The 55575-nt window shown below is 69.9% G+C and carries 57 protein-coding genes and 1 rRNA gene (1 of these 58 only partly in view); 37 read left to right on the forward strand and 21 right to left on the reverse strand.

The genetic code is table 11. From position 1 onward, the window contains the following. Positions 1-163 precede the first annotated feature (163 nt). The 10 genes from rrf (at position 164) to ABT114_RS16490 (ending at position 8180) form a co-directional block, all read left to right on the forward strand. Positions 164-280: ribosomal RNA gene (gene rrf, locus ABT114_RS16445) — 5S ribosomal RNA — on the forward strand. Positions 281-342: 62 nt separating this feature from the next. Next, positions 343-987, forward strand: coding sequence for an HAD family hydrolase (locus ABT114_RS16450; protein ID WP_351143023.1), 645 nt, complete (start codon positions 343-345; stop codon positions 985-987). A gap of 93 nt (positions 988-1080) precedes the next feature. Then, on the forward strand, positions 1081-1824 hold the full coding sequence (locus ABT114_RS16455) for a VC0807 family protein (RefSeq protein ID WP_351143025.1): 744 nt from the start codon (positions 1081-1083) through the stop codon (positions 1822-1824). Positions 1825-1890: 66 nt separating this feature from the next. Continuing rightward, on the forward strand, positions 1891-3108 hold the full coding sequence (locus ABT114_RS16460) for an MFS transporter (protein WP_351143027.1): 1218 nt from the start codon (positions 1891-1893) through the stop codon (positions 3106-3108). Beyond that, the gene (locus tag ABT114_RS16465; RefSeq protein WP_351143029.1) at positions 3059-4231 is read left to right on the forward strand and encodes an acetoin utilization protein AcuC; all 1173 of its coding nucleotides are present in this window, start codon (positions 3059-3061) and stop codon (positions 4229-4231) included. Before ABT114_RS16460 ends, ABT114_RS16465 begins: the two co-directional genes overlap by 50 nt. Positions 4232-4411: 180 nt before the next feature. Continuing rightward, positions 4412-5227, forward strand: a complete 816-nt coding sequence (locus ABT114_RS16470; protein ID WP_351143031.1) for a phosphatase — start codon at positions 4412-4414, stop codon at positions 5225-5227. Positions 5228-5356: 129 nt separating this feature from the next. Next, positions 5357-5569, forward strand: a complete 213-nt coding sequence (locus ABT114_RS16475; RefSeq protein WP_004984898.1) for a helix-turn-helix domain-containing protein — start codon at positions 5357-5359, stop codon at positions 5567-5569. Positions 5570-5700: 131 nt separating this feature from the next. Then, a complete protein-coding gene (locus tag ABT114_RS16480) occupies positions 5701-5799 on the forward strand; it encodes a 30S ribosomal protein bS22 (RefSeq protein WP_003948845.1) in 99 nt (32 codons plus the stop codon). A gap of 246 nt (positions 5800-6045) precedes the next feature. Then, complete coding sequence (locus ABT114_RS16485; RefSeq protein ID WP_351143033.1) at positions 6046-7107, forward strand: NAD-dependent epimerase/dehydratase family protein; 1062 nt, start codon at positions 6046-6048, stop codon at positions 7105-7107. Positions 7108-7121: 14 nt separating this feature from the next. Next, positions 7122-8180: a lysophospholipid acyltransferase family protein gene (locus ABT114_RS16490; protein WP_351143035.1), complete on the forward strand. Its 1059-nt coding sequence runs from the start codon at positions 7122-7124 to the stop codon at positions 8178-8180. 114 nt (positions 8181-8294) lie between these two features. On the opposite strand, the gene ABT114_RS16495 is transcribed toward ABT114_RS16490, so the two are convergent. The 3 genes from ABT114_RS16495 to ABT114_RS16505 all read right to left on the reverse strand — a co-directional run bounded on the left by ABT114_RS16495 (position 8295) and on the right by ABT114_RS16505 (position 11905). Next, positions 8295-9512 carry a DUF5667 domain-containing protein gene (locus ABT114_RS16495; protein ID WP_351143036.1) on the reverse strand — a complete coding sequence of 406 codons (1218 nt, stop codon included), beginning with the start codon at positions 9510-9512 and terminating at the stop codon, positions 8295-8297. Between the two features lie 236 nt (positions 9513-9748). Further along, a complete protein-coding gene (locus ABT114_RS16500) occupies positions 9749-10567 on the reverse strand; it encodes an ECF subfamily RNA polymerase sigma factor, BldN family (RefSeq protein ID WP_351143038.1) in 819 nt (272 codons plus the stop codon). Between the two features lie 423 nt (positions 10568-10990). Beyond that, a complete protein-coding gene (locus ABT114_RS16505) occupies positions 10991-11905 on the reverse strand; it encodes an HAD family hydrolase (protein WP_351143040.1) in 915 nt (304 codons plus the stop codon). A gap of 107 nt (positions 11906-12012) precedes the next feature. On the opposite strand from ABT114_RS16505, the gene ABT114_RS16510 reads away from it, so the two are divergent. From ABT114_RS16510 to ABT114_RS16530, 5 genes are all read left to right on the forward strand, one after another. Next, on the forward strand, positions 12013-12291 hold the full coding sequence (locus ABT114_RS16510) for a glutaredoxin family protein (protein WP_351143042.1): 279 nt from the start codon (positions 12013-12015) through the stop codon (positions 12289-12291). A 280-nt stretch (positions 12292-12571) separates the two neighbouring features. Then, positions 12572-13336, forward strand: coding sequence for a redox-sensing transcriptional repressor Rex (locus tag ABT114_RS16515; protein WP_351143044.1), 765 nt, complete (start codon positions 12572-12574; stop codon positions 13334-13336). After that, positions 13333-15039 (forward strand): glutamyl-tRNA reductase, encoded by a 1707-nt coding sequence (locus ABT114_RS16520; RefSeq protein ID WP_351143046.1) that lies wholly within the window; start codon positions 13333-13335, stop codon positions 15037-15039. Before ABT114_RS16515 ends, ABT114_RS16520 begins: the two co-directional genes overlap by 4 nt. Further along, positions 15036-15995 carry a hydroxymethylbilane synthase gene (gene hemC, locus ABT114_RS16525; protein WP_351143048.1) on the forward strand — a complete coding sequence of 320 codons (960 nt, stop codon included), beginning with the start codon at positions 15036-15038 and terminating at the stop codon, positions 15993-15995. Before ABT114_RS16520 ends, hemC begins: the two co-directional genes overlap by 4 nt. Further along, on the forward strand, positions 15992-17698 hold the full coding sequence (locus tag ABT114_RS16530; RefSeq protein WP_351143050.1) for a bifunctional uroporphyrinogen-III C-methyltransferase/uroporphyrinogen-III synthase: 1707 nt from the start codon (positions 15992-15994) through the stop codon (positions 17696-17698). The genes hemC and ABT114_RS16530 overlap by 4 nt, the downstream gene beginning before the upstream one ends. 177 nt (positions 17699-17875) lie before the next feature. On the opposite strand, the gene ABT114_RS16535 is transcribed toward ABT114_RS16530, so the two are convergent. Next, on the reverse strand, positions 17876-18088 hold the full coding sequence (locus ABT114_RS16535) for a hypothetical protein (RefSeq protein WP_351143052.1): 213 nt from the start codon (positions 18086-18088) through the stop codon (positions 17876-17878). A gap of 84 nt (positions 18089-18172) precedes the next feature. On the opposite strand from ABT114_RS16535, the gene ABT114_RS16540 reads away from it, so the two are divergent. Next, positions 18173-19078, forward strand: coding sequence for an SAM-dependent methyltransferase (locus ABT114_RS16540; RefSeq protein WP_351143054.1), 906 nt, complete (start codon positions 18173-18175; stop codon positions 19076-19078). A gap of 81 nt (positions 19079-19159) precedes the next feature. Next, positions 19160-20152, forward strand: coding sequence for a porphobilinogen synthase (gene hemB / locus ABT114_RS16545; protein ID WP_351143056.1), 993 nt, complete (start codon positions 19160-19162; stop codon positions 20150-20152). A gap of 89 nt (positions 20153-20241) precedes the next feature. Here hemB and ABT114_RS16550 read toward each other — a convergent pair whose 3' ends face one another. Further along, a complete protein-coding gene (locus ABT114_RS16550) occupies positions 20242-20943 on the reverse strand; it encodes a DUF4232 domain-containing protein (protein ID WP_351143058.1) in 702 nt (233 codons plus the stop codon). Positions 20944-21122: 179 nt separating this feature from the next. On the opposite strand from ABT114_RS16550, the gene ABT114_RS16555 reads away from it, so the two are divergent. After that, complete coding sequence (locus ABT114_RS16555) at positions 21123-22499, forward strand: helix-turn-helix domain-containing protein (protein ID WP_351143060.1); 1377 nt, start codon at positions 21123-21125, stop codon at positions 22497-22499. A gap of 76 nt (positions 22500-22575) precedes the next feature. Here the strand turns inward: ABT114_RS16555 and ABT114_RS16560 are convergent, their stop codons facing one another. Next, positions 22576-23361, reverse strand: a complete 786-nt coding sequence (locus tag ABT114_RS16560; RefSeq protein WP_351143062.1) for a DUF4253 domain-containing protein — start codon at positions 23359-23361, stop codon at positions 22576-22578. A 127-nt stretch (positions 23362-23488) separates the two neighbouring features. On the opposite strand from ABT114_RS16560, the gene ABT114_RS16565 reads away from it, so the two are divergent. Beyond that, positions 23489-24079: an isochorismatase family protein gene (locus tag ABT114_RS16565; RefSeq protein WP_351143064.1), complete on the forward strand. Its 591-nt coding sequence runs from the start codon at positions 23489-23491 to the stop codon at positions 24077-24079. Here ABT114_RS16565 and ABT114_RS16570 read toward each other — a convergent pair. Next, positions 24076-24321, reverse strand: a complete 246-nt coding sequence (locus tag ABT114_RS16570; protein ID WP_351143066.1) for a DUF397 domain-containing protein — start codon at positions 24319-24321, stop codon at positions 24076-24078. The genes ABT114_RS16565 and ABT114_RS16570 overlap by 4 nt on opposite strands. After that, positions 24318-25145: a helix-turn-helix domain-containing protein gene (locus ABT114_RS16575; RefSeq protein ID WP_351143068.1), complete on the reverse strand. Its 828-nt coding sequence runs from the start codon at positions 25143-25145 to the stop codon at positions 24318-24320. Before ABT114_RS16575 ends, ABT114_RS16570 begins: the two co-directional genes overlap by 4 nt. A 113-nt stretch (positions 25146-25258) precedes the next feature. Between ABT114_RS16575 and ABT114_RS16580 the strand changes: the two genes are divergently transcribed. Then, positions 25259-25672, forward strand: coding sequence for an ATP-binding protein (locus tag ABT114_RS16580; protein WP_351143070.1), 414 nt, complete (start codon positions 25259-25261; stop codon positions 25670-25672). 120 nt (positions 25673-25792) lie between these two features. Here ABT114_RS16580 and argS read toward each other — a convergent pair whose 3' ends face one another. Further along, a complete protein-coding gene (gene argS, locus ABT114_RS16585) occupies positions 25793-27559 on the reverse strand; it encodes an arginine--tRNA ligase (protein ID WP_351143072.1) in 1767 nt (588 codons plus the stop codon). 141 nt (positions 27560-27700) lie between these two features. On the opposite strand from argS, the gene lysS reads away from it, so the two are divergent. Then, entirely contained in the window at positions 27701-29470 is a 1770-nt protein-coding gene (gene lysS / locus ABT114_RS16590; RefSeq protein WP_351143074.1) for a lysine--tRNA ligase, read from the forward strand. A 77-nt stretch (positions 29471-29547) separates the two neighbouring features. Here lysS and ABT114_RS16595 read toward each other — a convergent pair whose 3' ends face one another. From ABT114_RS16595 to ABT114_RS16605, 3 genes are all read right to left on the reverse strand, one after another. Then, entirely contained in the window at positions 29548-30915 is a 1368-nt protein-coding gene (locus ABT114_RS16595; RefSeq protein WP_351143075.1) for a DUF2637 domain-containing protein, read from the reverse strand. A gap of 162 nt (positions 30916-31077) precedes the next feature. Further along, positions 31078-32019, reverse strand: a complete 942-nt coding sequence (locus ABT114_RS16600; protein ID WP_351143077.1) for a DUF3558 domain-containing protein — start codon at positions 32017-32019, stop codon at positions 31078-31080. A gap of 118 nt (positions 32020-32137) precedes the next feature. Next, on the reverse strand, positions 32138-32992 hold the full coding sequence (locus ABT114_RS16605; protein ID WP_351143079.1) for a DUF3558 domain-containing protein: 855 nt from the start codon (positions 32990-32992) through the stop codon (positions 32138-32140). Between the two features lie 239 nt (positions 32993-33231). Here ABT114_RS16605 and ABT114_RS16610 point away from each other — a divergent pair, with 239 nt between their 5' ends. Then, complete coding sequence (locus ABT114_RS16610) at positions 33232-34425, forward strand: RtcB family protein (protein ID WP_351143081.1); 1194 nt, start codon at positions 33232-33234, stop codon at positions 34423-34425. A gap of 192 nt (positions 34426-34617) precedes the next feature. On the opposite strand, the gene ABT114_RS16615 is transcribed toward ABT114_RS16610, so the two are convergent. The 4 genes from ABT114_RS16615 to ABT114_RS16630 all read right to left on the reverse strand — a co-directional run bounded on the left by ABT114_RS16615 (position 34618) and on the right by ABT114_RS16630 (position 37339). Then, the gene (locus ABT114_RS16615; RefSeq protein ID WP_351143083.1) at positions 34618-35883 is read right to left on the reverse strand and encodes a GNAT family N-acetyltransferase; all 1266 of its coding nucleotides are present in this window, start codon (positions 35881-35883) and stop codon (positions 34618-34620) included. 43 nt (positions 35884-35926) lie between these two features. Then, the gene (locus tag ABT114_RS16620) at positions 35927-36109 is read right to left on the reverse strand and encodes a hypothetical protein (protein WP_351143085.1); all 183 of its coding nucleotides are present in this window, start codon (positions 36107-36109) and stop codon (positions 35927-35929) included. Next, complete coding sequence (locus tag ABT114_RS16625; RefSeq protein ID WP_351143087.1) at positions 36109-36885, reverse strand: SDR family NAD(P)-dependent oxidoreductase; 777 nt, start codon at positions 36883-36885, stop codon at positions 36109-36111. The genes ABT114_RS16620 and ABT114_RS16625 overlap by 1 nt, the downstream gene beginning before the upstream one ends. Before the next feature lie 115 nt (positions 36886-37000). Further along, a complete protein-coding gene (locus ABT114_RS16630; RefSeq protein ID WP_351143089.1) occupies positions 37001-37339 on the reverse strand; it encodes a YnfA family protein in 339 nt (112 codons plus the stop codon). Positions 37340-37566: 227 nt separating this feature from the next. Here ABT114_RS16630 and ABT114_RS16635 point away from each other — a divergent pair, with 227 nt between their 5' ends. Beyond that, positions 37567-38046, forward strand: a complete 480-nt coding sequence (locus ABT114_RS16635) for a MarR family winged helix-turn-helix transcriptional regulator (protein WP_351143091.1) — start codon at positions 37567-37569, stop codon at positions 38044-38046. On the opposite strand, the gene ABT114_RS16640 is transcribed toward ABT114_RS16635, so the two are convergent. Next, a complete protein-coding gene (locus ABT114_RS16640; protein ID WP_351143093.1) occupies positions 38043-38456 on the reverse strand; it encodes a winged helix-turn-helix transcriptional regulator in 414 nt (137 codons plus the stop codon). The genes ABT114_RS16635 and ABT114_RS16640 overlap by 4 nt on opposite strands. Before the next feature lie 56 nt (positions 38457-38512). Between ABT114_RS16640 and ABT114_RS16645 the strand changes: the two genes are divergently transcribed. Next, positions 38513-39340 (forward strand): NADP-dependent oxidoreductase, encoded by an 828-nt coding sequence (locus tag ABT114_RS16645; protein ID WP_351143095.1) that lies wholly within the window; start codon positions 38513-38515, stop codon positions 39338-39340. Positions 39341-39481: 141 nt separating this feature from the next. Here the strand turns inward: ABT114_RS16645 and ABT114_RS16655 are convergent, their stop codons facing one another. Continuing rightward, the gene (locus ABT114_RS16655) at positions 39482-40306 is read right to left on the reverse strand and encodes a DUF6597 domain-containing transcriptional factor (RefSeq protein ID WP_351143097.1); all 825 of its coding nucleotides are present in this window, start codon (positions 40304-40306) and stop codon (positions 39482-39484) included. A 170-nt stretch (positions 40307-40476) separates the two neighbouring features. Here ABT114_RS16655 and ABT114_RS16660 point away from each other — a divergent pair, with 170 nt between their 5' ends. The 7 genes from ABT114_RS16660 (at position 40477) to ABT114_RS16690 (ending at position 47270) form a co-directional block, all read left to right on the forward strand. Then, the gene (locus ABT114_RS16660; protein WP_351143099.1) at positions 40477-41574 is read left to right on the forward strand and encodes an LLM class flavin-dependent oxidoreductase; all 1098 of its coding nucleotides are present in this window, start codon (positions 40477-40479) and stop codon (positions 41572-41574) included. Then, entirely contained in the window at positions 41571-42170 is a 600-nt protein-coding gene (locus ABT114_RS16665; protein ID WP_351143101.1) for an FMN reductase, read from the forward strand. Before ABT114_RS16660 ends, ABT114_RS16665 begins: the two co-directional genes overlap by 4 nt. Before the next feature lie 116 nt (positions 42171-42286). Next, positions 42287-43066 (forward strand): response regulator transcription factor, encoded by a 780-nt coding sequence (locus tag ABT114_RS16670; RefSeq protein WP_351143103.1) that lies wholly within the window; start codon positions 42287-42289, stop codon positions 43064-43066. Further along, positions 43067-44503 carry a sensor histidine kinase gene (locus ABT114_RS16675; RefSeq protein WP_351143105.1) on the forward strand — a complete coding sequence of 479 codons (1437 nt, stop codon included), beginning with the start codon at positions 43067-43069 and terminating at the stop codon, positions 44501-44503. It begins immediately after the preceding gene. Between the two features lie 156 nt (positions 44504-44659). Further along, a complete protein-coding gene (locus ABT114_RS16680) occupies positions 44660-45706 on the forward strand; it encodes a permease (RefSeq protein WP_351143107.1) in 1047 nt (348 codons plus the stop codon). After that, positions 45703-46524, forward strand: a complete 822-nt coding sequence (locus ABT114_RS16685; protein ID WP_351143109.1) for a TIGR03943 family putative permease subunit — start codon at positions 45703-45705, stop codon at positions 46522-46524. Before ABT114_RS16680 ends, ABT114_RS16685 begins: the two co-directional genes overlap by 4 nt. A gap of 56 nt (positions 46525-46580) precedes the next feature. Beyond that, a complete protein-coding gene (locus ABT114_RS16690) occupies positions 46581-47270 on the forward strand; it encodes a TetR/AcrR family transcriptional regulator (RefSeq protein ID WP_351143111.1) in 690 nt (229 codons plus the stop codon). 72 nt (positions 47271-47342) lie between these two features. On the opposite strand, the gene ABT114_RS16695 is transcribed toward ABT114_RS16690, so the two are convergent. The 3 genes from ABT114_RS16695 to ABT114_RS16705 form a co-directional block, all read right to left on the reverse strand. Next, positions 47343-47894, reverse strand: a complete 552-nt coding sequence (locus ABT114_RS16695; RefSeq protein ID WP_351143113.1) for a DinB family protein — start codon at positions 47892-47894, stop codon at positions 47343-47345. A 77-nt stretch (positions 47895-47971) separates the two neighbouring features. Further along, a complete protein-coding gene (locus ABT114_RS16700) occupies positions 47972-48508 on the reverse strand; it encodes a PIN-like domain-containing protein (protein WP_351143726.1) in 537 nt (178 codons plus the stop codon). Between the two features lie 12 nt (positions 48509-48520). Next, positions 48521-49147 (reverse strand): hypothetical protein, encoded by a 627-nt coding sequence (locus ABT114_RS16705; RefSeq protein WP_351143114.1) that lies wholly within the window; start codon positions 49145-49147, stop codon positions 48521-48523. A 419-nt stretch (positions 49148-49566) separates the two neighbouring features. On the opposite strand from ABT114_RS16705, the gene hemL reads away from it, so the two are divergent. The 6 genes from hemL to resB form a co-directional block, all read left to right on the forward strand. Then, on the forward strand, positions 49567-50901 hold the full coding sequence (gene hemL, locus ABT114_RS16710) for a glutamate-1-semialdehyde 2,1-aminomutase (RefSeq protein ID WP_351143116.1): 1335 nt from the start codon (positions 49567-49569) through the stop codon (positions 50899-50901). Then, positions 50898-51608: a histidine phosphatase family protein gene (locus tag ABT114_RS16715; RefSeq protein WP_351143117.1), complete on the forward strand. Its 711-nt coding sequence runs from the start codon at positions 50898-50900 to the stop codon at positions 51606-51608. The genes hemL and ABT114_RS16715 overlap by 4 nt, the downstream gene beginning before the upstream one ends. Positions 51609-51809: 201 nt before the next feature. Beyond that, the gene (locus ABT114_RS16720; RefSeq protein WP_351143119.1) at positions 51810-53087 is read left to right on the forward strand and encodes a polysaccharide deacetylase family protein; all 1278 of its coding nucleotides are present in this window, start codon (positions 51810-51812) and stop codon (positions 53085-53087) included. 66 nt (positions 53088-53153) lie between these two features. Next, entirely contained in the window at positions 53154-53783 is a 630-nt protein-coding gene (locus ABT114_RS16725) for a TlpA family protein disulfide reductase (protein ID WP_351143121.1), read from the forward strand. Positions 53784-53799: 16 nt separating this feature from the next. After that, complete coding sequence (locus ABT114_RS16730; RefSeq protein ID WP_351143728.1) at positions 53800-54558, forward strand: cytochrome c biogenesis CcdA family protein; 759 nt, start codon at positions 53800-53802, stop codon at positions 54556-54558. Between the two features lie 3 nt (positions 54559-54561). Next, on the forward strand, positions 54562-55575 hold the 5' portion of the coding sequence (gene resB / locus ABT114_RS16735; protein ID WP_351143123.1) for a cytochrome c biogenesis protein ResB. 717 nt of this gene lie beyond the right edge of the window; 1014 of the gene's 1731 nt are visible here — the first part of the coding sequence; its start codon is at positions 54562-54564; the stop codon falls past the right edge of the window.

Raw genomic sequence — 55575 nt, forward strand, 5'->3', positions numbered from 1 at the left:
GTTGATAGGCCGGATATGGAAGCCCAGTAATGGGTGGAGTTGACCGGTACTAATAGGCCGAGGGCTTGTCCTCAGTTGCTCGCGTCCACTGTGTTGGTTCTGAAACCACGAACGACCCCATTGTCGGGCCACGATGATGGTGCGGTTGTCAGTTTCATAGTGTTTCGGTGGTTATAGCGTGAGGGAAACGCCCGGTTACATTCCGAACCCGGAAGCTAAGCCTTACAGCGCCGATGGTACTGCAGGGGGGACCCTGTGGGAGAGTAGGACGCCGCCGAACAAATTTTGGGAAAACCCCCGCATCGAAAGATGCGGGGGTTTTCTGCGTTTAGGCTCGGCATCATGCGCTATGACCTGGTTATCTTCGACAACGACGGCGTCCTCGTCGACAGCGAGCCGATCTCCAACCGGCTTCTGGCGGCCTATCTGACGGAGCTCGGGCACCCGACCTCGTACGAGGACTCCATCCGTGACTACATGGGGTCCGCGATGCACCGGATCCATGACCTGATCCACGAGCGCACGGGCCGGCGACTGCCCTCGGACTTCGACGACGTCTTTCACGCGCGTGTGTTCGCTGCCTTCGAGCGGGAGTTGAAGCCCGTGCCTGGCGTGGTCGACGTGCTGGAGAAGCTGGCGGCGGACGGGGTGCGGTACTGCGTTGCGTCGTCGGGGAGCCATGAGCGGATTCGGGTGGGGCATCGGACGACCGGGCTGGATCGGTGGTTCGACGAGGAGCGGGTCTTCAGTTCGCAGGACGTGGGCCGCGGGAAGCCGGCGCCGGATCTGTTCCTGTACGCGGCCGAGCGGATGGGCGTCGCGCCGGAGAAGTGCGTCGTCGTCGAGGACAGTCCGCTCGGGGTGCAGGCGGCCGTTGCGGCCGGGATGGACGTGTACGGATTCACCGCCATGACGCCCGCGGAACGGCTGGCGGGGGCCACTCAACTCTTCGCTGACCCGCGGGAGTTGGCTGACCTGCTGGTATGACCCGAGGCTGCGTGCTCGCACTGACATTTGTCATGCGGAGCTCCGGACGATCGTTTCTACTGGCGGCCGGGGTGTCGGCGGGAAGCTAAGGGCATGACGACGAACACCGAGAGCAAGAGCCAGGGCCGGAGCCAGAGCAAGGCCGCCAACTTCGCGCCGCTCCTTGTGGACGTGGCGGTGCCCATCGGGTCGTACTACCTGTTCAAGAGCGGGTTCGGGATGAGCACGCTGATGGCGCTCGGTCTCAGCAGCGTGGCACCGGCCGTGCGCACGGCGTGGGGTGTGGCCAAGGAGCGGAAGGTCAACGGTCTCGCCGCGCTGATCCTCTGCGTCAACGTCGTCGCGCTGCTGCTCAGCTTCGTCGCCGGCGACCCGCGGCTGATGCTCGCCAAGGACAGCGGTGTCAGCAGTGTCATCGGGATCGGCATCCTGGTCTCCGTGGTGCTGGGGAAGCCGATGATGACCGCTGGTATGAAGCCCTGGCTGGTGAAGGGGGACGCGGAGCGGGAGGCCGCCTGGGCGCGGCTGCAGGCGGGATCCCCGGCCTTCCGGCGGGCCGAGCGGGTCTTCTCGCTCGTGTGGGGCGTGGTGCTGCTCGCGGAGTGCGTCGTGCGGGTCGTGGGCGCGTACACGGTGCCCGTCGACACGATGGTCTGGCTCGGTTCCGTGATCATGATTGTCTCGATGGTCCTGGGGTTCCTCGTCAGTGGCGCGCTGGCCGCCGGTCCCATGGCACACATGGTCATCGCCGAGGCGAAGGCCGAGGGCGCGGTCGCGACCGTGCCTGCCCTTGCCGCAACCCCTGCTCCTGCGCCCGCCGTCGCCGCCGCCAGGTAAAGCTGAGGACAATTCATCTTTGGCTTGATCTACCCACAGGTAGCCCGGGGCCCTACGCTCGCCGCCATGACAGATGTGCTGCGGCGCGGTAGGGCCTCGTTGGCGTTCAGCTTCTTCGCTCAGGGAGCCGCCTTCGCCCTGCTCGTGACGCGTATCCCGGCCATCCAGGACCGGTACGGCGTCTCCGACGCGCTGCTGCCCGCCTTCCTCGCCGCCGTGCCGATCCTCGCCGGCGCCGGCAGCGTGACGACCGAGCAGCTGGTGAAGCGGATACCGCCGAGCCGGCTGCTGCGCTGGTCCCAGCCCGTGGTGCTCCTGGCGCTGCTCGGGGTCGGGGCCGGGGACCGGATGGTCGAGCTGGGGATCGCGCTGGCCGCCTTCGGCCTTGCCGTGGGTGCGCTCGACGCGTCTATGAACATGCTCGGGGTGAGTCTGCAGCGGACGTACGGGCGCAGCATCATGCTCAGCTTCCATGCCGTGTACAGCCTGGGCGGGATCGTGGGCGCCTCGCTGGCCTGGGTGGGGGCGCACTGGGATCTGGCGTTGTGGGTGTCGTATCTGCCGGTCGTGGTGGTGCTGTTGCCGGCTGCGCTGATCGGGAGCCGGTGGTACGTCGACGGGGAGTCGGCGCCCGTGGACGAGGGGAGTGGTGAGGGCGGCGGGGGTGGTCTCGTCTTCAAGTTGCTGCTTCCGCTGTGTCTGGTGATGACCTTCGCGTACATCGGCGACTCGACCGTCTCAAACTGGAGTGCGAAGTACCTCCAGGACGTGCTGGGGAGTTCGGAGCAGCTGGCGACCGTTCCGTACAACGTGTACATGGTGACCACGTTGCTGGGGCGGGCGATCGGGGACTTCGGGGTGCGGCGGTTCGGGGCCGCGGCGGTCGTACGGCTGGGGGCGCTGGTGGCGGCGGTCGGGTTCGCCGTGGTGGCCGGGGCGCCCGGGGCCTGGGTCGGGATGCTCGGGTTCACTCTGCTGGGGCTGGGGTTGTGCGTGCTGGTGCCGCAGACCTTTGCCGCGGCCGGCCGGTTGTTCCCGGGGGCGTCGGACGCGGCCGTCGCGCGGCTCAACATCTTCAACTACGTCGGGTTCCTGATCGGTTCGCCGTTGGTGGGGGCGTTGGGGGACGCGTGGAGCTACCGCGGGGCCATGCTCGTGCCGATGGTGTTGGTGCTGGTGACGTTGGTGTACGCCAGGTCGTTCGCTGCTCAACCGGACCGATACGGTGGCGGGCATGAGCGGCCGCGCACAGCTGATGTGGGACGAGGCAGTAACGGGCTATGACTTCGGTCCGGACCATCCGATGGACCCGGTCCGGCTCGCGCTGACCCGGAGACTGGTCGACGCCTTCGGGCTCGACAAGGACGTCGACGTGGTCGCGGCGAAGCCGGCCGGGGAGTCGACGTTGCGGCTCGTCCACCGGGAGGACTACGTCGAGGCGGTGAAGGCCGCGTCGGCGGATCCCGCGTCGGCCGACGCGTCGTACGGCCTCGGGACGATGGACGATCCCGCCTTCGCCGGGATGCATGAGGTGTCGGCGCTGATCGCGGGGCAGTCGGTGGGTGCCGCGGAGGCCGTGTGGCACGGGGACGCGCTGCACGCGGTGAACTTCGCGGGCGGACTGCACCACGCGATGCCCGGGGCTGCCTCGGGGTTCTGCATCTACAACGACGCCTCGCTGGCGATCGCGCGACTGCTGGAGCTGGGCGCCGAGCGGGTCGCGTATGTGGATGTCGACGTGCATCACGGCGACGGTGTGCAGGCGGCCTTCTGGGAGGATCCGCGGGTTCTGACGATCTCGCTGCACGAGCATCCGCGGACGCTGTTCCCGCAGACGGGGTGGCCGCAGGAGACGGGGGCCGACGGCGCCGAGGGAACGGCGGTGAACGTGGCGCTGCCGGCCGGGACCGGGGACGCGGGGTGGCTACGGGCGTTCCACGCGGTCGTACCGGAGCTGATCGCGGACTTCCGGCCGCAGGTGCTGGTGACGCAGCACGGGGCCGACACACACTTCGAGGATCCGCTCGCGCATCTGGCCGTGTCGCTGGACGCGCAGCGGGCCGTGCAGATGGCCTGCCACGATCTGGCGCACGAGTACGCCGACGGGCGCTGGGTCGCGCTGGGCGGGGGCGGGTACGCCGTGGTGGAGGTTGTCCCGCGGTCGTGGACGCATCTGGTGGGCATCGCTGCGGGGCGGGAGATCGCTCCGGAGACGGTGATTCCGGAGAGCTGGCGGCAGGAAGTGTTCGCTCGGACGCGGCAGTTGGCGCCGATGCGGATGACCGACGGGCGGTGGCCGGTGGCGTACGCGGACTGGGAGGTGGGGTACGACCCCGCGGACCGTCTCGACCAGGCGGTGCTGGCGACGCGCAGGGCCGTCTTTCCGCTGCGAGGACTGCTGGCGTAGCCGCTCCGCTCGAGGTCCGGTGCGTTGCCTGCGGGTCCGTGGTGGCTGGTCGCGCTCGCGCGGCGGAGCCGCATATCGATGCGGTCCCGCGCCCCATTGGAGCGCTGCGGATTACGCCGACTGTGCGGTGTTCGCCCGTTTTCGGGGCGGTCGTCGCACGCGTCCGTCACCATCACTCCCGTGTTGAGCATCGGCGCTCTGCGCGCCCATCTGCTGGCGGCGCACCTGGCCGGGCCCGTGGCGACCTCACGTGAGGAGAGTCTGCGGAGCTATCGGTTGTTCGCCGCTCGCGACCCCCGTGTGCTGATCGGGCTCGATCCCGAATGGTCTTGGTCGCAGCGGGACCTGATCGAGCTGATGGCGGACAAGTGCGGGGTTTCGGCCGATCCCGGATGCGTCTCCGGTCATGATGTGATCGACCCGGAGCTGACCCTGGCCGCCCTGGATGCCTTCGCCGACCGGCTCGCGGCGGTCGTCCGGCGCGGCGCTCCCGTACTCCTCGGCACCGGGCACCCGCACCGACTGCTCGGTTTCTACGCCGCGCTTGCGGACGCGCTGTCGGCGGCTGGATGTACGGTCATCACCCCAGCGAAGGGTCACTGTGTCGACATAACGACCCGGTTCGGTCTACGTACGTACCACCTCGACTACGTACGGGGAGTCGCGCTCGTACGGGAACCCGGCGCCGAACGCCCCGGTTGTGAGCCCGGCGCACACACGCACTCGCCGCTCCCGGTTCGTATCGCGCTGGCCGGGGTGGCCGAGGCCGGCGGGCCTCTTCCGGAGTTGGTGATCGGGGACCATGGGTGGGTCTGCGGGGCAGGTCAGCTGGGGTTCGAGGTCATCGGGCTCGCCGACACCGACGACCCCGCGCTCTTCGTGGGGGAAGCCGAGGGGTCCGTGTCCGTGGTAGTTCCACTTGATGACGCCGTGCGAGCCGATTACTACCGCCCGCTTACCCGCTACGTACTCAATCGAGCGTGTCTGTCACAGTAGGCCGCCGATGGGTGCACCTCTTCCCCACTCGCATCACCCGCCCCTACATTGGGGAGTGAGCACGCAACGACGAAGAGTCACCGGAAGGGGAAGCCGGTGGCCGTCGAGTGCGGAAGGTTCAGGTGTGTCATGGCTGCAGCTGGCGAGAGGCCTCTGAACGAGGTTCAGTTCCTTACCGTGGCGGAGGTCGCCTCGGTGATGCGAGTGTCGAAGATGACCGTGTACCGGTTGGTGCACAGTGGTCATCTGCCCGCGATCCGGGTGGGGAGGTCCTTCCGAGTCCCGGAGCAAGCGGTTCACGAGTACCTCCGCGAGAGCTATGTGGGGGTGGAGACGGCCTGACGGCGATTCCGGGAACAGCCCGGAACACCTCGATTACGACCTCAGCGCTCGGACGGGTAGGCTAGCCCCTCGTAGGTCGTATGGGCCCATGGCGCCCAGCACCGAGTGATGAGAAGTGAGCGAGGGTAGTCGTGGGCTCTGTTATCAAGAAGCGGCGCAAGCGGATGGCCAAGAAGAAGCACCGCAAGCTGCTCAAGCGCACGCGCGTTCAGCGTCGCAACAAGAAGTAAGCGACGTCGCGAGAGCGTGTCTCTGTGGCCCCCCACCGCACTGGTGGGGGGCCACAGCCATATGGGCCCCGTATCAGGAACCGCTGTAACCGCTGTAACCGCTGTTTTCCGACACGTCCCGTCACTTCGTGCATCGGGTGGTCATCACAGCGCAACATCAACCCGCTAGGTTTGGCCGCACACGGGGTACGCGGCCAAGGTGCGAGGTCTGGGCGTGGTACGAGGTCTGGAAGGAAGGCGCTGATCTTGGGCAAGGTCGTGCTCGTGACCGGAGTGGCCCGACAACTGGGAGGCCGGTTCGTACGGCGTATCCAGCGTGACCCGCAGGTGGACCGGGTCATCGCCGTGGACGCGGTCCCGCCCGAGCACCACCTGGGCGGCGCCGACTTCATCCAGGCCGACATCCGGCAGCCCGCCATAGCGCGCGTGCTCGCCGAGACGAACGCCGACACGGTCGTCCACCTGGACGTCACGGCCACCGCGCTCGGCAGCGGCAGCCGGACCATGGTCAAGGAGACCAACGTCATCGGCACCATGCAGCTGCTCGGTGCGTGCCAGAAGTCCCCGACCGTCAAGCGGCTGGTCGTGAAGTCCAGCACGAACGTCTACGGTTCCGCGTCCCGGGACCCGGCGGTCTTCACGGAGACGACCCCGCCCAAGTCGCTGCCCAGCGGCGGCTTCGCGAAGGACACGGTGGAGGTCGAGGGGTACGTACGGGGCTTCGCACGGCGCCGGCCCGACGTGGCCGTCTGTGTGCTGCGGTTCGCCAACATCCTCGGCCCGACCGCGGAGACGCCGCTCGTCTCGTACTTCTCGCTGCCCGTCCTGCCGACCGTGTTCGGCTACGACCCGCGGCTGCAGTTCGTGCACGAGGACGATGTGGTCGAGGTGCTGCGGATCGCCTCGCACGAGCCGGCGCGCGGCACGCTCAACAGCGGCACCTTCAACATCGCCGGAGACGGCGTCCTGCTGCTCTCCCAGTGTTCCCGGCGGCTCGGCCGTCCCACGGTGCCGCTCCTGCTGCCTGCGGTCACCTGGGCGGGCTCCCTGGTGCGTACGCTGGGTATGACGGACTTCTCGCCCGAGCAGATCCGGCTGCTCACCCATGGACGGGTCGTGGCGACGGACCAGATGCGCGAGACGCTGGGATTCACGCCGAAGTACACGACCGCGGAGACCTTCGCGGACTTCGCGCGCAGCCAAGGACCCGGGCTGCTGCCGCCGGAGGCCCTCGCGGGGGCCGTCGACCGGATCGCCGCGCTGCCCCTCGCGGGCGGCGGCCACCCCCCGACGCCGAGCGCCAACTGAGGAGCGCATCAACGATGGCGGACGCCAAGGTCATTCCGTTCGACGACGACCGGTCCCGCGGGAGCGCCGTGCAGCGGCCGCCGCGGCGCCGCAGCGCGGGAAACCGGCGCAAGAGCGGTGAGCCCGCCCTGGTCCGTGAGGTCCAGCCCCTGCCCACGGCTGTGGCCGCGCAGGATGATGTTCCCGTGACGCATGAGAACGGGCCCCTCCGGAAGCCGCAGGACGACGCCGACGGCGGCCTGGAGCGCCGTGTGGCGAGGGGGCTGGCCTTCCTGCGCCGCCGCCTCACCGGCGACTACGAGATCGACGACTTCGGTTACGACGAGGAGCTCACCGACCAGGTCCTGATGTCCCTGCTGCGACCGGTGTACGAGAAGTACTTCCGGGTCGAGGTGAAGGGCATCGAGAACATCCCGGCCGAGGGCGGCGCCCTGATCGTCGCCAACCACTCCGGCACGCTTCCGCTGGACGGCCTGATGATGCAGGTCGCCGTGCACGACCACCACCCGGCGGGCCGGCATCTGCGGCTGCTGGCCGCCGACCTGGTCTTCGTGCTGCCGGTGGTCAACGAGCTGGCGCGCAAGCTCGGCCACACCCTGGCCTGCGCCGAGGACGCCGAACGGCTCCTCGCGCAGGGCGAGGTGGTCGGGGTGATGCCGGAGGGCTTCAAGGGCATCGGCAAGCCCTTCGGTGAGCGCTACAAGCTCCAGCGTTTCGGCCGCGGCGGCTTCGTCTCCACGGCGCTGCGCCAGGGCACGCCGATCATCCCGTGTTCGATCGTCGGGGCCGAGGAGATCTACCCGATGATCGGCAACGCCAAGACCGTGGCCCGGCTGCTGGGTTTCCCGTACTTCCCGCTCACGCCGACCTTCCCGTGGCTGGGCCCGCTGGGCGCGGTGCCGCTGCCGACGAAGTGGACGATCCAGTTCGGCGAGCCGATCCCCACGGACGGCTATCCGCCGGAGGCGGCCGAGGACCCGATGCTGATGTTCAACCTGACCGACCAGGTCAGGGAGCAGATCCAGCACACCCTCTACAAGCTGCTGGTGCAGCGCCGGTCGGTGTTCTTCTGAGACCGCGCCGCGGTTTTTTCACGGGCGTTGTCTGAGAAACCTGACAGATGCCTGTGGGTACGGCGATGGGGGCGCCCCTCTCAGAAGGGCGCCCCCATCCACTTGCCGTGCCGCCTAGTCCGCGTCCTCGCCGTCGATGCCGAGGCCGGGCAGCAGGCCCGGGAGCAGCGGCGGGAGGGTGACGTCCGGCTGGCCGGTCGACGGGCTCGTGGACGGTGACGCGCTGCCGGTGTCCTTGGGCGGGTCGAGCAGGCCGCCGGCGCTGCCGCCGAGCAGGTCGCCGGCGCTCGCCGACTTGCTCGGGCTGCCGGTGCCGGAGTGGCCGGTGTCGGAGGTGCCGTCGCCGGTGCTGGGCGCGGTCGACCGGTCGGAACCGGACGATCCGGTGGACGCCGAGCCGGATCCCTGCCGCTGGCCGCCGCCGGTCCGGGCCGGGGGCTGGGGGAGCAGGGACTGCAGCGGGGCGACCTCTTCGTCTATGGCGTCGAACACCGACGACACCTGGTCACTGACGTCGCCGAGCTGGACCGGGAGCTTCTCGCGCAGCGCGCCCCAGGCCTCGCGGTGGGAGCGGGAGAAGCTGGAGAGGGCCTGGATGGGGCCCAGTGACTCGGGGTCGCGCTCGTACACCTCGTGCAGCAGCCGGTGGCCCTCGGACGCGTCGTGCTGCATGCCGGACAGGGTGCGGCGGACCTCGGCGAGGGATTCGTGGTCGAGGTGGCCGCCGCGGCCGCGCTCCATCAGCCGACGGGCTTCGCTCAGTCGGGTCGAGGCCTGGTCGAGGTAGGAACGGCCGCGCGCGTCGTCCCCGTCGGACAGGTGGTTGAGCTTGAAGTCCTCGATGCCGCGTTTGAGGCCGTAGAGCGAGTCACCGGGCAGCGCGTCGGAGCTGGCAGCCGCGACGCCGCCGAGGGCTCCCGCGGCAACGCCGACGCTCAGCCCGCCCGCGGTGAGGCCCTTGGCCAGGCGGGAGCGTGGCCGGAGCTTCCCCAGTGCGGTCGCCCGGTGGGCGCCCCGTGACCGGGAGCGCTGCTCGGGCACCGAAGTGTCCGTCGCCCCGCCGCCCAGCGTGCCCTCCTGGAGCATGGCCTCCATCGCGGCCACGAGCTGGGCCCGCTGGACGACCTTGACCTCGGGGTCGAGCTCCGGTTTGGGCAGCGCGCCGAGACCGGTGGCGAGGGTCAGCAACTGACCCTGCTCGGTCTGTTCCGTAGCAGCCGGGGACGGTGCCGGTCCTTCGGACTGCTCGGCCGCCGTGCCCAGGTCGGACAGCTCCTCCAGGGCCTGGGCGAAGGCGTTCGCCCGCCGGTGCGCCGATACGTTCGCGATCACTGGCGGCACCTCCTCTCGTCATGACGGTCGACTCCCCAGGGGGTCCTGAGGGTTGCACGCCCTGACCACATCCACACGATCGGGTGATCGAAGTCGGCCAGGGAGTGACCACAGGGAGCCTGTATCCCGCACAACGAGCGGCACGGCACTTGGGTTACGGACGACAGATGATCGGATCGGGAAGTCAACGGACTGTCACTGAACGTGAGTTGATGATTGCTGACGGTATGCGCCGTTCAGCGGGCATCGTCCGGGAGGAGCCGGGCGAGGGTGCGGACGGCGCGGTACTGGAGGGTCTTGATGGCACCCTCGTTCTTGCCCATCACGCGGGCGGTCTCGGCGACGGAGAGGCCCTGGAGGAAGCGGAGTGTCACGCACTCCTGCTGCTGGGGGTTGAGCCGGCGTACGGCGTCGAGGAGGGCGGCGTTGGAGAGGGACTCCAGGACGGAGTCCTCCGGGGAGCGCTCGACCTCGTTGGCGTCGAGCATCTCGCCGGTGGTCACTTCCAGCCGGAAGCGGCTGGACTTGAAGTGGTCGGCGACGAGGTTGCGGGCGATGGTGACCAGCCAGGCGCCGAAGTCGCGGCCCTGCCAGGTGAAGGTTCCGATACGTCGCAGGGCGCGCAGGAATGTCTCGCTGGTGAGGTCCTCGGCGGTCGCCTTGCCGCCCACCCGGTAGTAGATGTAGCGGTACACGGTGTCGCTGTACTGGTCGTAGAGGCGGCCGAAGGCGTCGGCCTCGCCGGCCTGGGCGCGCTCCACGAGGTCCATCATGCGGGCGCTGTCGCTGTCGGCGGCCGGACGGCGGGCGGTGGTGGCGCCGGTGCCGTTGCCGGCACCGGCGTTCGCCGAACGTCCTCGTCTGCCGACCGCGGCGCTGCCCTCGGCCAGTGCGTAACACGGGCCTACGGGCGTGGTGGTGGCGAAGGCGGGGACGGTGTACGCGGTGGGGACGGCGTACGCGGGGACGAAGCCGCGCAACAGATTCTTGACCGTAGCGACCGTTGCGCGCAGCGTAGCCAGGCCCGAGGCGTCAACCCCGACGTGTGGGTACACGGGACTCCCAGAGGCAGAGCTTCCATCACGTGCAGTGCGGGACCGTTCACCCGTCGTAGCGACGGAGGGGTACCGGTATGCGTCTGAGGAGAATAACGCTTCGTGCAGGCACTGCTACACCGAGTTGCTCAAACAATCGATTACGTCGCTTCTGTAACCGATTGACGCCCGATCAAGTGCCGCAGAGTGAACGATTGTTGATCAGAAAGCTTCGGGTCGGGGGTGGGTCCGGGGCGTGTTGTGCCCGGGTCGGGCTGTGAGGACTGGGCGGGGTGCCGGGTGGGTACGTCCCCTGGATTGGCCGGTTCGCGAGCGGGCGTGACTGGATGTGTCGCCCGGGCGTGCCGCCGACAGAGACGGACGGGGGGTGCCTGCCTTCAGGCACCCCCCGTCCGCATCGGCGTAGAGCCTTCCCGGGCTTCCCTACCGGCGCCTGCGGTGCAGTGCGATCGCCGCCGCCGTGCCGCCCGCCACCGCGCCCACACCCGCTGCCGCGGGGATGCCGACCTTGGCTGCCTTTCGGCCTGTGCGGTAGTCGCGCAGGCGCCAGTCGAGGTCTCGGGCGTGTCGGCGGAGCTTGGCGTCGGGGTTGATGGCGTAGGGGTGGCCGACCAGGGAGAGCATCGGGATGTCGTTGTGGGAGTCGCTGTAGGCGGCGCAGCGGGAGAGGTCGAGGCCCTCCGCGGCCGCCAGGGCGCGGACCGCCTCCGCCTTCGCCGGGCCGTGCAGCGGTTCGCCCACCAGCTTGCCCGTGTAGACGCCGTCGACCGACTCCGCGACCGTGCCCAGTGCGCCGGTCAGGCCCAGGCGGCGGGCGATCACCTGGGCGATCTCGACGGGGGCCGCCGTGACCAGCCACACCCTCTGGCCCGCGTCCAGGTGGGCCTGGGCGAGGGCACGAGTGCCGGGCCAGATACGTTCCGCCATGTACTCGTCGTAGATCTCCTCGCCGATCGACATCAGCTCGGAGACGCGGTGGCCCTTGACGATGGAGAGGGCCGAGTCGCGGGCGTCCTGCATGTGTTCCGGGTCCTCGACGCCGGCCAGCCGGAACCACGCCTGCTGCCAGGCGAACTTCGCGAGGTCACGGGTCTCGAAGAACTTCCGTTTGTAAAGACCTCGTCCAAAGTGGAACAGGGCGGCGCCCTGCATCACGGTGTTGTCGAGGTCGAAGAACGCGGCGGCCTTCTCATCGCCGAGCACCGGGAATTCCGGTTCCTGGTCGGAGACCTCCAGCTGTGACGACTTGCGCGCTGCCTCCGCCGAGGCCTCGCCTGCCAACACGCTCCGCGCCGTGGCGGAGCGCCTACGGGGAGTGAGCCATCCGAGAGCGGCCATGGCGTGAGCATAGCCAGTCTGTTCGGTGGTTCCGGAGCCGAGACGTTTGAAGGGTGTGAACTCTCCGCGACCGAGCCGTTAAAAGAACCGGGTGGAGGAAGGCGAGAATGGATGGCATGAGTCCCCTCTTTCGGCGCAAGTCCCCCGAGGGTCGCGTGGTCACCCTCATTCGCAAGCCGGGGTGTCATCTGTGTGATGACGCACAGCTGGTGATCGAAAAGGTCTGTGGTGATCTCGGCGTGCCCTGGGAAGGCAAGGACATCACCGAGGATCCCCGGCTTCACGACCAGTACTGGGAGCAGATTCCCGTCGTCCTGGTGGACGGCAGGCAGCACACCTTCTGGCGCGTGGATGAACAGCGGTTGCGCAAAGCACTGACCGACTAGTCCAAGTGGCCAGGAAAGTCGCTTAGGATCGATGGCGAGTTGGTCTCGGGGGCGGGATTCGTGAGGAGAGTGTGCGGTTTTGCCCCCCGTAAAGAAGGAACAGTGGTGCCCGTGCGCCGGTTCCCCACCTGTGCGCCGGGGGCGCGTGACCCCGGTCACGTTGGCCGGGCAAATCGGACACAATCTTTGTGCACGCGTTCACAAAGACATAGCCTGCTTTCGACGGGGCGGTCTTGGTACGTGTGACCGCCTGCAGCCCCGCTCTACCCGCAGGAGCACCGTGGCAACTGGCCGAACTCACCGACCGGCGACCCGTAGCCGAGGGATTCCCGAGGCCACCGTCGCCAGGCTTCCGCTCTACCTCCGCGCCCTGACCGCACTGTCGGAGCGCTCGGTACCCACGGTCTCCTCCGAGGAGCTCGCGGCCGCGGCGGGGGTCAACTCCGCCAAGCTGCGCAAGGACTTCTCCTACCTCGGGTCGTACGGGACGCGCGGTGTGGGCTACGACGTCGAGTATCTCGTCTACCAGATCTCCCGCGAGCTGGGCCTGACCCAGGACTGGCCGGTCGTGATCGTCGGTATCGGTAACCTCGGTGCCGCTCTGGCCAATTACGGCGGGTTCGCCTCGCGTGGTTTCCGGGTCGCGGCGCTCATCGACGCCGATCCGGCAATGGCCGGAAAGCAGGTCGCCGGGATCGCCGTGCAGCACAGCGACGGCCTGGAGAAGATCATCGACGAGAACGGCGTCTCCATCGGCGTCATCACCACCCCGCCGGGCGTCGCCCAGCAGGTCTGCGACCGTCTGGTCGCCGCCGGAGTCACCTCCATCCTCAACTTCGCGCCGACCGTGCTGTCCGTCCCGGACGGCGTCGACGTGCGCAAGGTCGACCTCTCCATCGAGCTGCAGATCCTCGCCTTCCACGAGCAGCGCAAGGCCGGCGAGGAAGCCGCGGCCGGTGGCGGCGTCGTACGGGCCACCGCCGCCCGCAAGCAGTCCGCAGAGCAGGGACCTGACGGGGACGTACCCGCCGTGATGCCGGCATGAGTCTCCTCGTCGTGGGACTGAGCCACCGCAGCGCCCCGGTCAGCGTGCTGGAGCGGGCCTCGCTGAACACGGACGCCCAGATCAAGCTGCTCCAGGACACGGTCGCCGCCGAACCGGCCGCCGAGGCCGCCCTCCTCGCGACCTGCAACCGCATCGAGCTGTACGCCGACGTGGACAAGTTCCACGCCGGTGTCGCCGAGCTGTCCACGCTGCTCGCCCAGCACAGCGGGGTCGGGCTCGAGGAGCTCACCCCCTATCTCTACGTGCACTACGAGGACCGGGCCGTCCACCACCTGTTCTCGGTGGCCTGCGGGCTGGACTCCATGGTCGTCGGCGAGGGCCAGATCCTCGGGCAGATCAAGGACTCCCTGGCCAAGGCGCAGGAACTGCACAGTGCCGGACGGCTGCTGAACGACCTGTTCCAGCAGGCCCTGCGGGTCGGCAAGCGCGCCCACTCCGAGACCGGCATCGACCGCGCCGGACAGTCCCTGGTCAGCTTCGGCCTGGAGCAGCTGTCCGCGGGCGCCGACGTCCGGACGTGGGCCCGGGGCAAGAAGGCCCTGGTGATCGGCGCGGGCTCGATGTCCTCGCTGGCCGCCGCCACGCTCGCGCGCGCCGGGGTCGGCGAGATCGTGATCGCCAACCGCACCGCCGACCGCGCCGAGCGCCTCGCTCAGATCCTCACCGAGAGCGACGAGACGGACGTGCCGGCCCGCGCGGTACCGATGGACGCGGTGCCGCTCGAGCTGACACGTGCCGACGTGGCCGTCTCCTGTACCGGCGCGACCGGACTCGTCCTCACGGCGGAGACCATCGCCGCCGCGGTGGAGGGCCGGACCGGACAGCCCGTCGCGGAGGTCGCCGGGACCGACGGCACTCGTACCGACGTACGACCGTTGCCGCCCACCTCCGTCGGCGCCGACGAGAACTGCCCGCTCGACCTGGCCGCCGTGCAGTCCGGCTTCTCCGTGATGGGGGAGGCCGCCGTCGCCGGCATGGACGCGGCGACGCTGGAGCAGCACGCGGCCTGGGTCGACAACGGCACCGTCGACCGGCGCGAGGCCCTGCGCAGCGCGCCCGAGGCCGACGCCGAGCTGATCTCCGCGCTCGCCGCGACCGTGGCCACCGTCGGCCGCATCCCCGAGCACCGCAAGCCCGAGCCGGCTCCCGAGGCTCCGCGCCCCGAGCCGGTCCTGTTCCTCCTCGACCTCGCGATGCCCCGCGACATCGACGCCGCCGTGCACCGGCTGGCCGGGGTGCGCCTGGTGGACATCGAGTCGCTCGCCGGGGCCTCCGCGGACGCGCCGATGGCGGCCGATGTGGACCAGGTTCGGCGTATCGTCTCCGACGAGGTCGCGGCCTTCGGGGCGGCCCAGCGGGCCGCGCACATCACGCCCACCGTGGTCGCCCTGCGCACCATGGCCGCCGATGTCGTCGCGAGCGAGATCGCGCGGCTCGACGGGCGGCTGCCCGGCCTCGACGAAAAGCAGCGCGGCGAGATCACCCAGGCCGTGCGGCGCGTCGTCGACAAGCTGCTGCACGCACCGACCGTACGGGTCAAGCAACTCGCGGCCGAGCCCGGCGGCGCCGGGTACGCGGACGCGCTGCGGACCCTGTTCGACCTCGACCCCGAGACGGTGGCCTCCGTCTCCCGGGCCGAGGAAAGCACCGAGAAGAACGCCAAGAACCGAGGGCCAGCATGAGTCAGAAGGCACTGAGGCTGGGGACCAGGCGAAGCAAACTCGCCATGGCCCAGTCCGGGCAGGTGGCGGACGCCGTGAGCCAGGTGACCGGACGGCCCGTCGAGCTCGTCGAGATCACCACGTACGGCGACACCTCCCGCGAACACATCGCGCAGATCGGCGGCACAGGGGTCTTCGTGACCGCCCTGCGCGACGCCCTGCTGCGCGGCGAGGTCGACTTCGCGGTCCATTCGCTGAAGGACCTGCCGACCGCACAGCCCGAGGAGCTGGCGCTGGCCGCCATTCCGGTGCGCGAGGACCCGCGCGACGTCATCGTCGCCCGCGACGCCCTGAAGTTCACGGACCTCCCCCGCGGGGCCCGCATAGGCACCGGCGCGCTGCGCCGCACGGCGCAGCTGAACGCGTACGCGCGCAGCCACGGGCTGGACATCGAGATAGTGCCGGTCCGCGGGAACGTCGACACGCGGATCGGGTTCGTGCGGGACGGCGAGCTCGATGCCGTCGTACTGGCCGCGGCCGGCCTGAACCGCATCGGCCGCAGCGACGAAGTGACCGACTTCCTGTCGGTCGACACGGTTTTGCCCGCCCCCGGCCAAGGGGCCCTGGCGATCGAGTGCACCGCGGACAACGCGGACCTCATCGCGGCGCTCGGTGAGCTCGACGACCCGTTCACGCGGGCCGCCGTGACCGCCGAACGGTCACTGCTCGCCGCCCTGGAGGCCGGTTGCAGCGCCCCTGTGGGTGCGCTGGCCGACCTTCTGGCCGACGGGCAGATTGTCAACGAAATGCGCCTGCGGGGCGTCGTCGGTACGACCGACGGCACTCGCATGGTGCAGCTGTCCACCACCGGTCCCGTGCCCGAGTCGCACGACCAGGCAATGGCGCTCGGTCGCGAACTCGCTGCCGAGATGCTCGCCCAGGGCGCGGCCGGTCTGATGGGGGAGCAAGCACAGTGAGCCCCACCGCCCTTCCTGCCGCCGGTCCTGAGCACGGGCACGTCACCTTCCTGGGTGCCGGACCCGGGGATCCGGGACTGCTGACTCTGCGCGCCGTGGAGGCGCTGGCGAACGCGGACGTCCTCGTCGCCGAGCACGAGGTGCTCGACGTCGTGCGTACGCATGCCAGGCCTGGCGTCGCCGTCGTGAACACGGAAACGGATCCCTCTTCGGACCCGGTTCCGGCCGCAGGCGCGCCTCAGCTAACGGTTGTTGACGGCGCGTCAACAACCGCTGGCGTCCCCGCCGTGCGGGATGCCGCACATCTTGTCATGGAGGCCGCGCGGGGCGGCAGGCGGGTCGTGCGTGCGGTGTCCGGGGACCCCGGACTCGATACGTACGCCGCCGCCGAAATGCTCGCCTGCGCCGCCGCGGGTGTTCCCTTCGAGGTCGTCCCCGGCATCGCGGCCGCCGTCGGCGTGCCCGCGTACGCCGGTGTACCGCTGCGGGACGCGCAGGGCGCGGACGTACGGTTCGTCGACGCGCGGACCGCATCGGACCGGTGCTGGACCGAGGTCGGCGCGTCGGACGGGACCGTCGTCGTGTCGACGACGCTGGACTCGGTGGCCGTGGCGGCCGGCGAGCTGGTGTCCGCGGGCCGCAAGCCCGACACACCGATGACGGTGACCATCGCCGGTACGACCACGCGGCAGCGGACGTGGAGCGCCACGCTCGGCACGATCGCGCAGACGCTGAAGCAGGCGAAGGTCCTGCCGTCCCCGGACGGCGGCCGCCCGGTGATAGCCGTGGTCGGTGAGCGTTCCGCCCCCGCCCAGCGCGACCAGCTGGCGTGGTTCGAGTCCAAGCCGCTGTTCGGCTGGAAGGTGCTCGTGCCGCGCACGAAGGAGCAGGCGGCGTCGCTCTCCGACCAGCTGCGGTCCTACGGCGCGGTGCCGCACGAGGTCCCGACGATCGCCGTCGAGCCGCCGCGCACGCCCCAGCAGATGGAGCGGGCGGTCAAGGGGCTCGTGACCGGACGGTACGAGTGGATCGCCTTCACCTCGGAGAACGCGGTCAAGGCCGTGCGGGAGAAGTTCGAGGAGTACGGGCTCGACGCGCGCGCGTTCGCGGGCATCAAGGTCGCCGCGGTGGGCGAGCAGACCGCGAAGGCGCTGATCGCCTTCGGCGTGAAGCCGGACCTCGTGCCCAGCGGGGAGCAGTCGGCCGCGGGCCTGCTGGAGGACTGGCCGCCGTACGACCCCGTCTTCGACCCGATCGACCGGGTTTTCCTACCCCGGGCCGACATCGCCACGGAGACCCTTGTCGCCGGGCTCATCGAGCTGGGCTGGGAGGTCGACGACGTCACGGCCTACCGGACCGTGCGGGCGTCGCCGCCGCCGGCGGACACGCGGGAGGCGATCAAGGGGGGTGGCTTCGACGCCGTTCTCTTCACGTCGTCCTCCACGGTGCGCAACCTGGTGGGTATCGCCGGGAAGCCGCACAACGTGACGGTGATCGCGTGTATCGGTCCGGCCACGGCGAAGACCGCTGAGGAGCACGGGCTGCGGGTCGACGTCATGGCTCCGGAGCCGTCCGTGCACAAGCTGGCGGCGGCGCTTGCCGACTTCGGGCTGCGACGCAGGGCTGCCGCACAGGAGGCCGGGGATCCGGTGACTCGGCCGAGTGAGCGCAGGCCGGGGGCTCGGCGGCGTCGTACGACGTAGTGGGCCGGGGGCCGACGCTGCTCAGCAGCCGTCTCCTGAGACTCGTGCAGAACAGCGACTCGCCTATGACGGCGACTCGCGTATAACGGCGTAGGGCCGTCCGCTGGTGGCGGGCGGCCCTATTTCCTTGCGCGCTACCCGGTGGGGCGCGCGCTCAGGTGACGGCCGAGCGGAGGGTCAGCTCTGCTTGCCGTTGCCGCGCAGCTGATGCGGCATCGTCTGGGTCGCGCCCGGACGGGCCGGCATCGGTTGGGTCGCGGCCGTGGTCTGGGCGGCCAGGTTGGCTGCCGTGGTGGCGGCCTTGGCTTCGGAGGGGAGGATGGTCGTGGCCACCGTGCTGTTGTCGTCGGCCGGCAGCAGCAGGGGGAAACAGTTGACCGACAGTCGCATGGTGAAATGACCTTCCGGCAGCCTTAGTTGCTGATTGAATCGATGTCGCTCAAGCGTTGTCCGCTCCATCCGAGGGAAGTTCCCATGGCCGATGCATTCGACCCCAGCCAGCCCCCTGCGGACATCCGCAGCAGGATCGACACCACGAAGCCGCACCCGGCCCGGGTCTACGACGTGATGCTCGGCGGCAAGGACAACTACCCGGTCGACCGCCAGGCCGCCGCCGCGGCCATAGCCAACCACCCCCAGGGATTCCTCACCGCCCGGCACAACCGGGACTTCCTGCGCCGTGCGGTCACCGCGCTCGTGGAGAAGGAAGGCATCCGGCAGTTCCTCGACATCGGCACCGGGCTGCCGACCGCGCAGAACGTGCACCAGATCGCCCAGGCCATCGCCCCCGAGTCGCGGGTGGTGTACGCCGACAACGACCCGGTCGTGCTCGCGCACGCGCGCGCCCTGCTGACCAGCGGGCCCGAGGGCCGTACCGAGTACATCGACGCCGACCTGCGCGACTACCCGAGCATCCTGCGCGAGGCGGCCCGGACACTGGACTTCGACCAGCCCATCGCCCTGGGCCTGGTGGCCGTGCTGCACTTCATCGACGACGACGAGGCGTACGGCATCGTCCGCGAACTGCTGGACGCGCTGCCCTCGGGGAGCTGGCTGATCTTCAGCCACATGGCCTCGGACCTGCACCAGGAAGACACCGCCAAGGTGGTGGAGTCGTTCAAGAAGAGCGGGCTGACCTTCTACCTGCGTTCACAGGCGGAGGTGGAGCGGTTCTTCACCGACAACGGCCTGACGCTCGCCGAGCCGGGAGTGGTCCCCGTCCCTCAGTGGCGACCCGACGGTGCGGCGCCCGTGCCCCCGACGCCGGACCCCGAGTACTACGAGTCGCTGGACCTCATCGACCGGATCAAGTACCACGACATCAACGACCTCACGAAGGCCACCGTCGCCGTCCACGCGGCGCTCGGCCGCAAGGCCTGAGGGACGCCTGCCCAGATCGGTAAGCGGCGGCCGACTCGGCGTCGGCAAAGGCATGCGCGGGGCGGGCGTAGCGTAGGGACCATGACGAAGTACGGATCTTTTCCCGGTACGCGTCCCCGGCGGCTGCGCACCACCCCCGTCATGCGGCGTATGGTCGCCGAGACCCGGCTGCACCCCGCCGACTTCATCCTCCCCGCGTTCGTGCGCGAGGGTGTGAGCGAGCCGGTGCCGATCACGGCGATGCCCGGAGTCGTGCAGCACACCCGCGACAGCCTGAAGAAGGCCGCGCTGGAGGCGGTGGAGGCCGGGATCTCCGGGATCATGCTCTTCGGAGTGCCCGAGGAGTCGAAGAAGGACGCGGTCGGGACGCCGGGCACCGACCCGGACGGGATCCTCCAGGTCGCCCTGCGCGATGTCCGTGCCGAGGTCGGTGACGACCTGCTGGTGATGTCCGACCTGTGCCTGGACGAGACCACCGACCACGGGCACTGCGGTGTCCTCGACGAGCAGGGCCGCGTCGACAACGACGCCACGCTCGAGCGGTACGCCGAGATGGCGCAGGTCCAGGCCGACGCGGGCGCCCACGTGGTCGGACCCAGCGGGATGATGGACGGCCAGATCGGCGTCATCCGCGACGCGCTCGACCAGATCGGGCGCGAGGACGTCGCCATCCTCGCCTACACCGTCAAGTACGCCTCCGCCTTCTACGGTCCCTTCCGGGAGGCCGTCGGCTCGTCCCTGCAGGGGGACCGGAAGACGTACCAGCAGGACCCGGCGAACATCCGTGAGTCCCTGCGTGAGCTGGCCCTCGACCTGGAGGAGGGCGCCGACATGGTGATGGTCAAGCCGGCCGGGCCCTACCTCGACATCCTGGCCCGGGTCTCCGACGCCGTGGACGTGCCGGTCGCCGCCTACCAGATCTCCGGCGAGTACTCGATGATCGAGGCCGCCGCCGAGAAGGGCTGGATCGACCGGGACCGGGCGATCCTGGAGGCGCTGATGGGCATCAAGCGGGCGGGTGCGCAGAACATCCTTACGTACTGGGCCACCGAGGTGGCCCGGAAGCTGCGCTGAGCGCTCCGCTGAGTGCTCCGCTGGAAGCGCGGTGACGACCTGCGGGCCGGTGGGGGCTGTGTCGGACTTCGTCAAGGCCGCTCAGGCGCTCAGTAGTTGATCGCGTCGTCCATGTTCTGCTGCCAGTACGTGACCGTCAGCGAGCTGTCGTAGTACACGCCCTTGGCCGGCAGGGACGGGGTCGCGGACGCGCCGCCGCTGCTGTTGGGTGTCGTGCCCTGGAAGGCGATCGTCAGCTTGTGGCCGGTCGTGCCGCCGTCGCCGCTGCCGTCGGCGGCGGCGAGCAGTACGCCCGCGTAGCCGGACTCGCCGGGCGCGAGGGTGACCACCGCCTGCGGCTGGGTCGCCTCGGCCCCCTGCGGAACCCACTGCATCTCGTCGAAGCGGAGCACGGGGAAGTAGGTCAGGTCGCAGGTCTTGCTGCCCGTGTTCTTGACCGTGATCAGCATGTGGTTGAGGGGTCGGGAGACCGGCTGGGCGGTGACCTTCGTGTTGGAGCCGTTGCAGAGGACGCGGGAGGCGTCGGACGAGGAGTCCGACGTCGAGCCTCCCGTGGAGGCCGAGGAATCCGAGGTGGAGTTCGGTGTCGTGCCCGGCTCTGCGGTGGCCCCACCTGCCGGCTTCTCCGCCGAAGGCGTCTGAGTCTGAGTCTGCGTCGGTGTCGTGGTCGTCGTGGCCGGCTTCGACGCGCCTTCGTCCCTCGCTCCAGTCCCGTCCTCGCATGCCGTGAGAGCGAGGGCGGCGAGGGCGAGGCCGGTGGCGGCGAGCAGGCGGGTACGTCGAGTTCGCATGGCAGGTCCTCTTCCGAGAAGGGGTGGCGTGCTTGGATGGTCACAGCTTGTGGGGCGATCCGTCCCGGCCGCCACGATCGGCGGACGATCAGGGACGCTGGAATGCCCACACCGGCTTTGACCTGGGGAAACGTCCCCTCCCTGGAATGCGGGGATGGGACACGGGGGAGGGAAGAACGGTGTCGGAGGGAACGGCGGGCGCGGGGTTCGCGGAGCTGCTGCGGGAGTTGAAGGAGCGTTCCGGGCTGAGTTACGGGGTGCTCGGCAAACGGCTCCACATGAGTACGTCGACCCTGCACCGCTACTGCAACGGGGATGCCGTACCGACGGACTACGCCCCCGTGGAGCGGCTCGCCCGCCTCTGCAAGGCGTCATCGGACGAGCTGGTCGAGCTGCACCGGCGGTGGGTGCTGGCGGACGCGGTGCGGGGGCGGAAGGAACCAACGCCTGAGCCGCGGCCGAGGCCAGAGGCGGCGCCTGGGCCGACACCAGAGCCAGCGCCAGAACCGACGCCAGAGCCAGCGCCGGAGCTGACACCAGAGCTGACGCCAGAACCGGCGCCGGAGCTGATGTCCGAGCCGACGGTCACGTCCGGGCCGGCGGAAGCGGGAGAGGTCGTCCCGGAAACCGGCCGCCGCACCCGTACCGCCCTCATCGCCGGGCTCGTCGTCGCCGCCGTCCTCGGTGCCGTCACGCTGGCCCTGGGCCTTCCCTCCGGCGGCTCGGACGGCGGTGACGGGAGCCCCGTCGGGGCCGCGTCGGGGCAGGGCGCGGGCGGCGGGAAGGCCGCGCGGACACCGGACGACGGCGCCTCGGCGTCTGCTTCCGCCTCCGCCTCTCCCTCCGGCTCCGGTTCCCCCTCACCCTCCGCCCCGGCCTCAACCGCGGCTTCGGTTTCGGCTTCCGCGGAGGGAGGTCAGGCCGATGGCGGTGACGCCGCCTCCGATGCCGTGCCGCTGACGGTCACCACGAGCCCGTACACCTGGGAAAGCCCCTGCTCCCAGCACTACTTGATCGACCGGCCGCCGGGGGAGGTGTCCCCGCCGCCGCTGGAGTCGGATGCGACCGCCTGGGTGGCCGCGCACAAGGCCGTGTCGTCGGGGGAGCAGTTCGTCACGCTGACCGTGCAGGGCACCGGGCAGGAGACCGTGGTCGTGGACAGCCTGACGGTCCGTACGAGCAAGAGCTCGCCCCTCGCCTGGAACGACTACGCCATGGGTTACCCCGGGGTCGGTTGCGGCGGCGGTGTGCCGACCCGGTCCTTCACCGTGGCCCTCGACGCCGCGCGTCCGGCCGTCGTGCCCGAGGCGGGGCACCGGGACTTCCCGTTCAAGGTGAGCGAGTCCGACCCGGAGGTCTACTACATCACCGCCGACGCCTCCGCGTACGACGTGAGCTGGTACCTGGAGCTGGCCTGGTCCAGCGGCTCCCGGCACGGCACGCTCCGGATCGACGACCACGGCAGGCCGTTCCGCACGAGCGGCAACAACGGGCGGCCCGCCTACGAGTTCCCGCTCGGCGGCTCGGGGTGGGTCAAGGCAGGGACGACTTCGTAGGCGGAGGACGCCGAGGGCAGGCCCGCGTCCGACGGTCCCTCGTCACGCAAGCCCTCCCCCAGCCGGCGTCCATCGGTCAGTCCCACCAGAAGGACCACGTCTGTTCGCCGATCAGGTCCTTCGCGTAGTCGCGCAGAGCGTCCGGGCCGTCGTGCGTGATGTTGTCCGGGCAGAACGCGAAGTGCTCCGCCGCCACCGCCTCGGCTTCGGCCGGGGTGGTGGGCGGGGCGGCGACGGACACGACCATGCGGTCGAAACCGAGAGCCACGACCCGTATGCCGAAGCGGTCCTCCCAGGAGCGCAGGACCGCACAGTAGACGGCGACGTCCTCCTCGTAGTTCAGGGGGCCGGTCCAGCCGATGGCCGCCGGGATGTCCGCGCTGCGGCGCGCCGGCACCAGGGCCAGGTGCGGTTCCTTGAACCAGGTGCGGTCGTCGGCCAGGGAGTCGGCGACCTCGGCGGCACGCGCGTCCGGATCGGCGGTGCGGGTGAGGGGGGCGGCAAGGCCGGGCCACTCGTCCTCCGCCGCCGCGTACTCCTCCCAGAACTCCTCGAGTACCTCCTCGGCGTCGTGATTCCCCGGATACGACGCCTCCCCGGGCATCAAGTCCCACTCCTCCGGCCCGCCTTGGCTGCCGCCGAGGTCTATCAGAACGGGGAGGAGGCCCGCGCGCCCGGCGCGCACGCCCAGCGCAGTCCAGTTGCCGGTGGACGCGGGCTGCTCGGCGTGCCACAGCAACGGCTCGTGCCACGGACCTTCGTCCGTCGCGTCGATCAGTCTCCCGAGCGGGAGTTGGAGCCCGAGCGAACGACCGCTCGGGTCGGCCGCCAGCGTGGGCAGCGGGTTGGGAAGTGTCGCCATGCCGCCGACTGTAGGGGCAGGCACTGACAGCGGTCGGCGTGGGTGGGACGCCGGAAAGGTTGATTGATTTACGCAACTAATGCGCTAGGCTGCCTGTCAGCACCGGCAGTTGGAGAGGCGCAGCATCGTGGCCGTGACCGTAGTGGACGACAGAACCGCACTCGTACTGATCGACCTCCAGGTCGGTACGCTCGCCGCCCCCACTCAGCCCTACGCGGCTGCCGACGTGGTGACCAGGGCCGCCGAGCTTGCCGACGCGTTCCGTGCCGCCGGTCTGCCGGTCGTCCTGGTCCGGATGGCGACCGCGCCCGACGGGGCCGACGCGGTACGCGGCCGCAGCGAGGCCGCGCGACGGGCGGGCGGGACCTCCCGGCCGTACGACCTCGGCCCGATCGCCGAGCAACTCGCCGGACACGACGGGGACATCCTCGTGACCAAGCGGAACTGGGGCGCCTTCTACGGCACCGACCTGGACCTCCAACTGCGCCGCCGGGGCGTGACGCAGATCGTCCTCGGCGGGGTGGCGACCAGCCTCGGCGTGGAATCCACGGCCCGCGCGGCCCACGAGCACGGGTATCACGTCACGTTCGCGGTAGACGCGATGACCGACATCAACGGCGCCGCGCACGAGCACAGCGTCTCGTGGGTCTTCCCGCTCATCGGCGAACCCGGGACGACCGAGGAGATCGTCGACCTGCTCGCCAAGTCGCCTTCCTAGCGGGCGAGGGAGGCGGTGAAGGCGGTCCAGGTGGTGGGGGCGACCGTGAGGGTGGGGCCGCTGTCTTCGGGGTTCTTGGAGTCGCGGATGTGGATGGTGTGGGGGCAGGTGGCGACCTCGACGCACTCGCCGCCCTCGCTGCCGCTGTAGCTGGACTTGCGCCAGACGTAAGCGACTTCGAGGCATTCGCCGCCTTCATCGCCGCTGTAGGTCGACTTGAACCACTGAAGTGCGGTGCTCATTTCTCTCCTAGCAGACGGTCCAGCAGGTCTTTTGACTCTTGCGGCGTCAGGGCCTGTGCTCGCAGCATCGCATACTTGCGCGCCAGGATGGACACCTCGTCCGGGTCGGAAACCCACTGGCTGCCGCGCTGACCTTCGATGTAGGCCAGGTGCTGATGGTCCGGTGTTTCCAGGAGTACGAAGGGGCCGTCGAGTCCGGCATGCGACGGGCTGGTCAATGGCAAGAACTGCATTGACAGGGATGGGAGTTCGGCGCACGCGTGCAGGTGGCGCAACTGCTCGATGCGCATATCCGGACTGCCGATCTCCAGGCTCAGCACCGGTTCCCAGATGACGAAACTGACCGTCGGCGGGTCTGTGCGATGCAGGATGTCCTGACGGCCCACGCGGGCAGACGTCTTGGTCTCGACTTCGTCCCCGTTGTACGCGGGCACCCGTTCACGTAGGACCGCCCGCGCGTACGCCTCGGTCTGGAGGAGGCCGGGCAGGACCTGGTTGGCGTACAGGGAGAGGGCGATGGCCTCACGCTCGTGTTCCACGTACAGCTCCGCCCACATCGGAAACTGATCGATCTCCGGCAGGTTGGCCACCCCCGCCGCCAACAGCCCTTTCGTCCCCAGGATTTCGTCCAGCAGCTCCGCCAGATCCGGCTTCAGCGGCCGCCTTCCCTGCTCGATCGACGCGATCGTCTCCTCGTCGAGCATCAGTCGCTCCCCGAGTTCCCGTTGCGTCATGCCCGCCGTCCGCCGAGCCGTTCCGAGCTGGACGCCCAGCATCTTCGTGGCCGAGAAGTTTTTCTTCCGTGGAACGTTCCTGGAGTTCATGCTGGTCCAACTCCCCATGCCTGTCCGTACGCGACCCCGTATGAACCCGTACAAAAATTCCGTACGGGTTCACTCGGTGATCCACGGTAGTGACTCTCCGCAACTCTCGTCCCGTGAACGAGACGATCCAACTCCCGCCTTTGCGCGAGAAGTTCTTCCGGCGTGAGCGTCGGTCCGTACCTGCCGCCAGGCAGTTCGCGTACGAGGCGCTGGTCGGCTGGGGGCTCGCGGGTACCGAGGTCGGGGACGACGTGTTGCTGTGCGTGAGTGAGCTGGCCACGAACGCGCTGGTGCACGGCGCGCCGCCCGGGCGTCACTTCCTGGTGTTCCTGCGGTGCGACGGGCAGGTGCTGCGGTTGGAGGTGCACGACAGTGGGCCGGGTGAGCCGCGCGTCGCCGACGAGGCGGACGAGGGAGGGCGGGGGTTGCTGCTGGTCGCGGCCCTCGCCGACAAGTGGGGGGTGGGGGAGCGGGAGCTCGGCAAGGTGGTGTGGTGCGAGTTCGCGCGCCTACGACCCACTACGTGACCTGCGTTTCCGCTGGTTTGCTGCTGCCGGACGCGGAAGAGCACCGGTCGGCGGCATGCCCGGTACCGGTGCTCTTCGAGCGGGCGTGGGCGCAGATCCGGGGGATCCGCGCCTGCTGGGTCAGAGGCGCTCAGGCGTCCTGATGCCCAGCAGGGCCATGCCCTTGTGGAGCGTGCGGGCCGTCAGGTCGACCAGGAGCAGGCGGTTCTCCACGTGCTCCGGCGTCTCGGCCTTCAGGACCGGGCACTGGTCGTAGAACGTCGTCAGCAGCGACGCCAGCTGGTACAGGTACGACGCCAGCTTGTGCGGCTCGTGGCCGGCGGCGACGTCCAGGACCGTCTCGCCGAACTGGTCCAGGTGCAGGCCCAACGCCCGCTCCGCCGGGGCCAGTTCCAGCTCCGGGTGGGCGGCCGGACGGGCCTCGCCCGCCTTGCGCAGGATCGACTTGATACGGGCGTACGCGTACTGGAGGTAGACGGACGTGTCGCCGTTCAGCGACACCATCTGGTCCAGGTCGAACTTGTAGTCCCGCACCGCCGACGTCGACAGGTCCGCGTACTTCACGGCGCCGATACCGACGTACTGGCCGTTCTCGACGATCTCCTGCTCGGACAGGCCCACCTTCTCGGCCTTCTCCCGGACGACGGTCGTCGCCCGCTCGACCGCCTCGTCGAGGAGGTCGACCAGCTTGACCGTCTCGCCCTCACGGGTCTTGAACGGCTTGCCGTCCTTGCCGAGGACCGTGCCGAAGGCGAGCTGGAAGGCCTTGACGTCGTCGTTCAGCCAGCCGGCCCGGCGGGCGGTCTCGAAGACCATCCGGAAGTGCAGCGCCTGCCGGGCGTCCACGACGTACAGGAGGGAGTTCGCCTTCAGGTTGAAGACACGGTCGCGGATCGCGGAGAGGTCGGTCGCCGCGTAGCCGTAGCCGCCGTCCGACTTCTGCACGATCAGCGGGACCGGGTTGCCGTCCGGGCCCTTGATGTCCTCGAAGAACACGCACAGCGCGCCCTCGGAGCGGACTGCGACACCGGATTCCTCCAGCAGGCGGCAGGTCTCCGCGAGCATGTCGTTGTAGCCGGACTCGCCGACGATGTCCGCGTCCCGGATCTCCATGTCCAGCTTCTCGAAGACGGAGAAGAAGTAGATCTTCGACTCGTCCACGAACTTCTGCCAGGTGGCGAGGGTGTGCGGGTCCCCGGCCTGGAGGTCCACGACCCTGCGACGGGCCCGCGTCTTGAACTCCTCGTCGGAGTCGAAGAGCTTCCTGGCCGTCTTGTAGAGGCGGTCGAGGTTCGACATCGCCTCCTCGCCGCTCACCTCATCGGCCTTGTGGTCCAGCTCGTGCGGGTGCTCGTCCAGGTACTGGATGAGCATGCCGAACTGGGTGCCCCAGTCGCCGATGTGGTGACGCCGGACGACGGTCTCGCCGGTGAACTCCAGGAGCTTGACCACCGCGTCGCCGATCACCGCCGAGCGCAGGTGGCCGACGTGCATCTCCTTCGCCACGTTCGGCTGCGCGTAGTCGATCACCGTCGTGCCCGGGTGCGCGGCGAACGGCACGCCGAGGCGGTCGGTGTCCGCGTACCGCGCGGTCAGGTTCTCCGTGATCGTCTTGTCGCTGATCGTGATGTTCAGGAAGCCGGGACCGGAGACCTCGATGTCCTTGATCACGTCACCGGTGACGATGTGGGAGACGACCTGCGTCGCCAGCTCCCGCGGGTTGGCCTTGGCCTTCTTCGCGAGCGCCAGGATGCCGTTCGCCTGGAAGTCCGCCCGGTCACTTCGTCGCAGCAGCGGGTCCGCGGAACCGGCATCCGGCAGGGCTGCCGAGAGTGCCGTCGCGAGGTGCTGCTGGACGGAGTCGCTGAGGGACGTGACCGAGGCCATAGGAGTGGGTGCCGTTCTCCTCGTGGGATGGATAGACCCGCCCAGTATCCCACGGGGGGTAAAGCCGTTTTCCCGGGCGCGGGGTGGTCTGGGAGAATGGGACGGTCAGTACCTTCAGCAGCACCTTCAGAAAAAGAGGACGTGCCGATCGTGGCTCAGAGCACCGAGACCACCGACTGGGTCTCCCGTTTCGCGGATGAGGTCATCGAGGAGTCGGAGCGTCGGGCCCCGGGCAAAGCGACATCACTCGCTACCGCTCCGGTCGTTGTCGTCGCGTCCGGCCTCTCCCCCTCCGGCCCCATCCACCTGGGGAACCTCCGTGAGGTCATGACCCCGCACCTCGTCGCCGACGAGATCCGCCGGCGGGGCCACCAGGTCCGGCACCTGATCTCCTGGGACGACTACGACCGCTACCGCAAGGTGCCCCAGGGCATCGCCGGTGTCGACGACTCGTGGGGCGAGCACATCGGCAAGCCGCTGACCTCCGTCCCGGCCCCGAAGGGCTCGTCGTACCCGAACTGGGCCGAGCACTTCAAGGCCGCCATGGTCGAGGCGCTCGCCGAGCTGGGCGTCGAGTTCGACGGGATCAGCCAGACCGCGCAGTACACCGCCGGTGTCTACCGCGAGCAGATCCTGCACGCGATGAAGCACCGGGGTGACATCGACGCGATCCTCGACCAGTACCGCACCAAGAAGGCTCCGGCGAAGAAGCAGCAGTCGCAGAAGCCCGTCGACGAGGCCGAGCTGGAGGCCGAGGAGGGTTCGGGCGCGGCCGCCGAGGACGACGGCAGCTCCGGCTCGGCCGGGTACTTCCCGTACAAGCCGTACTGCGGCAACTGCGAGAAGGACCTCACCACCGTCACCTCGTACGAGGACGACACCACCGAGCTGACGTACACCTGCAACGCCTGCGGCTTCTCCGAGACCGTCCGGCTGAACGAGTTCAACCGGGGCAAGCTGGTCTGGAAGGTCGACTGGCCGATGCGCTGGGCGTACGAGGGCGTCGTCTTCGAGCCGAGCGGCGTCGACCACTCCTCTCCCGGGTCGAGCTTCCAGGTCGGCGGCCAGATCGTCGGGATCTTCGGCGGCAAGCAGCCCATCGGGCCCATGTACGCGTTCGTGGGCATCAGCGGCATGGCGAAGATGTCGTCGTCGAAGGGTGGCGTCCCCACCCCCGGTGACGCGCTGAAGATCATGGAGCCGCAGATCCTGCGCTGGCTGTACGCCCGCCGTAGGCCCAACCAGTCCTTCAAGATCGCCTTCGACCAGGAGATCCAGCGCCTCTACGACGAGTGGGACAAGCTCGACGCGAAGGTCGCCGACGGTTCGGCGCTGCCGGCGGACGTCGCCGCCCACTCGCGTGCCGTGCGGACGGCCGCAGCTGAGCTGCCGCGTACCGCCCGGCCGCTGCCGTACCGGACGCTGGCGTCCGTCGCCGACATCACCGCCGGGCACCAGGACCAGGCGCTGCGGATCCTGTCCGAGCTCGACCCGGACAACCCGATCGGCTCGCTGGACGAGGCCCGGCCCCGGTACGACAAGGCCGAGGCGTGGATCAACACGCACGTCCCCGCCGACCAGCGCACCATCGTGCGCGAGGAGCCCGACGCCGAGCTGCTGAAGTCCCTCGACGAGGCCTCCCAGCAGTCCCTGCGGCTGTTGGCCGACGGGCTGGCCGACCACTGGTCGCTCGACGGGCTCACCCACCTCGTCTACGGCGTTCCCAAGGTCCAGGCCGGCTTCCCCGCCGACGCCACGCCCAAGGAACTGCCGCCGGAGATCAAGACCGCCCAGCGGACGTTCTTCGCGCTGCTGTACCACCTGCTCGTCGGGCGCGACACCGGGCCGCGACTGCCCACGCTGCTGCTGGCGGTGGGGCAGGAGCGGGTGCGGGAGCTGCTCGGGGCGTAGCGCCCGCGATACGCGGAAGGGGCCCGGCGATTTCGCCGGGCCCCTTTTTTCATCGGCTCGTCCGTCCGACCACATCGCTACGCGATGTGGTCGTCCTGCAGTTCCGCGGTGTGACGGTTCGTGAAGCGCATCACCATGCGCTTGGCGTCGGCGTCCATGACGGGAACGCCGTAGGTCGCCTCGACGTTGTTGCTGAACTCACGCGGAGTGGGATAGCTGCCGTTGATCGACTGCTTGAAGACCTGGTAGTACGACTCCTCGTCCGGCTCCACAGCCGGGGTGCCGCCGCCTTCGCCGAGCTGACGGGTACGGTTCGGGCCGGCCGGGATGGGGAAGGTGCCCGTCTCCTCCGGAGAAGGCTCCTGCAAGGGAGGCTCCTCGTAGTACTGGTCCTGATACTGCTCCGCCTGCTGCTGCTCGGCGTACCAGTCGGCGTACTGCTGCTCGGGATCGTAGGCCGGGTCGTAGCCGCCCTGGTACTCGGTCTGCCGAGGAGTCTCGAACCAGGGACTCTGATCGGGCTCGGCCTCGTACCCCGGCTGCCCCACGCCGGGGCTGCCGACCAGCTCCGGGCGCTGCTCGCCGGGACGTGCTGCTTGCTGGGGAACGGGCGCCGACCCGGCGGCAGGACCGCCCGCGACTCCGGCGGCCGGATCAACCACGCCCGCGGCGGGAGCCGCACCGACTGCGGGAGCCGTGCCGGCCGCAGGCGCCGCGGCCAGCGCCGGCTGCGGTGCGGGCGGAAGCAAGGCCGGCTCGATACCCGCCGCCGCCAAGCCCGCGGGAGCCGTCTCCGCCAGCGGGACCCCGTACCGGGCCAGCCGCAGCGGCATCAACGACTCCACCGGGGCCTTCCTCCGCCACGCCCGGCCGAAGCGGGAACGCAGACGGGCCTGGTAGACCAGACGCTCCTGCTCCAGCTTGATGACCTGCTCGTAGGAGCGCAGCTCCCACAGCTTCATACGGCGCCACAGGAGGAACGTCGGGAGCGGAGAGAGCATCCAGCGGGTGAGACGGACACCCTCCATGTGCTTGTCGGCCGTGATGTCGGCGATGCGCCCGATGGCATGACGGGCCGCCTCGACCGCCACCACGAACAGCACCGGGATCACCGCGTGCATGCCCGTGCCCAGCGGGTCCGGCCAGGCAGCGGCACCGTTGAAGGCGATCGTCGCCGCCGTCAGCAGCCACGCCGTCTGCCGCAGAAGCGGAAACGGGATGCGGATCCAGGTCAGGAGCAGATCCAGCGCGAGGAGGACACAGATGCCCGCGTCGATACCGATCGGGAAGACGTAGGCGAAGTTCCCGAAGCCCTTCTTGATCGCAAGCTCTCGGACCGCCGCGTACGAACCGGCGAAGCCGATGCCGGCGATGATCACGGCGCCGGCCACGACCACGCCTATGAGAACGCGGTGCATCCGAGTCAGCTGCAGTGGCGCGGCCACTCGTACTCCCCTCCCCTTGCGTGTTGTTGCGCGCAACAGAGTGGCACATGTGTATGGCGCACGTGTTGCCGGTACGCCAGGAGCCCGACCCCGAAGGGGCCGGACTCCGTCAAAAAGCCGAAATCGACTACGAGTTGGCCCTCAGGCCTCCAGGTATGACAGTCAGCTCTTCTTGGACACCGACCGGGACGGGGAGGCACTCGCCGACTTCGACGCCGACGACGATGCCGACTTCGATGCCGACGGCGAAGCCGACTTCGACGGCGACTTCGACGGCGAAGACGATGCCGACTTCGACGGCGAGGGGCTCGCCGTGCCCGCGCTGCCGTTCACCGACGCCACCGCCGTCACCGCCTCCTTGGCAGCCTTCTGCGCGGCCGTCGCCAGGCCGTCGGCGCTCGGAGTCTTCTCACCGGCCAGACCCGCGCCGTTGTAGTCGAGAGTGACGACCACGTTCTCCACCCGCGCCACGACCGTCTGCTGCTTGAAGGCGCCTTCCTTCTTCTTCAGGTCATAGCGCACAGTCGTCGCCACGTCGCCCGTCCCGGCCAACGGCTCCGACTTCATGTTCTTCGCCCCCGACACCGCCTGAGCGTCCTGAACCTGCTGCTCGTAGTACGCCTGCGCCTGCTTCTCGCCCGTGCCGCGCGTGGTGTCGGAGTCGAAACGCAGCAGAGAGACGTTGAGCCAGCGGAACTGCGAACCCTTCACGCCCTTGTTCTCCAGGCTGCTCCACGAGCAGCTGGCGCGCGACGCCGTATCGTTCGACGTGCCCTCCTTGCCCGACTTCGCACCCTTCGGCACGAGTCCGGTCAGAGTCTTCGACGACAACACCGCACACGCCTTGGGCAGCCTCTGGTACGCCGCAGCCTGGACCGTCGGCGACGCACTCACGGACGAGTTCGCGCCACTGCCGGAGTCCTTCTGCCCGCTGCCACCAGAGCCGGAGTCCGAGTCGGAGCCCGAGGAGCAACCGGCGGCAACCAGGATCACGGGGACTGCTGCCACGCCGGCAAGGGCGCGGCGGAGGCGCCTTGCTCGCTGGGCACTCTGGTCACGCTGGTCGTCTCGCTGGGCTCGTCGCTGCATGGTTCCTTCACTCATGACGCTCGTGTTTCCTGCGGTCGGATCGGGTCCGAGGGGCCACGGTACGCGGTGAAGAAGCTGTGCGGTCGCGCTTCATTTGCTTTGAGAACGAGCGCGGACGGGCCCGCAAGTGGCGCTAACCGGCCAGTGAGTCGGCCAGCCGGGCGGCCAGTTTCCGGGCCCTGTCCTGCAGTTCCTCGCTGTCCGGGACGATGCCGACCGTGGCCGGCTGCTCCTCGTACTCGATGGTCACGATGACGTTCGACGTGCGGAACGCCACAGTCACCGTGCGCTGCCTGGCCGTCGAACCGGAGCTGCTGAGCACGTCGTCCAGGAACGCCTCGTCGCCAAGATCGCCGAGGGTGCGGGGCTGGAGGTCGGCGGGAGTGGCGGAGGAGGAAGAGGAAGGCGTGCTCGAGGGCGACGCCGAGGAAGACGAGGGCGACGTCGAGGACGGTGTCGAACTCGGGACGGCGGAGGAGGACCCGGAAGCGGTCCCGGTGTCGGTCCCGGTCTCGGTCTCGGAGATGGGCGTGGTCGGCTCCGGGAGGTCCGCCGCCTCCACCTTCGTCGCGAAGAGCTCCTCGGCCTGGCTGTCGTCACTCACCGTGTTGTCGTACGACACCACTCGCTCGAAGTCGATGAGGAGGTGGTCGGTGGCGTCCGCCGACTCGACCTTCCAGCGGCAGCCGACCTTGCGGTCGGTGTCGTACGTCAGCGTCGCCTCGCCGTCGTAGGCCTTGTCCCGCTGCTCCTGGTCAGTGATCTGCGCGATGCCCGGGAGGAGGGCGTCGAGGGTGTCGTGACTGACCGCACCGCAGGGCTCGGGGAGCGTGCGGTATTTCCCGGGCTGGGCCGCGGCCGTCGCCTGCCCGGCGCTGCCGGGGTTGGAGTTGTCCGTGGTGTCGCCCTCGCCGGAGCTACCGGTGCAGCCGGCCAGCAGCACCGCGAGGAGCGCGGCGACGCCGGATACGTACGCCTTCCGCTGCACGGTGAGGCTCCCTTCGACGGTGTGTCTCGGTGGGTGTCTGGCGTGAGTCTGTCCCTGGAACGATCCCGGGCCTGCCAGTGTCCCCGCTGGTTATTCGCTTGCCGCACGGGGGCGCTCCCTGGAGACAATGTGTATCGCACGCACTGCCGTGGACGCCGGTCCGTTGTCCCATTTGTTGACCTTGGCGCCGGTTTTGCGTTTTAAGGCTTTTCTTTTGGTTCCGGGGGAATGAGGACGATATGTCGTACGTGGAAATGCCGGGCGCGAAGGTCCCCATCCGCATGTGGGCCGACCCCGCGACGGTCGAGGACGTGGCGATGCAGCAGCTGCAGAACGTCGCGACCCTGCCGTGGATCAAGGGCCTGGCCGTCATGCCGGACGTGCACTACGGGAAGGGCGCGACGGTCGGGTCGGTCATCGCCATGCAGGGCGCGGTATGCCCTGCGGCGGTGGGGGTCGACATCGGCTGCGGAATGTCGGCGGTGAAGACCTCACTGACGGTGAACGACCTTCCGGGGGATCTGTCGCGGCTGCGGTCGAAGATCGAGCAGGCGATTCCGGTGGGGCGGGGGATGCATGACGATCCCGTGGATCCGGGAGGGTTCCATGGGCTGGCCACTGCGGGGTGGGACGAGTTCTGGGGGCGGTTCGACGGGATCGCCGAAGAGGTCAAATTCCGTCAGGAACGCGCCACGAAACAGATGGGAACGCTCGGAAGCGGCAACCATTTCGTCGAGGTGTGCACGGATACGGTCGGTTCGGTCTGGCTGATGCTCCACTCCGGCTCCCGGAACATCGGCAAGGAACTGGCCGATTTCCACATCGGAGTGGCCCAGAAGCTCCCGCACAACCAGGGGCTGGTCGACCGTGACCTCGCCGTCTTCATCGCGGACACCCCGCAGATGGCGGCGTACCGCAGCGACCTTTTCTGGGCGCAGGAGTACGCGAAGTACAACCGCACCCTCATGATGGCGCTCCTCAAGGACGTGATCCGCAAGGAGTTCAGGAAGGCGAAGCCGACCTTCGAGCCGGAGATCAGCGCGCACCACAACTACGTGGCCGAGGAGCGCTACGAAGGCATGGACCTGCTCGTGACCCGCAAGGGCGCGATCCGGGCCGGTTCCGGCGAGTACGGGATCATCCCGGGTTCGATGGGTACGGGGTCGTACATCGTGAAGGGTCTCGGGAACGAGAAGGCCTTCAACTCGGCCTCGCACGGCGCCGGCCGGCGCATGAGCCGCAACGCGGCGAAGCGCCGCTTCTCGACGAAGGACCTGGAGGAGCAGACGCGGGGCGTGGAGTGCCGTAAGGACTCCGGCGTCGTGGACGAGATCCCGGGGGCCTACAAGCCGATCGAGCAGGTCATCGACCAGCAGCGCGACCTCGTGGAGGTCGTGGCGAAGCTGAAGCAGGTCGTCTGCGTGAAGGGCTGAGCGCTCCGCTGGAAGCGCGGTGACGATCCTGCGGGCCGGTGGGGGCTGGTCGCGCCCACGCGGCGGAGCCGCATGTCGACACAGCCCCGCGCCCCTTACGGGGCGCGATACCGCACCGGACTTCGTCAAGATTGCTTACTGGGTCGGGAGTTCGGCGCCGTGCCGGTGATCGAGGCGGTTCACCCCTGTGAGTTAAGCGAGCCGTTTCTCCAGCAGTGTCACCGCGTACGGGCTTCCCGACCCGCCGTCCTTCGCGCGCTGTTCGCCGACCACCGTGTAGCCGGCGGACTCGTAGTACGCGCGGAGGCGGGGGTTGGACGTGAGGCAGTCCAGACGGGCGTAGGGGCGGCCGGTGGCGGCGATGCGGGATTCGGCCTGTGTCAGCATTTTGCGGCCCGTGCCTGGTGGGGCCGTGTGCGGGGTGGTCATGAGGCGGTGGATGTAGCCCGCGTCAGGGGGGCGGGGGCCCCAGGCGGCCGGGTCGTCCCACCAGAGTTCCCAGGCGCCGGACAGGTGGTCGCCGGTGTGGGCCAGCCAGACTTCGCCCTCCCGCATCCGGGTGCGGAAGTGGGTCTCGTCCTTTTCGCCGGGCTGCCATTGGCTGATTCCGCGGGCCAGTTGCCAGAGGGCGGCCGTGTCGCGGAGGCGGACCAGGGCGGGGGCGTCGGTGGGGGTGGCCTTGCGGTAGGTCAGGTTGGGCCAGGTGGTGGGCACCGGCTCCAGGAGGTGCGTGCGCAGGGTGGCCGACAGGGACTCCGCGTTCAGATTCAGGGCCTCGGTCACGTAGGCCTCCGTCGAGCCGTAGCGGGCCCTCAGCGACGCCAGGAACAGGCGCATCACCGACTCGGGGGCTCGGGCGAAGCCGGGCCAGGTGGGGGTGTGGCCGTTGTTGCGGGTTTTCCAGTCGGTCAGGAGGGACTGGGTGGCCAGTTCGGTGAGGCTGAAGTCCTCGATGATCACCGGGTCCGGGACGCCCAGGAGGGAGAGGGTCAGGGCGGCGAGCTGGCCGGTGCGGTCCTTGCCCGAGGCGCAGTGGAAGACCAGGGGGGAGGCTGACTCGGCCGACTCCGAGATCAGTTCCAGTGCGGTGCGGAGTTCCTTCGTACCGTCCTCGGCGACCTCCATGAAGCGTTCGGCCAGGTAGGGGCCGGGGGCGATGTCGGGGGTCAGGGCCGCCTGGTCGTAGGGGCGGTGCTCGATGCTGAGGTTGTGGTAGGCGAAGGAGGGGTGGGCTGGGATGCGGCCCCGGGTCTCGATTTCCCACGGGTAGCGGAGGTCCACCACGGTGCGGATGCCGAGGGAGAGGAAGCGGGTCCAGTCCTGCGTGTCCGGCGTCAGCTTGCCGAGGGAGTCCGAGCGGAACAGGCGGCCCGGGCGGATGCGGTGGCCGTCGCCGGCGGGGTAGCCGCCCAGGTCGCGGAAGTTGTGCAGGGCCTCGAAGGGTATGTGTCTGTCCACTGTCAGGACCCTAGGGCGTTCCGGGCTCTGGCCACCTGCGGTTCTACTTCGCGTGTCGCACCGCGTAGATCATCACGAACGCGACGATGTGGATGCCGAAGAGGAAGTACGCCAGGAAGATCCAGACCCGGCGTTCGTCCTTGGTCTCCTGGGCGAGGCGGCGCTTTTCGGCGGCGCGGGCGGGGTCGTCCGGCAAGGGCTCGGGCTCGGGCTCGGCGTCCGGCATCACAGTTCCCGGTGGACCTTCGTGTTGGATGCCTGGGCGCGAGGGCGGACGACCAGGAGGTCGATGTTGACGTGGGCGGGGCGGGTGACCGCCCAGGTGATCGTGTCCGCCACGTCGTCGGCCGTGAGCGGCTCGGCGACGCCCGCGTAGACCTTCGCCGCCTTCTCCTCGTCGCCGCTGAAGCGGGTCAGCGCGAACTCGTCGGTCTTGACCATGCCGGGCGCGATCTCGATGACACGGACGGGCCGGCCGACGATCTCCAGGCGCAGGGTCTCGGCGAGGACGTGGGCGCCGTGCTTGGCGGCGACGTAGCCCGCGCCGCCCTCGTACGTGCCGTGGCCGGCCGTGGAGGAGACGACCACGATCGTGCCGTCGCCGCTCGCGTCGAGCTTGGGGAGCAGGGCCTGGGTGAGGTGCAGCGTGCCGATGACGTTCGTCTCGTACATCGTGCGCCAGTCCGCCGGGTCGCCGGTCGCGACCGGGTCGGCGCCGAGTGCGCCGCCCGCGTTGTTGACCAGGACGCCGATGGTCTTGAAGGCGGTCGCGAACTCGTCGACGGCCGTGCGGTCGGTGACGTCCAGTTGGTACGCCGCCGCCGAGTGGCCGGCCGCGTTGAGCTCCTCCGCCAGCGCCTCGATGCGGTCCTTGCGGCGGGCGGTCAGGACGACGCGGTAGCCGGCGGCGGCGAGCTGCCGGGCCGTGGCGGCGCCGATTCCGCTGCTCGCACCGGTGACGACGGCGATGCGGGCGGCGGCGGAGGGTGCGGCGGTGGCCATGGGGCTGCTCCTCGGGCGTGCGGGCGAATCAGGCGTGCGGGCGTTCGTTTCTGCTCAGGGCCCAGCGTAGGCGACGGGGGAGATCGTGCGGTCGGGTGTTCCGAGGGGGGAGCGGTCAGCCGCCGTTCCTCGGCGCCCACATGATCACGGCCATTCCGGCGAGGCAGATCAGCGCGCCCGTGATGTCCCAGCGGTCGGGGCGGAAGCCGTCTGCGACCACTCCCCACAGGATCGAACCGGCGACGAAGATCCCGCCGTACGCGGCGAGGATGCGGCCGAAGTGGGCGTCGGGCTGGAAGGTGGCGACGAAGCCGTATGCGCCGAGGGCGAGGATGCCGCCGGTGATCCAGAGCCAGCCGCGGTGTTCGCGCAGGCCCTGCCAGACCAGCCAGGCGCCGCCGATCTCGAAGAGCGCGGCGACGACGAACAGGGCGGCGGAGCGGAGGATCAGCATGCGGGCAGCTTCGCACGCTCTTCGTACGCCTTTCGTACGCCCTTCGAACGGCTCCGGTGTCACCTGATGGAGGGCGCCTGCCGTCGGCTCCGCGTGGGATACATCCAATGGGATACATCCATGGCGACATCCATGCGGCTGCGGTGGCCGACGCTGCCTGTGGCAGGCCGCGGCGCGCTCGCCGCGCCGCACAAGCTCTGCGCGGCGCAGACGAAGAGGAGCGGGGCATGTCCGGGTCCGAGAACGAGCGGTCGCGGCTGCTGGACGAGCTGTCGACCGTCTCTCGCCGCTATATGGCCTCCTACGCCCTGTTCAACCAGGCCGTCGCCGACCACATCGGCCTGCACCCCACCGACCTGCAGTGTCTGAACCTGCTGACGCTGGAGGGTGGTCCGGTGACCACGGGCCGGATCGCGGAGCTGACGGGGCTGACGACCGGGTCGGCGACCCGGCTGGTGGACCGGCTGGAGAAGGCGGGGTACGTGGTCCGGGAGCGGGACGTGGCCGACCGGCGGCGGGTGCTGGTGGCGACCGTGCCGGAGAGGATCGCCGAGTTCGGGCGGGTGTGGGACCGGCTGGGCGGTGGTTGGACCGCCCTCTTCGACGGGCTGGACGACACCGAACTCGCCCTGATCATCGGGCACATGAAGCGGACGGTGGACTTCAGTGGGGAGCAGGTCGCCCGGCTGCGGGAGGGGCGGGTCTAGTTCTGCCCGCTCTCGCTCTCGGTGTCGTACCGCTCCCGGGCCGCGTGGACCTCGTCGAAGTGGGTCTCCGCCCAGTCCTTCACAACGGTGAGCAGGCAGGCGAGGTTGCTGCCCAGTGGGGTGAGTTCGTAGTCGACGCGGACGGGGACGGACGGGGTGACCGTGCGGGTGAGGATGCCGTCGCGTTCCAGTGAGCGCAGGGTCTGCGTGAGCATCTTGGGGCTCACGCCGGCGAGCTTGCGGCCGAGGTCGCTGTAGCGCATGGGGCCGGTGGCGAGCGCGGAGACGACGAGGCTGACCCACTTGTCGCTGATGCGGTCCAGGAGCTGGTTGGTGGGGCAACCGCGGAGGAAGGCGTCGTACTCGATGCGGGCCTGTTCGCGACGCTGGGCCGCTGTCGTGGTCGCCATGGCTCTCCTCCGGGTGAGGTAGGCACCTTCAGGTAACTACTTACTGAAAGACGGGAGTGCCCGAGCCGGGTGCGCGGCAGGTGCGGATCAAAGTGGCGGCGGCCGCGCTGAACCCGGTCGACGCGGGCGTGCGGTCCGGTGCCTTCGGGGGTGCGGGCAAGCGGATCGGGCTCGGCTGGGACGTGGCCGGGACGGTGGACGCGACCGGCGTGGCCACGGCGTGGAGCGTGGGCGACGAGGTGGTGGCGCTCGACTACGGCGTGGTCAAGGCGCTGGGTACGCATGCGGAGTACGTCGTCGTGGACACGGGCGCCGTGGCCAAGGCGCCCGCGACGGTGGACGCCGTGCACGCCGCCACCCTGCCGCTGAACGCGCTGACCGCCGCACAGGCCCTGGACCTGCTGGGGCTGACGCCGGAGCGCTCGCTGCTGGTGACGGGTGCGGCCGGTGCCGTGGGCGGCTACGCCGTCCAGCTCGCCGCCCACCGCGGGATCTCGGTGACCGCACTGGCCCGCAAGGACGACGAGGACCTCGTGCGGTCCCTGGGCGCCGCGCACTTCACGGCCGGGGAGGTCGAGCCGGCGAGCTTCGACGCGGTGCTGGATGCGGCGGTGCTCGGCGGGGCGGCACTGGAGTGGGTGCGGGACGGGGGAGTTTTCGCCGGGGTGATTCCGCAGGCCCAGCCCGCTTCGGTGCGGGGCGTTCGGACCGGTGCGGTCGAGGTGAGCGCCGACGGGGCGCGGCTGGCGGAGCTGGTCCGGCTGGTGGACGAAGGGGTGCTGACCCTCCGGGTGGCCGGGACATACGCCCTGGACGAGGCGGCCAAGGCGCACGCCCGGCTGGCGGAGGGCGGGGTGCGGGGGCGGCTGGTCCTCATCCCCTAGTGGCCGTGATCCCCTCTAGCGGGCGTGTCCTCGCCCACCTCAAGGATCATGCCCGCGCGCTCGGCTGCCGGGTGCTGAACCTGGACTCCGGCACCCAGCGGACCGGCGCCCACCGCTTCTGTCTGCGGGAGCGGATGGACATCACGGCGTTCCACTTCGTGAAGCGGCTGGGTTGGTCGCGTAGGCGGTGGGTGGCACCCCGACCGTCGCCGTGAAGTCGCGGACCAGGTGGGCCTGGTCCGCATAGCCCAGGTCGGCGGCGAGGGCCGCCCAGTCGACCGCCGTATCGGTCTCGGCGCGCTCCAGGGCCTCATGGATCCGGTAGCGCAGGATGACCCACTTGGGGCCGACGCCGACGTACCCGGCGAACAGACGTTGCAGCAGTCGTACGGACATCCCCTCGGCGCGGGCGAAGTCGGCGACGCGGCGGATCGTGCGGTCGGTGCGGATGCGGCCGACCAGGGCCATCGCCAGGTCGGCCTGGGGGTCGGGCCGCGGGGCGAGGCTGAGCAGGAACGTGTCCAGGGCGGCGATGCGGGCGTCCTCGTCGTCAGGGGTGAGGACGGCCTCGAGGTCCGCTGTCGGGAAGGCCTCGGGGGAGTGGACCCGTCGGCCCGTCCACTCGCTCACCCCCTGCCCCGGCGCGAAGGGGCGGAAGCCGCCCGGCCGGAACTTGATGCCGCACACCCGGCCCCGCCCCTCCAGCTTCTGGGTGAACAGGCCGAGCTGGATGCCGGCGACCTCGACAAAGGGGGCCTGGCCCTCGAACTGCTGGAAGACGATGTGCACCGAGGGGTGCGGGACCACGTGGGAGACGTACGGCTCGCGGAGGTCCCAGTCGATCAGCCAGTAGTGCTCCACGTGGCGGCGGAGGGCCTCGGCGGGTTCGGGGCGGCGGAAGTCCACGCGCGCGAGGAACTCCTCGGCGCCGACGATGCCTCGGGTGTCACGGCGTGGGGCGGCCATGTCGGGATCGTAGGACGGGGCACTGACATTGAGGCTGATGCTCAGGTTCGACATTGAGGCTGATGCTCAGGTTCAGCCGGCAGCTCAGATTCAGGCGGCGGAATACCTGGGGGTCGGACACCGTTGGAGGGGTATAGTTGAACGGTCAACAACTTGGAGGTTGAGCGACCATGCAGTTCGGGATCTTCAGCGTCGGCGACGTCACCCCGGACCCGACCACGGGCCGTACACCGACCGAGCGTGAGCGCATCAAGGCCATGGTTGCCATCGCGCTGAAGGCCGAGGAGGTCGGGCTCGACGTGTTCGCGACCGGCGAGCACCACAACCCGCCGTTCGTGCCCTCGTCGCCGACGACCATGCTCGGCTACATAGCCGCGCGCACCGAGCGGCTGGTCCTCTCCACCTCCACCACGCTCATCACCACCAACGACCCGGTGAAGATCGCCGAGGACTTCGCGATGCTCCAGCACCTGGCCGACGGCCGGGTGGACCTCATGATGGGCCGCGGCAACACCGGGCCGGTCTACCCCTGGTTCGGGCAGGACATCCGTGAGGGCATCAACCTCGCCATCGAGAACTACGCCCTGCTGCGCCGGCTGTGGCGCGAGGACGTGGTGAACTGGGAGGGCAAGTTCCGCTCGCCGCTCCAGGGCTTCACGTCCACGCCCCGGCCGCTGGACGACGTACCGCCGTTCGTCTGGCACGGCTCGATCCGCTCGCCCGAGATCGCCGAGCAGGCCGCGTTCTACGGCGACGGCTTCTTCCACAACAACATCTTCTGGCCCGCCGACCACACCAAGCGGATGGTCGAGTTCTACCGGAGCCGGTACGCCCACTACGGCCACGGCACGGCGGAGCAGGCGATCGTCGGCCTCGGCGGCCAGGTGTTCATGCGGAAGAACTCCCAGGACGCGGTGCGTGAGTTCCGTCCCTACTTCGACAACGCGCCGGTCTACGGGCACGGGCCGTCCCTGGAGGACTTCACGGACCAGACCCCGCTGACCGTCGGCTCCCCGCAGCAGGTCATCGAGAAGACCCTGTCCTTCCGCGAGTACGCCGGCGACTACCAGCGCCAGCTGTTCCTGATGGACCACGCCGGACTGCCCCTGAAGACCGTCCTCGAACAGCTCGACATGCTCGGCGAGGAGGTCGTACCGGTGCTGCGCAAGGAGTTCGCCGCCGGACGTCCGGCGGACGTGCCGGAGGCGCCGACCCACCAGTCCCTGCTCGCCAAGGTCTCCACCGACTCCCAGGAGGTCGTCGCATGAAGCTCGTCGTCGTCTCCGCGGGGCTGAGCGTCCCGTCCTCCACGCGGCTGCTCGCCGACCGGCTGGCCGCCGCCGTGGACCGGCGGGCCCCGGCCGACGTCCAGGTCGTCGAGCTGCGCGAGCTGGCCGTCGAGATCGCGCACAACTTCACCAACGGCTTCCCCGCGCGGGCGCTGTCCGCCGCGTTCGACGCCGTGACGGAGGCCGACGGTCTGATCGTCGTCACGCCGGTGTTCTCGGCGTCGTACAGCGGACTGTTCAAGTCCTTCTTCGACGTGCTCGGCGCGCACGACAAGGACGCGCTGGCCGGCAAGCCGGTGCTGATCGCCGCCACCGGCGGCACCGCCCGGCACTCGCTCGTCCTGGACCACGCCCTGCGTCCGCTCTTCGCCTACCTGCGGGCCGTGGTCGTCCCGACCGGCGTGTACGCCGCCTCGGAGGACTGGGGCGCGGAGGGCCTGCCCGAGCGGATCGAGCGGGCGGCGGGGGAGCTGGCCACCCTGATGCAGGGGCTGTCGGCGACCAGGCCGGTCAAGCACGACCTCGACGTGGTGCCGTTCGCGGAGCAGCTCGCCGCGCTGCGGCCCGCGGGGTGAGAGGACGGTAGGGGCACGGGCCGGGTTGCGTCCGGAACGGTGAGAGGCCAGTAAGAAGGACGCCCGAGCCCGGATCATCAGGTCGTACGACACCGGAACCTTGGCAGACTGGGCTCGTGCCCCCGACTGTGCTGCTCGCCGAAGACGACCGTGCCATCCGCCACGCCCTGGAACGTGCCCTGGCCCTGGAGGGCTACCAGGTCACCGCGGTCGCCGACGGCGTCGAGGCGCTGGCGCAGGCCCACCGCACCCCGCCGGACGTGCTCGTCCTCGACGTGATGATGCCCGGCATCGACGGACTCCAGGTCTGCCGGGTGCTGCGCGCCGAGGGCGACCGCACCCCGATCCTCATGCTGACCGCGCTGGTGGAGACCGCCGACCGGATCGCGGGCCTGGACGCCGGCGCGGACGACTACGTCGTCAAGCCCTTCGACGTGGAGGAGGTCTTCGCCCGGCTGCGCGCCCTGCTGCGCCGCACCAGCCCGAACGAGTCCGTCGCCGCCGCCCCCGACGCCTCCGACACCCCGAAGTCGGCGCCGCCGGGATCGCCGCAGGGGTCATCGCTCGGCTCGTCGCCGGGGTCATCGCCGGCCGACCGGCACATCGGGGCGGCCGGGCTGCGCATGGACCCGCAGGCCCGCCGGGCCTGGCGCGGCGGGCGCGAGCTGGAGCTGACCCGCACCGAGTTCGAGCTGCTGGAACTGCTGGTGCGCAACGCGGGCATCGTCCTCGACCACTCCACCATCTACGACCGCATCTGGGGCTACGACTTCGGGCCCGGCTCCAAGAACCTCGCCGTGTACGTCGGCTACCTGCGCCGCAAGCTCGACGAGCCCGGCGCGCCGCAGCTGATCCACACGGTGCGCGGCGTGGGTTACGTGCTGCGGGAGAACTGAGTGGGCCGGCTCAGGCGGCTGCTGGCCAGGCGGCGGCCCGGGCTGGTGTCGCTGCGCACCACCCTCGCGGTGTCGTTCGCGGCGGTGACCGCGGCGGTCACCGTCCTCGTCGGCATCCTGTCGTACGGCTCCGCCGCCCGTCTCGTGCGCGTCGACCAGCAGACCGTGTTCGACGAGGTCGTGCAGGACCTGCGCGACGAGGTCGGCCAGCACCGGATGACGCCCGACGACTTCTCCTCCTCCGCGCCCGGCCACGACGTCGTACGGCCCGCCCGTACGGACGTGCAGGTGCTGGGCCCGGACGGCACGGTCGTCGACAGCGGCAGCCCGGGCCTGCCGGTCACCGCCGCCGACCGGAGGACCGCCGCGGCCGCCACCGCCGGGCAGCTCACCCAGCACAAGGACGTCGACGTCGGCAACGACGTCTACCGCATCGCGACCGTCGCCCTCGGCGGCGGCCGGGGCGCGGTGCAGGTCGCGCAGGAGTTCAGCGACACCGAGGACCTGCTGCGGGCGCTCCAGCAGCGGACGCTGGCGCTGATGGCCGCCGTCGTCACCGCGGCCGGTCTGTTCGGCTGGTGGCTGGCCCGGCGCATCACCCGCCGCCTGGTCGTCCTCACCTCCGCCGCCGAGGACGTCGCCCGCACCCGCCGGCTGGGCGTGCAGGTGCCGGTCACCGGCTACGACGAGGTGGGCCGCCTCGGCCGCGCCTTCGACCGCATGCTGGGCCGCCTCGCCCAGTCGGAGGAGGACCAGCGCCGCCTGATCCAGGACGCCGGCCACGAACTCCGTACGCCGCTCACCTCGCTCCGTACGAACATCTCGCTGCTGCGCAGGATCGACGAACTCCCGCCCGCCACGCGCGATGAACTGGTCGCCGACCTCACACAGGAGGCGCGCGAACTGACCGACCTGGTCAACGAGCTCGTCGACCTCGCCGCCGGCCAGTCCGACACCGAGCCCTCGCAGCTGGTCGACATCGCCGACCTCGCCGAGGACGTCGTCGGTCTCGCCCGCCGCCGCACCGGGCGGGAGGTCGTGCTGCGCGCGAGCGGCGACACCACGGCCCACGGGCGCCCGGGCCTGCTCCAGCGGGCGGTGTCCAACCTCGTCGAGAACGCCACGAAATTCGACCGCGACGGCACCTCGCCCATCGAGGTCCACGTCGCGGGCCCGGCCCGGCCGGGGACGGTCCGCGTGGAGGTCCTCGACCGCGGCCCGGGCATCGCCGACGCCGACCTGATCCGCATCTTCGACCGCTTCTACCGCGCCGCCGACGCCCGCGCCCTGCCCGGCTCCGGCCTCGGCCTGTCCATCGTGCGGGAGGTGGCCCTGGCGCACGGGGGAGCGCCGTTCGCCTTCCGGCGGGAGGGGGGCGGTTCGGTGATCGGGTTCACGGTGGGCGGGGAGCCGTTGGAGGAGGGCCGCAGTGGGTGAGGGGTCGGCGGAGCGGGAGGGGGAGGTGCAGGGGGAGGGCCTGGGTGGGGCTTGAGGGTCTTATGGGGCTTTCGTGGTATGTCGTGACGTTATCGATGGCCGTCGGGGTCGTTATCTTCGGTCTGAAGATCCGAAGATCCGACGTTCGGAGTTGGCGTGCAGAAGACAGTTGAACCGGCCGCGGAGGCCGAGTCGGCGGTCGCGGCCCTCGCGAGAACCGACGACAACGGCGCCCCCACACGCGGCCGGCCCCGGTCCTGGCCGTTCCTGCTGCTGGGGGCGGCTGTCCTCCCCGGTGTCGCGCTCTTCGTCGTCGGCCGGTGGATGGACGCACCGGCGGTGCAGGCCTGGCGGACCGTGTGTCTCGCCGTCACCGTGCAGGCGCTGCCCTTCCTGCTGCTGGGTACGGCCCTGTCCGGCGCGATCAACGCGTTCGTACCGGCGCGGGTGTTCAGCCGGGTGCTGCCCCGGCGGCCCGTGCTCGCCGTCCCGGTCGCCGGAGTCGCCGGAGTCGTACTTCCCGGCTGTGAATGCGCGTCGGTGCCCGTCGCGAACAGCCTCATCGGCCGGGGCGTCCCGCCGGCCGCCGCCTTCGCGTTCCTGCTGTCGGCGCCCGCCGTCAACCCGGTCGTCCTGACCGCGACGGCCATCGCCTTCCCCGGCAGCCCCGCCATGGTCCTGGCCCGACTGCTCGCCTCGCTCGCCACCGCCGCCGTGATGGGCTGGCTGTGGCTCTTCCTGGGCCGCGAGGAGTGGCTCAAGCCGGCCGTACGGCGGCACACCGGTCACCGGCCCGGGCACAGCGGCTGGACGGAGTTCCGGCTCGGCTTCCAGCACGACTTCCTGCACGCGGGCGGCTTCCTGGTCCTCGGGGCGATGGCGGCGGCCACCTTCAACGTCACCGTCCCGCGCTCCCTGCTCGACACGTTCTCCGGCTCGCCCTGGCTGTCGGTGCTGTTCCTCGCCGCGCTCGCCGTGCTGCTGGCGGTGTGCTCCGAGGCCGACGCGTTCGTCGCGGCCTCCCTCACCGGCTTCTCACCCGTGGCGCGGCTGGCCTTCATGGTGGTCGGGCCCATGGTCGACCTGAAGCTGATCGCCCTTCAGGCAGGCACGTTCGGCCGGGCCTTCGCCATCCGCTTCTCCGCCGCCACGACCGTCGTCGCCATCCTGTCCAGCGCGCTGATCGGAGGGGCCCTGCTGTGAAACGCCCCTTCCAGGTGACCCTGCTCGTCCTCAGCGGCCTCGGCCTGCTCCACGCCTCGCTCTTCACCGACCTGTGCCTCAGGTACGTCAGGGCGGGGATGCGCCCGATGCTGATCGCGTCGGGGGTGCTGCTGCTCGCGCTGGGGGTGGCGGAGGCGTGGTCACGGCGCGGGCCGGACGAGGATCATGGCGACGAGGAACATGGCGACGAGGATCACGGCGACGAGGAACATGGCAACGAGGAACACGATGACGAGGTCCATGACGGCGAGGTCCATGACGGTGGCCACGGTCACGACCACTCCTCCGCGCCCCGCGTCGCGTGGCTGCTGTTCCTCCCCGCGCTGAGTCTGCTCTTCTTCGCGCCGCCCGCCCTCGGCGCGTACACCGCCTCCCGTGAGGCGCCCAAGGCCGTCACGGAGCAGCGGCACTTCGACCCGCTGCCCGCGACCTCGCCGGTCCCGCTGACCCTCACCGACTTCACCCGCCGGGCGCAGCAGGACCGCGAGCAGGCCATCAAGGGACGCAGTGTCCAGATGACGGGCTTCGTCACGCCTGACAAGAAGGGTGGCGGCTGGTACCTGGCCCGGATCATCTTCACGTGCTGCGCGGCGGACGCCCAGTCCGTGAAGGTGCGGATCTACGGCACCCCCGCCCTGCCCGCCAACACCTGGGTGACCGTCACGGGCACCTGGCACCCCGGCGGCACGCTGGGCACGAAGTCCGCCCAGGCCGCGCTCGACGCCCGTACCGTCAAGGAGGTCGCCCAGCCGGTGAACGCGTACTCGGACGCCCTCCCGCTCGTGCCCTCCTCCTGACGGCGGGTCGAACCTGAACTTTGTACAAGTGGTCGTCCGGTGCCTATCGTGGGCGCATGCCCCGCGACACACTGACCAAGGAACAGATCGTCGACACGGCGATCGAGCTGCTCGACGAGGAGGGCCTGGAGGGCCTGAACATGCGGGCCCTGGGCAAGCGGCTCGGTTCCGCCGCGACCGCGGTGTACTGGCACGTCAAGAACAAGGACAACCTCGTCCTGCTCGCCGGCGACCATGTGTGGGACGAGATCGAGCTGCCCGACCTCGCGGCGGTGGACTGGCGGACGGCGGCCACGCGCATGGCGACCGGCCTGCACACGATGCTCGCCCGCCACCCCTGGCTGGTGCAGGCGATGGGCTCCCACGTCATCTACGGCCCCGGCAAGGCCCGCCACGACGACCACATCCTCGCCGTCTACGAGGCCGCCGGCTTCACCGGCGCCGAGGCCGACCGCGCCTCGGCCGCCGTCTTCACGTACGTCCTGGGCAGCGCCCTGGCCATCTCCGCCACCGCGTCCCTCACCCGCCGCCTGGCCCGGGACGCCGACAACGCGGAGGAAGCACTCCAGGAGGCCATGACGAAGGCCCGCGAGGTCGCCCTCCGCTTCCCCCGCCTGCGCACCCGCCTCGACACACCGGTCGCGGCGGGCTACAACGCGTCCCCGGAGCAGACCTTCGAGCTCGGCCTACGTGCTCTGCTGGACGGCCTGGAGGCGGAACTCGCGAAGGCGACGGCGATCGGCTGACGGCGATCGACTGACGGCGATCGGCTGACGGTTGGCCGGGGCTGGGGCCGAGGCCGGGACAACTCGGTTGGCTCAGAGCCCGATCTCGCCGTCGATCCGCTCGCGCAGGAGATCGGCGTGGCCGTTGTGGCGGGCGTACTCCTCGACCATGTGAATGAGCACCCAGCGCAGCGAGACGGTCCCGCGCCACGAGTCGCACCCGTGGACATCGAGATCGGCCGCCTCGTTCACGAACGCTTCGGCGAACGCTACTTCGTCCCGCCATGCCTCCCATGAAGCCGCCACCACCGCCGGATCGGACACGGCGCCGTCGAAGTCCCCGTCGGGCTCGGCCACGGACGAGAACAGCGCGGGCGCGTCCTGCCCGGCCAGCACCCGCCGGAACCAGCGCCGCTCGACATCGGCGAGATGCCGGACGATCCCGAGCAACGACAACGTGGACGGCTCCACCGCCCGCAGCACCAACTCGGGCCCCAGTCTTGAGCACTTCAACTCGAGCGTGGCGCGCTGGGCGGCCAGGACGTCGGTGAGCAGGCGTCGTTCGTCGGCGGTGGCGGGAGTGGTGAAGCGGGCCGCGCTGTCGGCGCCGGGGAACAGGTCGCCTCTTCTGGTGGACTTGGCCATGCGCACATGATCGGCCATGGGCTCAGGACCGGGTCAGGCAATAAGGCTGCTGCCCTGCTTTGTGCTCTCCACGACCGTCAGGGCCAGGTGCGCTCGATACGGTCAAGTCGTACGGCATAGGCGGCTGGACCGCCCTTTTCCACGGCCCGGTAGATGTCAGAGCGGCGGGCATCGAGGCGTTCGACCATCTCGAAACTGCGCAGTTGCTGGTTGTCGAGATAGAAGAGCACCGCTCCATGGTCCAGAACGGGCCGAATTTCCACGTCCCGCGTCTTGATCCGACCGTCTTTCGACAGCGGAACCCAGGACTGGGCAAGGCCGTGAGCGATCCACTCCTCATCCGGGATGTCCTGGGCGTCTGCTGGGAAGGCAGAGTTCGTGCCCCACCGGCCCCTCGTGCACAGGGATCCGGCAGGCTGCAGCCCTCGCCCACGCCGGGCGCCGGTCCGAGCCCCCGTACGCAGGGCAGCGCAGTGTCTGGGCGCCGTCAGGGGCCCACCATCTGCGCGGCACCGGCGGACCCCGCCACCTCGACGCTCAGCGAGCCCTGGCCGCCTGACGGCCCCTCTCCGGCACCAAAAAGGGCGAGGCCCGAAGACCCCGCCCGCTACCAGCGAAACCCCAGCTCAGGGCCACACAAGGCAATAAGGCTGATGCCCCGCCTCATGCAGCCGATGGCTGAAGTCCTGCCACTCGTGCAGCAACTGGTACACGTTGAACGCATCCCGCGGCCCCCCGCGGTCCGGCACCGTCGACCAGATGAACGCCGCCGCGCCCACCGCCTCCTCGCCGATGTCGCGCAGGGGGTCGACGACCGTCATGGGGAGTTTCACGACCGCGTAGTCGGGGTGCAGGACGACCAGTTCCAGGGGCGGCACCTTGTGGAGGGGAACGCCTTCGATGCCGGTCAGCACCATGGCCGCCATCGTCTCCGGCTTGATCTTGGTGAACATGCCGTTCATGCCGAGCTCGTCGCCGCCGAGTTCCTCGGGGCGCATCGAGATCGGGACGCGGGCCGCGGTCGCGCCGTCCGGCGCGCCGAAGTATTTGTACGTCACCCCCACCCGACCACCATTCCTGCTCCCCGCCCGGAGCCGGTCGACCTCGCGGTCGCGCCGGTCGGGCTCCATCGGTCCACCGTGTGCCTGACGTGCTTCGGTCGATTCCTCCGCGTCGCGCCGGTGCCTTCCCCGCCGGGCACGTCGAGGACCCAGGTCGTCAGTCCCCTCGCCCAGTCCGCCACCGCGATGCATATCTCCACCCGACTGCTTTTCTAGGACGCGTGGCCCCCGCCGCGCAACCCGATCATCGTGTCAGTGACCTCCCCCACGGCCGCTCGCCGAAACGTGCGGTTAAACACCTGCCCGCAGGATCTTCGCAGCCCTGAGCGCGCCCGTCAGGAAGCCCCCGAGCCGGGCTGCGTGTAGCTGTGTGTATCAGGTCCCAGTTTCGCAGATGGCAGGGGGCGGTCCACCGGTTTGCCGGGGTCCGGCCCCGCTCGTGCACGGCCGGTACGCGGGCGGTGGACGGCCGGTACGCGGGCGGTGGACGGCCGGTACGCGGGGTCGCCCCCCGCTGCTCCCTGCCCTTCCCCGCCCCTGGCCTACCCTGAGGGTGTCACGCAGCAAGCGGAGTCCGAGCAAGTCGGAGAAGGTCGGAGAAGTCGCAGGTCATGAGCGAAACGCCCTCTTCAGGAGCGCCCTATCCCTACGAAGCGCCTGTCTCGCAGGCCCTGTTCGACCGCGCGGCCGTCGTCACGCCGGGCGGGGTGAACTCCCCGGTCCGTGCCTTCCGTGCCGTGGGCGGTACGCCCCGGTTCATGGTGTCCGGCAACGGTCCGTATCTGACCGATGCGGATGGGCGTGAATACGTCGATCTCGTGTGTTCCTGGGGGCCCATGATCCTCGGGCACTCCCACCCCGAGGTCATCGCCGCGGTGCAGGCGGCCGTCTCTCGCGGTACGTCCTTCGGTACTCCCGGTGAGGGCGAGGTCGCGCTCGCCGAGGAGATCGTCGCGCGGGTCGAGCCCGTGCAGCAGGTGCGGCTCGTGTCCAGCGGGACCGAGGCCACCATGTCCGCCATCCGGCTCGCGCGCGGGTTCACCCGGCGGGCCAAGGTGATCAAGTTCGCCGGGTGCTACCACGGGCACGTCGACTCCCTGCTGGCCGCGGCCGGCAGCGGTGTGGCCACCTTCGCCCTGCCCGACACCCCCGGCGTCACCGGTGCCCAGGCCGGCGACACCATCGTCCTGCCCTACAACGACCTCGAGGCGGTGCACGAGGCCTTCCACGCCCACCCCGGCGAGATCGCCTGCGTCATCACCGAGGCCTCGCCCGGGAACATGGGCGTCGTGCCGCCGCTGCCCGGGTTCAACCAGGGGCTCAAGGCCGCCTGCGCCCAGAACGGGGCCCTGTTCATCTCCGACGAGGTCATGACCGGGTTCCGCACCAGCAAGAGCGGCTGGTACGGGATCGACGGGGTCACCCCCGACCTCATGACCTTCGGGAAGGTCATGGGAGGCGGGTTCCCCGCAGCCGCCTTCGGCGGTCGTGCCGATGTCATGGGGCACCTCGCGCCCGCCGGGCCCGTCTACCAGGCCGGCACCCTCTCCGGGAACCCGGTCGCCACCGCCGCCGGGCTCGCCCAGCTGCGCCTTCTCGACGACGCCGCGTACGACAAGGTCAACGCCGTGTCGCAGCAGATCCAGGCGCTCGTCTCCGAGGCCCTCACCAAGGAAGGCGTCGCGCACACGCTGCAGAGCGCCTCCAACATGTTCTCCGTGTTCTTCACGGACCGTCCGGTCCGCAACTACGAGCACGCCAAGGCGCAGGAGTCCTTCCGCTTCACCGCCTTCTTCCACGCGCTGCTGGCGAACGGCGTCTATCTGCCGCCCTCGTCCTTCGAGTCCTGGTTCGTCTCCACGGCCCACGACGAGCGTGCGATCCAGCGGATCGCCGACGCCCTTCCGGCGGCGGCGCGAGCGGCGGCGGAGGCCACGGCGGCATGAGCAACGGCAACGGCAACGGCAGCAGTAACAGCAACGGCGACCTCACCGTCGTACACCTAATGCGGCACGGCGAAGTAGCCAACCCCGACGGGATCCTCTACGGGCGGCTGCCCGGGTACCACCTGTCCGAGCTGGGTCGGCAGATGGCCGACCGGGTCGCCGAGCACCTCGCCTCCCGCGACGTCACGTACGTCGTCGCCTCCCCGCTGGAGCGGGCGCAGGAGACGGCGACGCCGATCGCCAAGGCGCACGGGCTGGACCTCGCCACCGACGGGCGGCTCATCGAGGCCGGCAACGTCTTCCAGGGCAAGACCTTCGGTGTCGGGGACGGGGCGCTGCGCAAGCCCGACAACTGGAAGCACCTCGTCAACCCGTTCAAGCCGTCGTGGGGCGAGCCGTACGTCGACCAGGTCGTGCGGATGATGGGGGCGCTGGACGCCGCCAAGGACGCGGCCCGTGGGCACGAGGCCGTGCTCGTCAGTCATCAGCTGCCGATCTGGACCGTGCGGTCCTACGTCGAGCGGCGGCGGCTGTGGCACGACCCGCGCAGGCGGCAGTGCACGCTCGCCTCGCTGACGACCTTCACGTACCAGGGCGACAAGATCGTGTCCGTCGGCTACACCGAGCCCGCCCGTGACCTCGTCCCGGCCCATCTCCTCGCGGGCGCCAAGCCGGCGAAGGGGCAGGGCAAGGCCTTCGGGGCGTAGGCACCGGCGCCGGCCGCGGGGCGTGGACGCCGGCCGCGAGGGGTGTGGGCGCCGGCCGCGGGGCGTAAGGAAAGCGGCCTACGACGCTCCATGACACGCTCGTGACATTTGTTGCGGAACCGGTGTGATCGCGAGGAACCTCCTCGTTCGTCGCGTCCTCTGAATGGGTGACCACCAGAGAACGCGACGAACGGGGATGCGATGCCCACTCTCACTCGAAGGGGAGCACTCGGTCTCGGTGCGGGCGCCGCGGCCGCCGTCGGACTCGCGGGGTGCGGCACCCGCACGCCGTCAGACGGGTCGACGCACGCCGGAGGTTCCGCAAGCCCCAGCGGCCGTCCGACCCACACCGCCCGCCCCCTCGGCGACGGCTCTACCTCCTTCACCGGCAAGCAGCCGCACCAGCCCGCCAAGCCCGAGCCGCTGGAGCCCGGTCAGGAGCCACCGCAGTTCGTGATCTTCTCCTGGGACGGGGCCGGTGAGGTCGGCAACGGGCTCTTCCCGCGCTTCCTGGACCTCGCCAAGGAGCACGGCGCGAGCATGACCTTCTTCCTCTCCGGGCTGTATCTGCTGCCCGAGTCGAAGAAGCGGCTCTACGACCCGCCCAACAACCCGCGCGGCGCCTCCGACATCGGCTACCTCAGCGACGACCACGTCAAGGCGACGCTCACCAACGTCCGCCGCGCCTGGCTCGAGGGCCACGAGATCGGCACCCACTTCAACGGCCATTTCTGCGGCGGCTACGGCACGGTCGGCAACTGGACCCCGCAGCAGTGGAAGAGCGAGATCGCGCAGGCGAAGGCGTTCGTGAAGGAGTGGCGGACCAACACCGGGTGGACCGATCTGCCGGCGCTGCCCTTCGACTACGACAAGGAGCTCGTCGGCGGCCGTACGCCCTGCCTCCTCGGTCAGGACAACCTGCTGCCCGCCGCCCGCGAGCTCGGCTGGCGCTACGACGCCTCGTCGCCCGGCGGCCGGCAGATCTGGCCCGAGAAGCGGCAGGGGATCTGGGACCTGCCGTTGCAGCAGATTCCTTTCCCCGGACACCGGTTCGAGGTCCTCTCGATGGACTACAACATCCTCGCCAACCAGTCGATCAACTCCACCAACGCGCCCGCCTACAACTATCCCGGCTGGCGACAGCAGGCCGCCCAGGCGTACATAACGGGGTTCCAGCGGGCATACGAGACAAATCGCGCACCCTTCTTCATCGGCAACCACTTCGAGCACTGGAACGGCGGCATCTACATGGACGCCGTGGAGCAGGCGTTCAAGCACATCGCGCAGGAGAAGGAGAAGGGCGCGGACGTACGGCTGGTCTCCTTCCGGCAGTTCGCGGACTGGCTCGATGTGCAGCGGCCGGAGGTGGTCGCCAAGCTGCGCACGCTGGATGTCGGTCAGCAGCCGGCCGGCGGCTGGAAGGAGTTCCTGAAGGCCACCTCCACGACCACCTCCACGACCATCCAAAGCGCCGCCTGAAATGCGGGTTTCCGCCCGCAAGGGGGGTGCGCAAGATCCTCGGAACGGACATGCGAAACTTTTCACATGAGTGCCGCCAGCAGCGCCCCCCTGCGCTCGACGACCTGGATCCGCTCGCGTCGCGCCGCCCTGACCACCGTCGGTGCCGCCGTGGCCGCACTGCTGCTGTCCGCGTGCAGCTCCGGGGGCACGTCCGGGGGAGGCGGTAACACCAACTTCGTCATGGGCAAGGACGGCATCGCGACGGCCGACAAGGGGGAGCGGGCCGCCGCACCCGACCTGTCCGGCAAGACCGTCGACGGCAAGCAACTCGACGTCGCCGACTACAAGGGCAAGATCGTCGTCCTGAACGTGTGGGGCTCCTGGTGCCCGCCGTGCCGCGCCGAGGCGCCTGGCTTCGAGAAGGTCTTCCAGGACCTCAAGGGCCAGGGCGTGCAGTTCGTCGGCATCAACACCCGCGACACCAGCACCAGTCCCGCGCGCGCCTTCGAGAAGCAGTACGGCGTCAGCTACGAGAGCCTGTACGACCCGACGGGCAAGCTGATGCTCCGCTTCGGCAAGGGCACCCTCAACCCGCAGGCGATCCCCTCCACGCTCGTACTCGACCGGGACGGGAAGATCGCCGCCCGCTCGCTGTCCGCGCTCAGCGAGGAGAAGCTGCGCAAGATGATCTCCCCGGTCCTCGCGGAGAAGTGACGTGACCGGAGTGTCCATGCTCGCCGCGGCGACGGACCCGAACCAGACGGTGCTCAACGGCGCCCTGCTCGTCGCCCTGCCCATCGCACTGCTCGGCGGCCTCGTCTCCTTCTTCTCGCCGTGCGTCCTGCCGCTGGTCCCCGGCTATCTGTCCTATGTCACCGGGGTCACCGGCACCGACCTGGCCGAGGCCAGGCGCGGGCGGATGGTCGCGGGCGCCTCCCTCTTCGTGCTCGGCTTCACCGCCGTGTTCGTCTCCAGCGGAGCGCTGTTCGGCTACTTCGGCGACACGCTCCAGAGTCAGCGCGACGTCCTGTCGAAGGTGCTCGGCGCGCTCATGATCCTCATGGGTGTCTTCTTCATGGGGCTGATGCCCTGGCTCACCCAGCGGGAGTTCCGCTTCCACAAGCGGCCCGTGACCGGGCTGATCGGCGCCCCCCTGCTGGGCGCGCTGTTCGGCATCGGCTGGACGCCCTGCATCGGCCCGACCCTCGCCTCCGTGCTGGCGCTCTCCTCCCAGCAGTCGAGCGCGGGCCGCGGTGCCATACTGACCGTCGCCTACTGCCTCGGCCTCGGCGTGCCCTTCGTGCTCGCCGCGGTCGCCTTCCGCAAGGCGCTCGGCGCCTTCGGCTGGGTCAAGCGCCACTACGCCTGGGTGATGCGCATCGGCGGCACCATGATGATCGTGACCGGTGTGCTGCTGCTGACCGGTGCCTGGGACCACCTGGTGCAGGACATGCAGTCCTGGTCCAACGGCTTCACTGTGGGGATCTGATCGATGAGCAAGACGACAACCGGCACGCCGACCGGTGAGGCCCCGGCCGCCCCGGACGACCAGGACCTGAGTGCCGCCGGCTCCCAGCTGTCGACCGCGCCCCAGGAGTCGTCGGCCAACCTGCCCGGCATGGGCGTCATCGGCTGGGCCCGCTGGTTCTGGCGGCAGCTGACCTCCATGCGGGTGGCGCTGCTGCTGCTCCTGCTGCTGGCGCTCGGCGCGATCCCCGGCTCGCTGATCCCGCAGACCGGGACCGACGCGACGAAGGTCGCCGACTTCCGTGACGCCCACGAGACCCTCGCGAGCGTCTACGACAAGCTCGGCCTTTTCCACGTCTACAGCTCGGTGTGGTTCTCCGCGATCTACATCCTGCTGTTCGTCTCGCTCATCGGCTGCATCGTGCCCCGCACCTGGCAGTTCGTGGGCCAGCTCCGCGGCCGCCCCCCGGGCGCGCCCAAGCGGCTGACCCGGCTGCCCGCGTACACGACCTGGCGCACCGAGGCCGAGCCCGAGCAGGTCCGCGAGGCCGCGCTCGCCCTGCTGAAGAAGCGCCGCTTCCGCGCCCACCTCGCCGGTGACGCCGTCGCCGCTGAGAAGGGCTATCTGCGGGAGATCGGCAACCTCGCCTTCCACATCGCGCTGATCGTGATGCTGACCGCCTTCGCCTGGGGCCAGCTGTTCAAGTCCGAGGGCAACAAGCTGGTCGTCGAGGGCGACGGCTTCTCCAACACGCTGATCTCCTACGACGACTTCAAGTCGGGCAATCTCTTCGGTACCGACGACCTGGAGCCGTTCAGCTTCGTCCTGGACAAGTTCACCGGCACCTACGAGCTCACCGGCCCCAACAAGGGCACTCCGCGCACCTACCAGGCGGCCATCACCTACAGCGAGGGCGCCTACGGCAAGGAGAAGAAGACCACCGTCAAGGTCAACGAGCCGCTGGAGATCGGCGGCTCGAAGGTCTACCTCACCGCCCACGGCTACGCCCCCGTCGTGACCGTCAAGGACGGCAAGGGC

Origin of the sequence: Streptomyces sp. NPDC002088, assembly GCF_040296605.1 — a bacterium.
In the GTDB taxonomy this organism is placed as follows: domain Bacteria; phylum Actinomycetota; class Actinomycetes; order Streptomycetales; family Streptomycetaceae; genus Streptomyces.

What these genes read in the sequence shown, in the direction of transcription:
- ABT114_RS16450 (WP_351143023.1), top strand. Translation starts at nt 343, where the DNA reads ATGCGCTATGACCTGGTTATCTTCGACAACGACGGCGTCCTCGTCGAC.
- ABT114_RS16455 (WP_351143025.1), top strand. Translation starts at nt 1,081, where the DNA reads ATGACGACGAACACCGAGAGCAAGAGCCAGGGCCGGAGCCAGAGCAAG.
- ABT114_RS16460 (WP_351143027.1), top strand. Translation starts at nt 1,891, where the DNA reads ATGACAGATGTGCTGCGGCGCGGTAGGGCCTCGTTGGCGTTCAGCTTC.
- ABT114_RS16465 (WP_351143029.1), top strand. Translation starts at nt 3,059, where the DNA reads ATGAGCGGCCGCGCACAGCTGATGTGGGACGAGGCAGTAACGGGCTAT.
- ABT114_RS16475 (WP_004984898.1), top strand. Translation starts at nt 5,357, where the DNA reads ATGGCTGCAGCTGGCGAGAGGCCTCTGAACGAGGTTCAGTTCCTTACC.
- ABT114_RS16490 (WP_351143035.1), top strand. Translation starts at nt 7,122, where the DNA reads ATGGCGGACGCCAAGGTCATTCCGTTCGACGACGACCGGTCCCGCGGG.
- ABT114_RS16505 (WP_351143040.1), bottom strand. Translation starts at nt 11,905, where the DNA reads ATGGCCGCTCTCGGATGGCTCACTCCCCGTAGGCGCTCCGCCACGGCG.
- ABT114_RS16510 (WP_351143042.1), top strand. Translation starts at nt 12,013, where the DNA reads ATGGATGGCATGAGTCCCCTCTTTCGGCGCAAGTCCCCCGAGGGTCGC.
- ABT114_RS16520 (WP_351143046.1), top strand. Translation starts at nt 13,333, where the DNA reads ATGAGTCTCCTCGTCGTGGGACTGAGCCACCGCAGCGCCCCGGTCAGC.
- hemC (WP_351143048.1), top strand. Translation starts at nt 15,036, where the DNA reads ATGAGTCAGAAGGCACTGAGGCTGGGGACCAGGCGAAGCAAACTCGCC.
- ABT114_RS16535 (WP_351143052.1), bottom strand. Translation starts at nt 18,088, where the DNA reads ATGCGACTGTCGGTCAACTGTTTCCCCCTGCTGCTGCCGGCCGACGAC.
- ABT114_RS16540 (WP_351143054.1), top strand. Translation starts at nt 18,173, where the DNA reads ATGGCCGATGCATTCGACCCCAGCCAGCCCCCTGCGGACATCCGCAGC.
- hemB (WP_351143056.1), top strand. Translation starts at nt 19,160, where the DNA reads ATGACGAAGTACGGATCTTTTCCCGGTACGCGTCCCCGGCGGCTGCGC.
- ABT114_RS16550 (WP_351143058.1), bottom strand. Translation starts at nt 20,943, where the DNA reads ATGCGAACTCGACGTACCCGCCTGCTCGCCGCCACCGGCCTCGCCCTC.
- ABT114_RS16560 (WP_351143062.1), bottom strand. Translation starts at nt 23,361, where the DNA reads ATGGCGACACTTCCCAACCCGCTGCCCACGCTGGCGGCCGACCCGAGC.
- ABT114_RS16570 (WP_351143066.1), bottom strand. Translation starts at nt 24,321, where the DNA reads ATGAGCACCGCACTTCAGTGGTTCAAGTCGACCTACAGCGGCGATGAA.
- ABT114_RS16575 (WP_351143068.1), bottom strand. Translation starts at nt 25,145, where the DNA reads ATGAACTCCAGGAACGTTCCACGGAAGAAAAACTTCTCGGCCACGAAG.
- argS (WP_351143072.1), bottom strand. Translation starts at nt 27,559, where the DNA reads ATGGCCTCGGTCACGTCCCTCAGCGACTCCGTCCAGCAGCACCTCGCG.
- ABT114_RS16600 (WP_351143077.1), bottom strand. Translation starts at nt 32,019, where the DNA reads ATGAGTGAAGGAACCATGCAGCGACGAGCCCAGCGAGACGACCAGCGT.
- ABT114_RS16610 (WP_351143081.1), top strand. Translation starts at nt 33,232, where the DNA reads ATGTCGTACGTGGAAATGCCGGGCGCGAAGGTCCCCATCCGCATGTGG.
- ABT114_RS16620 (WP_351143085.1), bottom strand. Translation starts at nt 36,109, where the DNA reads ATGCCGGACGCCGAGCCCGAGCCCGAGCCCTTGCCGGACGACCCCGCC.
- ABT114_RS16625 (WP_351143087.1), bottom strand. Translation starts at nt 36,885, where the DNA reads ATGGCCACCGCCGCACCCTCCGCCGCCGCCCGCATCGCCGTCGTCACC.
- ABT114_RS16630 (WP_351143089.1), bottom strand. Translation starts at nt 37,339, where the DNA reads ATGCTGATCCTCCGCTCCGCCGCCCTGTTCGTCGTCGCCGCGCTCTTC.
- ABT114_RS16635 (WP_351143091.1), top strand. Translation starts at nt 37,567, where the DNA reads ATGTCCGGGTCCGAGAACGAGCGGTCGCGGCTGCTGGACGAGCTGTCG.
- ABT114_RS16640 (WP_351143093.1), bottom strand. Translation starts at nt 38,456, where the DNA reads ATGGCGACCACGACAGCGGCCCAGCGTCGCGAACAGGCCCGCATCGAG.
- ABT114_RS16655 (WP_351143097.1), bottom strand. Translation starts at nt 40,306, where the DNA reads ATGGCCGCCCCACGCCGTGACACCCGAGGCATCGTCGGCGCCGAGGAG.
- ABT114_RS16660 (WP_351143099.1), top strand. Translation starts at nt 40,477, where the DNA reads ATGCAGTTCGGGATCTTCAGCGTCGGCGACGTCACCCCGGACCCGACC.
- ABT114_RS16665 (WP_351143101.1), top strand. Translation starts at nt 41,571, where the DNA reads ATGAAGCTCGTCGTCGTCTCCGCGGGGCTGAGCGTCCCGTCCTCCACG.
- ABT114_RS16690 (WP_351143111.1), top strand. Translation starts at nt 46,581, where the DNA reads ATGCCCCGCGACACACTGACCAAGGAACAGATCGTCGACACGGCGATC.
- ABT114_RS16695 (WP_351143113.1), bottom strand. Translation starts at nt 47,894, where the DNA reads ATGGCCAAGTCCACCAGAAGAGGCGACCTGTTCCCCGGCGCCGACAGC.
- ABT114_RS16705 (WP_351143114.1), bottom strand. Translation starts at nt 49,147, where the DNA reads ATGCATCGCGGTGGCGGACTGGGCGAGGGGACTGACGACCTGGGTCCT.
- hemL (WP_351143116.1), top strand. Translation starts at nt 49,567, where the DNA reads ATGAGCGAAACGCCCTCTTCAGGAGCGCCCTATCCCTACGAAGCGCCT.
- ABT114_RS16715 (WP_351143117.1), top strand. Translation starts at nt 50,898, where the DNA reads ATGAGCAACGGCAACGGCAACGGCAGCAGTAACAGCAACGGCGACCTC.
- ABT114_RS16720 (WP_351143119.1), top strand. Translation starts at nt 51,810, where the DNA reads ATGCCCACTCTCACTCGAAGGGGAGCACTCGGTCTCGGTGCGGGCGCC.
- ABT114_RS16725 (WP_351143121.1), top strand. Translation starts at nt 53,154, where the DNA reads ATGAGTGCCGCCAGCAGCGCCCCCCTGCGCTCGACGACCTGGATCCGC.
- ABT114_RS16730 (WP_351143728.1), top strand. Translation starts at nt 53,800, where the DNA reads ATGCTCGCCGCGGCGACGGACCCGAACCAGACGGTGCTCAACGGCGCC.